The 53,139-nt window shown below is 65.7% G+C and carries 61 protein-coding genes, 2 tRNA genes and 1 pseudogene (2 of these 64 running past the window's edge); 25 read left to right on the top strand and 39 right to left on the bottom strand.

The window, feature by feature from the left end; translation table 11 throughout:
• Nucleotides 1-985 carry the 5' portion of a geranylfarnesyl diphosphate synthase gene (gene idsA3, locus NKH51_RS07470; protein WP_254764613.1) on the bottom strand. It extends 68 nt beyond the left edge of the window, so only the first 985 of its 1,053 coding nucleotides appear in the window; the start codon lies at nt 983-985; its stop codon lies beyond the left edge, outside the window.
• Nucleotide 986: 1 nt separating this feature from the next.
• A complete protein-coding gene (locus NKH51_RS07465; protein WP_254764612.1) occupies nt 987-2,339 on the bottom strand; it encodes a ribonuclease J in 1,353 nt (450 codons plus the stop codon).
• Nucleotides 2,340-2,715: 376 nt separating this feature from the next.
• On the opposite strand from NKH51_RS07465, the gene trkA reads away from it, so the two are divergent.
• A complete protein-coding gene (gene trkA / locus NKH51_RS07460; protein WP_254764611.1) occupies nt 2,716-4,047 on the top strand; it encodes a Trk system potassium transporter TrkA in 1,332 nt (443 codons plus the stop codon).
• Between the two features lie 72 nt (nt 4,048-4,119).
• Here trkA and NKH51_RS07455 read toward each other — a convergent pair whose 3' ends face one another.
• On the bottom strand, nt 4,120-4,353 hold the full coding sequence (locus tag NKH51_RS07455) for a hypothetical protein (RefSeq protein ID WP_254764610.1): 234 nt from the start codon (nt 4,351-4,353) through the stop codon (nt 4,120-4,122).
• Nucleotides 4,354-4,527: 174 nt separating this feature from the next.
• On the opposite strand from NKH51_RS07455, the gene NKH51_RS07450 reads away from it, so the two are divergent.
• On the top strand, nt 4,528-6,057 hold the full coding sequence (locus tag NKH51_RS07450) for a TrkH family potassium uptake protein (RefSeq protein WP_254764609.1): 1,530 nt from the start codon (nt 4,528-4,530) through the stop codon (nt 6,055-6,057).
• A 30-nt stretch (nt 6,058-6,087) separates the two neighbouring features.
• Here the strand turns inward: NKH51_RS07450 and NKH51_RS07445 are convergent, their stop codons facing one another.
• Together NKH51_RS07445 and mvk are read right to left on the bottom strand one after the other, a co-directional pair.
• Nucleotides 6,088-6,828 (bottom strand): isopentenyl phosphate kinase, encoded by a 741-nt coding sequence (locus tag NKH51_RS07445; protein WP_254764608.1) that lies wholly within the window; start codon nt 6,826-6,828, stop codon nt 6,088-6,090.
• Nucleotides 6,825-7,814, bottom strand: a pseudogene (gene mvk, locus NKH51_RS07440) (mevalonate kinase); the annotation flags it as partial. The gene NKH51_RS07445 and the pseudogene mvk, both read right to left, overlap by 4 nt.
• 112 nt (nt 7,815-7,926) lie before the next feature.
• On the opposite strand from mvk, the gene NKH51_RS07435 reads away from it, so the two are divergent.
• Nucleotides 7,927-8,847: a thiamine-phosphate synthase family protein gene (locus NKH51_RS07435; protein ID WP_254764606.1), complete on the top strand. Its 921-nt coding sequence runs from the start codon at nt 7,927-7,929 to the stop codon at nt 8,845-8,847.
• A 107-nt stretch (nt 8,848-8,954) separates the two neighbouring features.
• Here the strand turns inward: NKH51_RS07435 and rpsB are convergent, their stop codons facing one another.
• The 14 genes from rpsB to moaA form a co-directional block, all read right to left on the bottom strand.
• On the bottom strand, nt 8,955-9,755 hold the full coding sequence (rpsB, locus tag NKH51_RS07430) for a 30S ribosomal protein S2 (RefSeq protein WP_254764605.1): 801 nt from the start codon (nt 9,753-9,755) through the stop codon (nt 8,955-8,957).
• Entirely contained in the window at nt 9,752-10,957 is a 1,206-nt protein-coding gene (gene eno / locus NKH51_RS07425) for a phosphopyruvate hydratase (protein ID WP_254764604.1), read from the bottom strand. Before eno ends, rpsB begins: the two co-directional genes overlap by 4 nt.
• Nucleotides 10,954-11,139, bottom strand: coding sequence for a DNA-directed RNA polymerase subunit K (locus tag NKH51_RS07420; protein WP_006184680.1), 186 nt, complete (start codon nt 11,137-11,139; stop codon nt 10,954-10,956). The genes eno and NKH51_RS07420 overlap by 4 nt, the downstream gene beginning before the upstream one ends.
• A 3-nt stretch (nt 11,140-11,142) precedes the next feature.
• Nucleotides 11,143-11,337: a DNA-directed RNA polymerase subunit N gene (locus NKH51_RS07415; protein ID WP_207269892.1), complete on the bottom strand. Its 195-nt coding sequence runs from the start codon at nt 11,335-11,337 to the stop codon at nt 11,143-11,145.
• A 12-nt stretch (nt 11,338-11,349) separates the two neighbouring features.
• The gene (locus NKH51_RS07410; protein WP_090614065.1) at nt 11,350-11,748 is read right to left on the bottom strand and encodes a 30S ribosomal protein S9; all 399 of its coding nucleotides are present in this window, start codon (nt 11,746-11,748) and stop codon (nt 11,350-11,352) included.
• The gene (locus NKH51_RS07405) at nt 11,742-12,188 is read right to left on the bottom strand and encodes a 50S ribosomal protein L13 (RefSeq protein WP_254764603.1); all 447 of its coding nucleotides are present in this window, start codon (nt 12,186-12,188) and stop codon (nt 11,742-11,744) included. The genes NKH51_RS07410 and NKH51_RS07405 overlap by 7 nt, the downstream gene beginning before the upstream one ends.
• The gene (locus NKH51_RS07400) at nt 12,185-12,538 is read right to left on the bottom strand and encodes a 50S ribosomal protein L18e (protein ID WP_254764602.1); all 354 of its coding nucleotides are present in this window, start codon (nt 12,536-12,538) and stop codon (nt 12,185-12,187) included. The genes NKH51_RS07405 and NKH51_RS07400 overlap by 4 nt, the downstream gene beginning before the upstream one ends.
• 84 nt (nt 12,539-12,622) lie before the next feature.
• Nucleotides 12,623-12,707, bottom strand: a tRNA-Leu gene (locus NKH51_RS07395).
• A 129-nt stretch (nt 12,708-12,836) separates the two neighbouring features.
• Nucleotides 12,837-13,586, bottom strand: coding sequence for a DNA-directed RNA polymerase subunit D (locus tag NKH51_RS07390; protein ID WP_254764601.1), 750 nt, complete (start codon nt 13,584-13,586; stop codon nt 12,837-12,839).
• A 3-nt stretch (nt 13,587-13,589) separates the two neighbouring features.
• Nucleotides 13,590-13,979 (bottom strand): 30S ribosomal protein S11, encoded by a 390-nt coding sequence (locus NKH51_RS07385; protein ID WP_006182145.1) that lies wholly within the window; start codon nt 13,977-13,979, stop codon nt 13,590-13,592.
• 3 nt (nt 13,980-13,982) lie between these two features.
• A complete protein-coding gene (locus tag NKH51_RS07380) occupies nt 13,983-14,504 on the bottom strand; it encodes a 30S ribosomal protein S4 (protein ID WP_254764600.1) in 522 nt (173 codons plus the stop codon).
• Entirely contained in the window at nt 14,504-15,028 is a 525-nt protein-coding gene (locus NKH51_RS07375; RefSeq protein ID WP_254764599.1) for a 30S ribosomal protein S13, read from the bottom strand. Before NKH51_RS07375 ends, NKH51_RS07380 begins: the two co-directional genes overlap by 1 nt.
• A gap of 72 nt (nt 15,029-15,100) precedes the next feature.
• Nucleotides 15,101-15,183: transfer RNA gene (locus tag NKH51_RS07370), tRNA-Ser, on the bottom strand.
• 208 nt (nt 15,184-15,391) lie between these two features.
• Complete coding sequence (gene moaA, locus NKH51_RS07365; protein WP_254764598.1) at nt 15,392-16,378, bottom strand: GTP 3',8-cyclase MoaA; 987 nt, start codon at nt 16,376-16,378, stop codon at nt 15,392-15,394.
• 167 nt (nt 16,379-16,545) lie between these two features.
• On the opposite strand from moaA, the gene NKH51_RS07360 reads away from it, so the two are divergent.
• Both NKH51_RS07360 and NKH51_RS07355 read left to right on the top strand, forming a co-directional pair.
• Nucleotides 16,546-17,214: a helix-turn-helix domain-containing protein gene (locus tag NKH51_RS07360; protein WP_254764597.1), complete on the top strand. Its 669-nt coding sequence runs from the start codon at nt 16,546-16,548 to the stop codon at nt 17,212-17,214.
• 58 nt (nt 17,215-17,272) lie between these two features.
• The gene (locus NKH51_RS07355) at nt 17,273-17,482 is read left to right on the top strand and encodes a hypothetical protein (protein WP_254764596.1); all 210 of its coding nucleotides are present in this window, start codon (nt 17,273-17,275) and stop codon (nt 17,480-17,482) included.
• 485 nt (nt 17,483-17,967) lie between these two features.
• Here the strand turns inward: NKH51_RS07355 and NKH51_RS07350 are convergent, their stop codons facing one another.
• On the bottom strand, nt 17,968-19,473 hold the full coding sequence (locus NKH51_RS07350) for an RtcB family protein (protein WP_254764595.1): 1,506 nt from the start codon (nt 19,471-19,473) through the stop codon (nt 17,968-17,970).
• Nucleotides 19,474-19,553: 80 nt separating this feature from the next.
• Complete coding sequence (locus NKH51_RS07345) at nt 19,554-19,985, bottom strand: archease (RefSeq protein WP_254764594.1); 432 nt, start codon at nt 19,983-19,985, stop codon at nt 19,554-19,556.
• Nucleotides 19,986-20,145: 160 nt separating this feature from the next.
• On the opposite strand from NKH51_RS07345, the gene NKH51_RS07340 reads away from it, so the two are divergent.
• From NKH51_RS07340 to bcp, 4 genes are all read left to right on the top strand, one after another.
• Nucleotides 20,146-20,622, top strand: coding sequence for a GNAT family N-acetyltransferase (locus tag NKH51_RS07340; protein WP_254764593.1), 477 nt, complete (start codon nt 20,146-20,148; stop codon nt 20,620-20,622).
• Nucleotides 20,623-20,706: 84 nt separating this feature from the next.
• The gene (gene priS / locus NKH51_RS07335) at nt 20,707-21,882 is read left to right on the top strand and encodes a DNA primase small subunit PriS (RefSeq protein ID WP_254764592.1); all 1,176 of its coding nucleotides are present in this window, start codon (nt 20,707-20,709) and stop codon (nt 21,880-21,882) included.
• Complete coding sequence (locus tag NKH51_RS07330; RefSeq protein WP_254764591.1) at nt 21,879-22,850, top strand: DNA replication complex subunit Gins51; 972 nt, start codon at nt 21,879-21,881, stop codon at nt 22,848-22,850. The genes priS and NKH51_RS07330 overlap by 4 nt, the downstream gene beginning before the upstream one ends.
• A 115-nt stretch (nt 22,851-22,965) precedes the next feature.
• Nucleotides 22,966-23,439: a thioredoxin-dependent thiol peroxidase gene (gene bcp / locus NKH51_RS07325; protein ID WP_254764590.1), complete on the top strand. Its 474-nt coding sequence runs from the start codon at nt 22,966-22,968 to the stop codon at nt 23,437-23,439.
• A 21-nt stretch (nt 23,440-23,460) separates the two neighbouring features.
• On the opposite strand, the gene NKH51_RS07320 is transcribed toward bcp, so the two are convergent.
• Entirely contained in the window at nt 23,461-23,787 is a 327-nt protein-coding gene (locus tag NKH51_RS07320; protein ID WP_254764589.1) for a HalOD1 output domain-containing protein, read from the bottom strand.
• A gap of 314 nt (nt 23,788-24,101) precedes the next feature.
• Here NKH51_RS07320 and NKH51_RS07315 point away from each other — a divergent pair, with 314 nt between their 5' ends.
• On the top strand, nt 24,102-24,938 hold the full coding sequence (locus tag NKH51_RS07315) for a TrmB family transcriptional regulator (RefSeq protein ID WP_254764588.1): 837 nt from the start codon (nt 24,102-24,104) through the stop codon (nt 24,936-24,938).
• A gap of 24 nt (nt 24,939-24,962) precedes the next feature.
• On the opposite strand, the gene NKH51_RS07310 is transcribed toward NKH51_RS07315, so the two are convergent.
• Together NKH51_RS07310 and NKH51_RS07305 are read right to left on the bottom strand one after the other, a co-directional pair.
• Nucleotides 24,963-27,224 (bottom strand): CDC48 family AAA ATPase, encoded by a 2,262-nt coding sequence (locus NKH51_RS07310; RefSeq protein ID WP_254764587.1) that lies wholly within the window; start codon nt 27,222-27,224, stop codon nt 24,963-24,965.
• On the bottom strand, nt 27,221-27,469 hold the full coding sequence (locus NKH51_RS07305; RefSeq protein WP_254764586.1) for a DUF7127 family protein: 249 nt from the start codon (nt 27,467-27,469) through the stop codon (nt 27,221-27,223). Before NKH51_RS07305 ends, NKH51_RS07310 begins: the two co-directional genes overlap by 4 nt.
• 239 nt (nt 27,470-27,708) lie before the next feature.
• On the opposite strand from NKH51_RS07305, the gene NKH51_RS07300 reads away from it, so the two are divergent.
• Complete coding sequence (locus tag NKH51_RS07300; RefSeq protein WP_254764585.1) at nt 27,709-28,485, top strand: alpha/beta fold hydrolase; 777 nt, start codon at nt 27,709-27,711, stop codon at nt 28,483-28,485.
• 68 nt (nt 28,486-28,553) lie between these two features.
• On the opposite strand, the gene NKH51_RS07295 is transcribed toward NKH51_RS07300, so the two are convergent.
• Entirely contained in the window at nt 28,554-28,754 is a 201-nt protein-coding gene (locus NKH51_RS07295; RefSeq protein ID WP_254764584.1) for a DUF7511 domain-containing protein, read from the bottom strand.
• 125 nt (nt 28,755-28,879) lie between these two features.
• Nucleotides 28,880-29,692: a 3-methyl-2-oxobutanoate hydroxymethyltransferase gene (panB, locus tag NKH51_RS07290; protein WP_254764583.1), complete on the bottom strand. Its 813-nt coding sequence runs from the start codon at nt 29,690-29,692 to the stop codon at nt 28,880-28,882.
• Nucleotides 29,693-29,824: 132 nt separating this feature from the next.
• Between panB and NKH51_RS07285 the strand changes: the two genes are divergently transcribed.
• Entirely contained in the window at nt 29,825-30,058 is a 234-nt protein-coding gene (locus tag NKH51_RS07285) for a DUF5822 domain-containing protein (protein ID WP_254764582.1), read from the top strand.
• 26 nt (nt 30,059-30,084) lie between these two features.
• On the opposite strand, the gene NKH51_RS07280 is transcribed toward NKH51_RS07285, so the two are convergent.
• The 5 genes from NKH51_RS07280 to NKH51_RS07260 all read right to left on the bottom strand — a co-directional run bounded on the left by NKH51_RS07280 (nt 30,085) and on the right by NKH51_RS07260 (nt 35,215).
• On the bottom strand, nt 30,085-30,624 hold the full coding sequence (locus NKH51_RS07280; protein ID WP_254764581.1) for an HAD family hydrolase: 540 nt from the start codon (nt 30,622-30,624) through the stop codon (nt 30,085-30,087).
• 83 nt (nt 30,625-30,707) lie between these two features.
• Nucleotides 30,708-31,844 (bottom strand): acyl-CoA dehydrogenase family protein, encoded by a 1,137-nt coding sequence (locus NKH51_RS07275; RefSeq protein WP_254764580.1) that lies wholly within the window; start codon nt 31,842-31,844, stop codon nt 30,708-30,710.
• A 69-nt stretch (nt 31,845-31,913) separates the two neighbouring features.
• Complete coding sequence (locus NKH51_RS07270) at nt 31,914-32,831, bottom strand: dihydrodipicolinate synthase family protein (protein WP_254764579.1); 918 nt, start codon at nt 32,829-32,831, stop codon at nt 31,914-31,916.
• 88 nt (nt 32,832-32,919) lie between these two features.
• Nucleotides 32,920-33,603 carry a helix-turn-helix domain-containing protein gene (locus tag NKH51_RS07265; RefSeq protein ID WP_254764578.1) on the bottom strand — a complete coding sequence of 228 codons (684 nt, stop codon included), beginning with the start codon at nt 33,601-33,603 and terminating at the stop codon, nt 32,920-32,922.
• 313 nt (nt 33,604-33,916) lie between these two features.
• Nucleotides 33,917-35,215, bottom strand: a complete 1,299-nt coding sequence (locus NKH51_RS07260; RefSeq protein WP_254764577.1) for an HAD family hydrolase — start codon at nt 35,213-35,215, stop codon at nt 33,917-33,919.
• 159 nt (nt 35,216-35,374) lie between these two features.
• Between NKH51_RS07260 and NKH51_RS07255 the strand changes: the two genes are divergently transcribed.
• Together NKH51_RS07255 and gfcR are read left to right on the top strand one after the other, a co-directional pair.
• Entirely contained in the window at nt 35,375-36,496 is a 1,122-nt protein-coding gene (locus NKH51_RS07255) for a glucose 1-dehydrogenase (protein ID WP_254764576.1), read from the top strand.
• A complete protein-coding gene (gene gfcR, locus NKH51_RS07250) occupies nt 36,493-37,149 on the top strand; it encodes a transcriptional regulator GfcR (protein WP_254764575.1) in 657 nt (218 codons plus the stop codon). Before NKH51_RS07255 ends, gfcR begins: the two co-directional genes overlap by 4 nt.
• Before the next feature lie 86 nt (nt 37,150-37,235).
• On the opposite strand, the gene NKH51_RS07245 is transcribed toward gfcR, so the two are convergent.
• Entirely contained in the window at nt 37,236-38,198 is a 963-nt protein-coding gene (locus NKH51_RS07245; protein WP_006182115.1) for a transcription initiation factor IIB, read from the bottom strand.
• Between the two features lie 162 nt (nt 38,199-38,360).
• On the opposite strand from NKH51_RS07245, the gene rnhA reads away from it, so the two are divergent.
• Both rnhA and NKH51_RS07235 read left to right on the top strand, forming a co-directional pair.
• Nucleotides 38,361-38,954: a ribonuclease HI gene (rnhA, locus tag NKH51_RS07240; protein WP_254764574.1), complete on the top strand. Its 594-nt coding sequence runs from the start codon at nt 38,361-38,363 to the stop codon at nt 38,952-38,954.
• 432 nt (nt 38,955-39,386) lie between these two features.
• On the top strand, nt 39,387-40,013 hold the full coding sequence (locus tag NKH51_RS07235; RefSeq protein ID WP_254764573.1) for a DUF7108 family protein: 627 nt from the start codon (nt 39,387-39,389) through the stop codon (nt 40,011-40,013).
• Here NKH51_RS07235 and NKH51_RS07230 read toward each other — a convergent pair.
• On the bottom strand, nt 40,007-40,366 hold the full coding sequence (locus NKH51_RS07230; protein ID WP_254764572.1) for a PadR family transcriptional regulator: 360 nt from the start codon (nt 40,364-40,366) through the stop codon (nt 40,007-40,009). The genes NKH51_RS07235 and NKH51_RS07230 overlap by 7 nt on opposite strands.
• Before the next feature lie 206 nt (nt 40,367-40,572).
• On the opposite strand from NKH51_RS07230, the gene NKH51_RS07225 reads away from it, so the two are divergent.
• The 4 genes from NKH51_RS07225 (at nt 40,573) to NKH51_RS07215 (ending at nt 43,296) form a co-directional block, all read left to right on the top strand.
• Nucleotides 40,573-41,106, top strand: coding sequence for an inorganic diphosphatase (locus tag NKH51_RS07225; RefSeq protein WP_254764571.1), 534 nt, complete (start codon nt 40,573-40,575; stop codon nt 41,104-41,106).
• A 135-nt stretch (nt 41,107-41,241) separates the two neighbouring features.
• The gene (locus NKH51_RS18810) at nt 41,242-41,376 is read left to right on the top strand and encodes a hypothetical protein (protein WP_256527522.1); all 135 of its coding nucleotides are present in this window, start codon (nt 41,242-41,244) and stop codon (nt 41,374-41,376) included.
• A gap of 140 nt (nt 41,377-41,516) precedes the next feature.
• Nucleotides 41,517-42,860, top strand: a complete 1,344-nt coding sequence (locus tag NKH51_RS07220) for an alkaline phosphatase family protein (RefSeq protein WP_254764570.1) — start codon at nt 41,517-41,519, stop codon at nt 42,858-42,860.
• 67 nt (nt 42,861-42,927) lie between these two features.
• Nucleotides 42,928-43,296, top strand: coding sequence for a hypothetical protein (locus tag NKH51_RS07215; protein WP_254764569.1), 369 nt, complete (start codon nt 42,928-42,930; stop codon nt 43,294-43,296).
• A gap of 59 nt (nt 43,297-43,355) precedes the next feature.
• On the opposite strand, the gene NKH51_RS07210 is transcribed toward NKH51_RS07215, so the two are convergent.
• Nucleotides 43,356-43,544, bottom strand: a complete 189-nt coding sequence (locus NKH51_RS07210) for a hypothetical protein (protein ID WP_254764568.1) — start codon at nt 43,542-43,544, stop codon at nt 43,356-43,358.
• Between the two features lie 198 nt (nt 43,545-43,742).
• Between NKH51_RS07210 and NKH51_RS07205 the strand changes: the two genes are divergently transcribed.
• From NKH51_RS07205 to bluB, 3 genes are all read left to right on the top strand, one after another.
• Complete coding sequence (locus tag NKH51_RS07205; protein ID WP_254764567.1) at nt 43,743-44,156, top strand: DUF371 domain-containing protein; 414 nt, start codon at nt 43,743-43,745, stop codon at nt 44,154-44,156.
• Nucleotides 44,157-44,234: 78 nt separating this feature from the next.
• A complete protein-coding gene (locus tag NKH51_RS07200) occupies nt 44,235-45,158 on the top strand; it encodes an endonuclease III domain-containing protein (RefSeq protein WP_254764566.1) in 924 nt (307 codons plus the stop codon).
• A 97-nt stretch (nt 45,159-45,255) separates the two neighbouring features.
• Nucleotides 45,256-45,915, top strand: a complete 660-nt coding sequence (gene bluB / locus NKH51_RS07195; protein ID WP_254764565.1) for a 5,6-dimethylbenzimidazole synthase — start codon at nt 45,256-45,258, stop codon at nt 45,913-45,915.
• 395 nt (nt 45,916-46,310) lie between these two features.
• Here the strand turns inward: bluB and NKH51_RS07190 are convergent, their stop codons facing one another.
• Nucleotides 46,311-48,245, bottom strand: coding sequence for a beta-CASP ribonuclease aCPSF1 (locus tag NKH51_RS07190; protein ID WP_254764564.1), 1,935 nt, complete (start codon nt 48,243-48,245; stop codon nt 46,311-46,313).
• A 457-nt stretch (nt 48,246-48,702) separates the two neighbouring features.
• Between NKH51_RS07190 and NKH51_RS07185 the strand changes: the two genes are divergently transcribed.
• Entirely contained in the window at nt 48,703-49,185 is a 483-nt protein-coding gene (locus NKH51_RS07185) for a DUF7984 family protein (protein WP_254764563.1), read from the top strand.
• Nucleotides 49,186-49,222: 37 nt separating this feature from the next.
• Here NKH51_RS07185 and NKH51_RS07180 read toward each other — a convergent pair whose 3' ends face one another.
• Nucleotides 49,223-49,807: a hypothetical protein gene (locus tag NKH51_RS07180; RefSeq protein ID WP_254764562.1), complete on the bottom strand. Its 585-nt coding sequence runs from the start codon at nt 49,805-49,807 to the stop codon at nt 49,223-49,225.
• A 118-nt stretch (nt 49,808-49,925) separates the two neighbouring features.
• Here NKH51_RS07180 and nucS point away from each other — a divergent pair, with 118 nt between their 5' ends.
• Nucleotides 49,926-50,669: an endonuclease NucS gene (gene nucS / locus NKH51_RS07175; RefSeq protein WP_254764561.1), complete on the top strand. Its 744-nt coding sequence runs from the start codon at nt 49,926-49,928 to the stop codon at nt 50,667-50,669.
• A 15-nt stretch (nt 50,670-50,684) separates the two neighbouring features.
• On the opposite strand, the gene NKH51_RS07170 is transcribed toward nucS, so the two are convergent.
• From NKH51_RS07170 to mutS, 3 genes are all read right to left on the bottom strand, one after another.
• On the bottom strand, nt 50,685-50,984 hold the full coding sequence (locus tag NKH51_RS07170; RefSeq protein ID WP_254764560.1) for a hypothetical protein: 300 nt from the start codon (nt 50,982-50,984) through the stop codon (nt 50,685-50,687).
• A gap of 247 nt (nt 50,985-51,231) precedes the next feature.
• Nucleotides 51,232-51,375 (bottom strand): hypothetical protein, encoded by a 144-nt coding sequence (locus NKH51_RS07165; protein WP_254764559.1) that lies wholly within the window; start codon nt 51,373-51,375, stop codon nt 51,232-51,234.
• Nucleotides 51,376-51,528: 153 nt separating this feature from the next.
• On the bottom strand, nt 51,529-53,139 hold the 3' portion of the coding sequence (gene mutS / locus NKH51_RS07160; RefSeq protein WP_254764558.1) for a DNA mismatch repair protein MutS. 1,191 nt of this gene lie beyond the right edge of the window; only the last 1,611 of its 2,802 coding nucleotides appear in the window; its start codon lies beyond the right edge, outside the window; its stop codon occupies nt 51,529-51,531.

Below are 53,139 nucleotides of genomic sequence, written 5' to 3'. Positions count from 1 at the left end.
GGACCTTGAGTCGCTCCTTGCCCTGTTCGACGAGGTCGCGGGCGGTGTCGTTGGCGTAGGAGATCGAGCCGGCCGCCTCGAGTTCGGCGACCGCGTCGTCGATCTCGGCCTCGGTGACCGCGTCCACGTCGTCGGTATCGACCAAGTCATCGACGTCGACGCCCTGTTCACGGGCGTGGACGGTGATCAGCGTCTGTTTGTTCTCCACGAGGTCGCTCCCGCGCTGCTTGCCGAGTTGTTCGCTGGGGACCGTTAGATCGAGCACGTCGTCTTGGATCTGGAACGCGCGGCCGATGTCGAGACCGTAACCGTAGAGCGCGTCGATCGTGTCGTCGTCGGCGCCCAGCAAGATCGCGGGGAGACACGCGGAGGCGGCGTACAGCACGGCGGTCTTCTGTTCGACCATCTCGAGGTACTCGTCGGGCGAGACGTCGGTGCGCTCCTCGAAGGTGACGTCCAGCGACTGGCCCTCGCAGATCTTCGTACAGGTCGTCGCGAGCACGTCGAGCGCGTCGACGATGCGGTCGGACTCGGCCCCCGTCTCGAGCATGATCTCGAAGGCTTTCGAGTAGAGCGTGTCACCGGCCAGAATGGCCGTCTCGAGGTCGTACTCCTTGTGGACGGCTGGGACGCCGCGCCGGAGGTCGTCGTCGTCCATGATGTCGTCGTGGATCAGGGTAAACGACTGGATGACCTCGACGCTGACGGCGGCGGCCATCACGTCGACCGCATCCCCATCGTCGAGCGGCGTGAACGACCGGTAGTCCGCCGAGAGCGGGTCGACGTCGGCCAGGGCCTCCGCGGTCGTCAACAGGACGGCGGGCCGCAGCCGTTTGCCGCCCGCGTCGAGGAGGTACCGTGAGGCCTCGTAGAGTCGCTCGGGCCGCTGGATCGGCAACTCCTCGGGGATCGCTTCGTTGACTTGCTCGCGGCGCTGCCGGACCGCCTCGAGCACCGCCTCTTCGCGTGCCTCGGGGCTCGTCATATCAGTCGACGAGTTGGATGAGGTTCCCGTTTCGCGTGACGTGGAGGTCGCGCCCCATCTTGTAGCCCTCGCTCTCGCAGAGGTTGACGTAGCTCGAGAAGCCGCTCATGTCCTGGTGGGCCGGAATGACGTGTTGGGGCTGGAGGGCGTCTAACATCTCGTAGTGGCCTTCCTGATTGAGGTGGCCGGAGACGTGGATGTCGTCGTAGACGCGTGCGCCCTGCATGCCGAGCAGTTTCTCGGCCTGGTAGCGCTGCCCTTCGTTGGTCGGCTCCGGAATGACGCGGGCGGAGAAGACGACCTTGTCGCCGTCGTCCAGTTCGTAGGGCGTCTCGCCGCGGGCCATCCGGGTGAGCATCGCGCGGGGCTCGCCCTGGTGGCCGGTGACGACGGGCAGGTAGTCGCCCTTGCCCTCGTTCATGATCCGCTTGAACGTGCGGTCGACGGACTTGCGGTGGCCGAACATCCCCAGGTCGGTGGGGAAGTCGATGAAGTCCAGTCGTTCGGCGGTGCCGGAGTACTTCTCCATCGAGCGGCCGAGCAGGACGGGCTGTCGGCCGATGTCGTCGGCGAACTCGACGAGCGACTTCACGCGGGCGATGTGACTCGAGAAGGTGGTGGCGACGATGCCGCCGTCGTAGTCCTCGAGGCTGTAGAGAACGTCGCGGAGGTGTTCGCGGGCGACTCGCTCGCTGGGGGTCCGTCCCTTCTTGTTCGCGTTGGTACAGTCCTCGATGTAACAGAGGACGCCGTTGCCCTCGCGGCCGATCTCACGGAACCGCTCCATGTCGATCGGGTCGCCGATGACGGGCGTGTGGTCCATGCGCTTGTCCAGCCCGTAGACGACCGCGCCCTCGGGCGTGTGGAGGACGGGGTTGATCGCGTCGATGATCGAGTGGGTGACGTTGACGAATTCGAGGTCGACCTTCCCGGAGTCGCCAAGCGACATCGTCTCGCCGGCTTCCATCTTGATCAGGTCGTTCTCGACGCCGAACTTCTGTTCGCCCTCGATCTGCTGTTTGACGAGTTCGATCGTAAACGGTGTCGCGACGACCGGCGCGTTGTATCGGTGAGCCAGCTTCGAGATGGCACCGATGTGGTCCAAGTGGCCGTGGGTTGGGACGATCGCTTTCACGTCGCCCTCGAGGTCGCTCATGACCCGGTCGTCGGGGATCGCGCCCATGTCGATCAGGTCGAGGCTGTGCATTCGTTCGGTTTCGACGTTGTCGTGGATCAGGACCTGCGAGAGGTTCAGACCCATGTCGAAGATGACGACGTCGTCGCCGGCGCGGACGGCAGTCATCTGCCGACCGACTTCTTCGTAGCCGCCAATGGTTGCAATTTCGATTTCCATGGTTCGTAGCACTGAAAGCCGCGTAGTGGACTCTCATCGAAACGGTCCGCGGACTCCCGGTTGTGCGGCCCCGGCGTCTTGCAGCGCGTCGGCCATCCCGCTATGCGCCCGGGACGGCGGCCGGTCCGCCGTCGGCGACTCACGACATCGTGAGTCCCGAACGCACTTGCCCGCGGGTTTCGCTACCTCAACGTACACGGCCGGGTGTTAAAAACGCAGCGGGTTGGGTCGTCGACTCGTCGATTCCCTCTCTCGGCCGCTCAGCCGCGCGTTCGCGCACAGACCCGCGCGCACGACGAGCGCTTTCGGCATCGAAATCCATTTGCCGGTCGCCTCGAAAACGGTGTGCAGCAACTATGATTTCGGAGGAATCGTCGTGTACGTAATCATCGTCGGGGCCGGCGAGGTCGGCCGGTCGATTGCCGCCAATCTGGAAGACACCCACGACGTGGCCGTCGTCGACCGCGACGGCGCCGTGGTCGAGGAACTTACCTACTCGCTGGACGTGCTGACGATCCGGGGCGACGGCACCGACCTCGAGGTGCTGCGCGAGGCGGGGCTGGCGGAGGCGGGGCTCGTTATCGCCTGTACGGACAACGACGAGACGAACGCGGTCGTCTGCGGGGCGGCGAAGGCCGTTACCGAGGTATTCACGATCGCACGGGTGCGACGCCGGACGCTGCTCGAGACTTGGCGGAGTTCGCAGGGCGCCTTCGGCGTCGACTTCATGGTCTGTACCGACCTGCTGACCGCACAGACGATCTTCCGTATTTCGGGTCTGCCCAGCGCCCACGACGTCGATACGTTCGCCGGCGGCCTCGTCCGCATGGCCGAGTTCGACATCCCCGCGGGCAGCCCGATCGCGGACCGGACCGTCAGAGAGGCCGACCGTTACGACTCGCTGACCTTCGCGGCGATCTTCCGCGACGACGAGATGATCGTAACTCGCGGTGACACGATCGTCCGGGGCGGCGATCGGATCGTCGTCATCGGCAGCCCGGATTCGATCAACGCCTTCGCAGACGAGGTCGCGACGACGCCGGAGGACGCCGAAGAGGTCGTCATCGTCGGTGCCAGCGAGATCGGTTTTCAGGCCGCCCGCGAGTTCGAAGATCACGGCTTTCGCCCGCGGTTGATCGAGCGCGACCACGAGCGCGCCCGCGAGGTCGCCGAGGCGCTCCCGAACACGATGGTCATGGAAAGCGATGCGACCGACGCTGACTTCCTGGCCCGCGAACACGTCGACGAGGCCGATGTCGTCATCGCCGCCCTCGACAGCGACGAGAAGAACCTGCTGGTCTCCCTGCTGGCCGAGCGCCTCGGCGTCGACCGCACGGTCGCCGTCATCGAGACCGCCGAGTACGCCGACCTCTTCGAGACCGTCGGCATCGACGTGGCGGTCAACCCCCGCGAGGAGACCGCCGAGGAGATCATCCGCTTTACCCGGACCGATCACACCGAGAAGGTGGCGATGCTCGAGCACGACCGCGCGGAGGTCATCGAGATCGAGGTCGGCGCCGACAGCGTGCTCGTCGGTCGAAACATCGCCGCCGCGACGAACGACCTCCCGCCGGGCGTCGTCATCGGCGCGATCTCGCGTAGCGGCGATCACATCACGCCCCGCGGCTCGACCGTCGTCGAACCCGGCGATCACGTGATCGTCTTCGTCGACGCGGCGGTGCTCGACGAGGTCGTCGAACTGATCTGAGTTCTGCTTCGGCCATCCCATTCGTGCCGGGGTCGGTGCGCCGGCCGCGACGGCCGGCTGAAACCGCTGTACTCAGGGTCGGAGCCGTCTCTGTCCGGCCCGCGACCCGGAATCGGCCAGAATCCGTTCCATCGCCCAGACGGCCCATCCGAAGACGACCACCATGAAGACGACCAGCGCTTCTCGCATGCCCGTTCCGTACCGAACCGCGAGTACGATCCCCATGATGATGACTGCGGCGGCGACGACGCTGAACACGTCGTAAAACGAGTTGGGGCGACGGACGCTGGGCGATCGTATGTTCATTGGTACCAATACACACGGAAAGTATATAGATACGTCGCCTGGTTTCGCGGGGTCGCGACCGGTCGGTTCGGACTCGAGGCGCACTCGAGGGGAAGTCACGATGGATTAATACGACCCGACAGAAATGGCGAGACAGACAGTGTCCAGACTCACTCGCAGAGACGAGGTGTCGCCATGAGGCTCCGGACCGATTGGCGCGCCAGCGTGGCGCTGGTCGGCACCCTCCTGAAGTATCTCGCCGTGCCGCTCGTGGTTCCGGTCGTCGTCGCGCTCGTCTACGCGGAGTCTATCGTCCCGTTCGTCGCGACGATCGTGCTCACGATCGCCGTCGGCTACGGTCTGGAGCGGCTGGACCGCGATCCGGAGCTACAAGTTCGCGAGGCGATGCTGTTCGTCGCGATCTCGTGGCTCGCGGTCGCCGTCGTCGGCGCGGTGCCGTACGTCATCGCCGGTTGGGGAACCGAGTCGACGCTCGCCCATCCGGTCAACGCGCTGTTCGAATCGATGTCCGGCTTCACGACGACGGGGGCGACCGTTCTTGGCGAAATCTCGCTCGAGGAGCACTCCCACGCGGTGATGATGTGGCGACAGCTCACCCAGTGGCTCGGCGGGATGGGGATCATCGTGTTGATGGTCGCGATCCTGCCGGAACTGGCGGTCAGCGGCGCACAGCTGGTCGAATCGGAAGCGCCAGGGCCCCAACTGCAGAAGCTTACGCCGCGGATCGCCGAGACGGCGCGCATCCTCTGGCTCGTCTACTTCGCGTTCACCGTCGTTTTCATGGCGATCCTCTACGGTCTCCACCTAGTCGGGTTGGCACCCGAGATGGGGCTGTACAACGCCGTCGCCCACGGGTTCACGACGCTGCCGACGGGCGGATTTTCGCCGGAAGCCGACAGCGTCGCGGCGTTCTCTGCGATCGTCCAGTGGACGTTCGTGCCGTTCATGATCGTCGCTGGGACGAACTTCGCGCTGTTCTGGCACGTCTTCAGCGGCGAAGGGCACCGCTTCGTCCGGAACTCGGAATTTCGCGCGTATATCGCCGCGATCGGCGGCCTCACCGCTCTTCTCGCGGCGATCCTCTATACGGGTGCCGCCCCGACACTGGACCTCGGCGGCGCGACCGAAGGGATCCTCGAGAACTCCCTCCGGCAGAGCGCCTTCCAGATCGCGTCGCTATTGACCTCAACCGGCTACGCGACCAGCGATTTCGTCGACTGGAGTTCGACGGGGAAGATCGTCCTCCTGTTCGCCATGCTCGTCGGCGGCTGTGCCGGTTCGACCGGCGGTGGCGTCAAGGTCGTCCGGTGGCTGATCGTCTTCAAGATTCTCCGGCGAGAACTGTTTACGGCCTCCCATCCCGAAGTCGTTCGCCCGATTCGACTCGGCGGCAACGTCGTCGATGAAGACGCCATCCGGGGGGTGCTCGGCTTTACCTTCCTCTACCTGTTCATCTTCGCGATTGCGACCCTTCTTATCGCGCTCGACGCCAATCGACTCGTCGACACACCCCTCGAGGCGTTCAGCGCGAGCCTGGCGACGATCGGCAACATCGGCCCCGGATTCGGCTTCCTCGGCCCCTTCGGCAGTTACACGGAGTTCCCGATCCCGTCGAAGCTCCTGATGATCTTCCTCATGTGGATCGGCCGCCTCGAGATCATCCCCGTCCTCGTCATGTTCACCGGCGGATTCTGGACGCGGTAAGCGGGCGTCGCGTCGCCTCTTCCCCCACGCTCAGTCGATCGTCGTCCCCGGAGCCGCGCCCTCGAGGAACGACTCGAGCGACTCGAGCCCGAAGATCGACGCTTTCGCCTCGAGTTCGAGCAGCGTTCGAACCTTGCCGGCCATCCCGCCGGTCACGTCGGTGGCGTCGCTGGCCCCTAGCACGTCGGCGACGGCGTCGAACTCGTCGATCCGGTCGATCACCGCGTCACCCTCGTCCAGGACGCCGGGAACGGTCGAACAGAGGCCGACTCGGTCCGCCTCGAGGTCGCGGGCGAGCGTCGCCACGAGTTCGTCGCCGCTGACGACGGTCGCGCCCGCGCCCGCGTGGGCGATCACGTCGCCGTGGAGGACGGGGACGAACCCCTCCGCGAGCATCGTTTCGACCTGCCCAGTCGGCAGTTCGAGCCGGCCCTCGCCGTCGCGGTGAGCCGTCGAAAACGGATGAACCGGCACCGCCCCTACGCCGCGCTCGAGCAACCGGCTTAGCACGAACCGGTTCAACGTCGTCATCGCACCGTGGATGTCGAGCACCGCGTTGGCGTCGCGGGTCCCCGCGGTCGTGCTGACGCCGTGTTCGCTGGCGTTGTGGTGGCCGAAGCTTCCGCCGCCGTGGACGATCACGAAGTTTTCCCGGTCGTTTTCGAGCGCCGCCGCGATGGCGTCGGCCGCCCGCGACAGGGCGTCGCCGTCGAGCGTCTCCGCGCGGTCTTTCTCGGTGATGACGCTGCCGCCGAGTTTGAGAACGATCATTCGAGGCGGCACACCCCCTCGTCGGCGAGTTCCGCCCGGAAGGTATCCTCACAGCCGGGGGTGAACGACAGGGCGGTCTCCGTCTCCTCGGTCGGGTCCAGCGCGACGATACAACCGCCCCCGCCGGCACCGGTCAGCTTCGCGCCGCGTGCGCCCGCGTCGCGGGCCGCCCAGACCATCGTATCGAGCGAGCGCGAGGAGACGCCCAGCGCGGACAGCAGCCCGTGATTGAAGTCCATCAGCCGACCGAGTTCCTCGATGTCGCCGGCCGCGAGCGCGTCCTCCCCGTTTCGAACGATGTTGCCGATCGCTTCGACCGTGCTCGCGGCGAAGTCGTACTCCTCGCGCAGGTCGCGAACGCCCGCGACCAACTGGCCGGTGTCGCCCGCGCCGCCGTCGAATCCGATCACGATCGGCAGATCGGGAGCCTCTATCGTGCGGCAGTCGTCGCCCTCGACGCGGACCGCGCCGCCGGTCGCAGAGCAGAACGTGTCCGCTCGCGAGGCTTGCCCGTCTTGGACCTGATGTTCCGTCCAGTAGGCGCGCTCCGCGAGTTCGTCCGTCTCGAGGGTGACACCGAGTTCGCGGGCCGCGGCGTCGATGGCGGCGACGACGACCGCCGCCGACGAGCCCAGCCCCGCGCCCAGCGGGATGTCGCTCTCGATCGTCACGTCGAAGCCGACCTCGTCCTCGCCGGTGACTTCGCGGACCTGCTCGATCGCGCCGTCGACGTAGCCCATCGCGGCGCTGATCAGCGATTCCGAGACGTCCACGTCGGGTCCGTTCCCTGCCGTACCGTCGTACTCGACAGTAAAGCCGTCCAGACTGAGGTCTTCGGCGTGGACGCGGAGCTTCTCGTCGTCGCGTCGCTGTACCTCGACCCGCGCGCGCCGCTCGATCGCACACGGTACGGCGGGTTCGCCGTAGACCACCGCGTGCTCCCCGAACAGGTACACCTTGCCGGGAGCGCTCGAGAGTGTCATGGCCGGCCGTTCGAACGACGACGATTAATAGCTGTCTGTGTCGCCGCTGACCCTCGTCCCGTTGCGGCCGCCGCTGTAGTCGGATTTTAAGGCGTTGCGCTCGAAGGTCGGTCGTATGTCGCTCGTCTTACCGAGTGAGCTCGTCGTCGATCGGTTCCTCCCGACGGTGCGGGCGATGCTGGCGACCCGCCTCGCCGACCGCGGACTGACCCAACAGGAGGTCGCCGCGGAACTCGGCGTCACGCAGGCCGCCGTCAGCAAGTACGTCGCCGGCGAGGGCGGCGGCGATGACCGGTTTCGCGACGACCCGGAGACCGCCGCGACCGTCGACCGCATCGCCGACGGACTCGCAAGCGGCGAGATGGACGGCTACGACGCGCTCGCGGAACTCCTCTCGCTCGTCCGCAGCTTGGAGGACCGCGGTCCGATCTGCGAGCTTCACGAGGAAGTCATGCCCGAGCTTCGGGGATTGGGCTGTGATCTCTGCGTGCGCGGCCTCGATCCCGATATCCGTGCCGAGCGAGACGTGCTCGCGAACGTCCGCACCGCCGCGCGGACGCTCGCCGCGATTCCGGCCATGGCCGAGGCTATCCCCAACGTCGGCACCAACGTCGGAATGTGCCTGCCAAACCCCGACGACGAGACCGACGTGGCGGCCGTCCCCGGCCGGATATACGCCATGGGCGGTCGGATCGAGATTCCCGCCAACCCCGAGTTCGGCGCGTCGAAACACGTCGCGACCGCGGTGCTCGCCGCCAACGGCGTCGACCCGGCCGTCCGCGGTGCGACGAACATCGCCACCGACGACGATCTGCTCGCGGCCGCCGAATCGATGGGGATCGATCCGCTCGAGTTCGACGCCGACTACGAGGACCGCGCCGACCACCTCCGAACGCGGTTCGAAGAGCGCGGGACCGTTCCGCGGATCACCTACCATCGCGGGGCGTTCGGGATCGAACCCGCGACGTACGTCTTCGGTCCGACGGCGGCCGACGCTGCGGAACTGGTCGAGGAGTTGCTCGAAGCCGCGGGATAATCTGACCGCTCGACAGCGGCCGGCCGCGATCGGCCGTCGGCCCTTATTTCGGGTAGCTGTGGCTGGAAAACGAGTGGCTGGAAAACGAACAGCGTCGAAACCGAACGTTAGACCGTGCTCTCGAAGTCCTCGAGCGAGTAGGACGGCTCGGCACCGCGGCGGTCGAGGACCTCGTTTGCGAGCAGCCAGTAGACGACCGAGAGGGCCTTGCGACCCTTGTTGTTCGTCGGGACGACGAGGTCGACGTTACTGAGCTGGTTGTTCGAGTCGCACATCGCGATGACCGGGATGCCGACCGTGATGGCCTCCTTGACGGCCTGGGCGTCGCCGATCGGGTCGGTGACGACCAGCACGTCCGGCTCGATGTAGCCGTCGTACTTCGGGTTCGTCAGGGTGCCGGGGATGAAGCGGCCGGTGCGGGCGCGTGCGCCCACGGCCTCGGCGAACTTCTCGGCCGGGAAGCGACCGTACTGGCGGCTCGAGGTGACCAGAATCTGCTCGGGGTCGTAGTTCGCGAGGAAGTCCGCGGCCGTGCGGATGCGGCCGTCGGTCTTCGAGACGTCGAGCACGTAGAGACCGTCGGTGCGGACGCGGTGGATGAACCGCTCCATATCCGCGGTCTTCTGCTGGGTCCCGATGTGGACGCCAGCGCCGAGGTAGTCCTCGACGGGGATCAGCAGGTCCGCCTCCTCGTCGGACATCACGTCGTCGTCGAGGGTCGGTCCGGCGTCCTCGGCGTCGTCGGCTGGTTCGTCGTCGGCCGCGGGTGCTCCCTCGGCGTCTGCGGGCTGTTCGGCTGCAGGCTCGACGTCCTCCTCGGCGGCGGGGCCAGCCCCTTCGGCTGGCTCCTCGTCGATGTCTTCCTCGGCGGCGTCGAGCCCTTCCTGGGTTGCGTCGTTATCTGTCATGTCGCGTCGTCTGCGATTCGAATGAGCTCGTTGAGCTTTGCGGTTCGCTCGCCGCCGACGGCGCCCGTCTTGATGTAGGGCGCGTCGGTCGCGACGGCGAGGTGTGCGATCGTCGCGTCTTCGGTCTCGCCCGACCGGTGGGAGACGACCGAGTCGTAGCCGTGTTCGGTCGCGAGTTCGATCGCGTCGAACGCGTCCGAGAGCGTCCCGATCTGATTTGGCTTGATCAGGATGCTGTTGGCCGCGTCGCGGTCGATCCCCTCGCGGAGCCGATCGGTGTTGGTGACGAACAGGTCGTCACCGCAGATCAGCGTCCGGTCGCCGACTCGATCGGTGAGGTCGGCGAAGGCGTCGTAGTCGTCCTCGTCGAGTGGGTCCTCGACGTAGACGAGGTCGTACTCGTCGACCAGTTCCGCGATGTACGCGATCTGCTCGTCCGTATCGCGGCTCCGGTCGCTGTACTCGTAGGTCTCCGAGTCGGCGTCGTACAGCTCCGCGCCGGCGACGTCGAGCCCGAATTTGATCTCGAAACCGACCTCGTCTTCGACCTGCGAGACGGCCTCGTCGACGATCTCGAAGGCCTCGCCGTCGTCGATCGACGGTGCCCACGCGCCCTCGTCGCCCTTGCCGCAGGGAACGCCCCGCTCGGAGAGTAGCTCGGAGACGGCGGCGTGGACGGCTGCGTTGGCGAAGACGGCATCCGCGACGCTGGGTGCGCCGACAGGTGCCGCGAGGAACTCCTGAATGTCGGTCGCATCGGCGGCGTGTTCGCCGCCGCCGACGACGTTCCCGAGCGGGATCGGGAAGTTCTCGCCGCGGAAGGTGCCGCCGAGGTGCTGGAACAGCGGCGCGCCGAGCACGTCGGCACCGGCCTTCGCGGCGGCCATCGAGATGGCGACCGCGCTGTTGGCACCGATCTCCGAGAAGTCGTCGGTGCCGTCGGCGGCGTGAAGCGCGGCGTCGACCTCGCGCTGGTTGCCCGCGTAGACCTCGCCGACGAGTCGGGGCACGGCGCGCTCTCGAGCCGCGGCGATCGCCTCGGACGGCGGCCGCTCGACGGCCTCGTACTCGCCGGTGCTGGCACCGCTGGGTGCCGCGGCGCGGCCGAAGCCGCCGCTTTCGGTGACCACGTCGGCCTCGACCGTCGGGTTGCCCCGCGAGTCGAGGATCCGACGCAGTCGAACGTCGGTGACGAGCGTCATTTGCGGTCGTACCCCCGCTTGACGGTAAACGGCAGCACGCCCGCGTCGTACTCCTCGGCGGCGATGAGGATCGGTTGGGTCTGCTCGGTCTCGATCAGCACCGGTGCGCCGTAGGAGACCTGCAGCGCTCGCGCGCCGAGGATGCGTGCCTTTTCGTAGCGGTTGTGTTGTTGCTGTTGCATTGGTTACTGGTACGGGGAGACGATGTCGACGAGGTCGGTGTGACTGACGAGCATCCGCCGGCAGCAGTAGCGGTCGACGCCGAGTTCGTCGAGAACCTTCTCGGGGTCCTCGTCGCCCTCGTTGGCTCGCTCGTCGAACTCTTCCCAGTGTTCGGCGACGACGTTGCCACAGGTGAAACACCGGACCGGTACCATCATGAGTGGATCACCTTAGCGGTAGGACTTCTGGTAGCGCGCCCGAGCGCCCGGGCCGCCCCACTTCTTCGGTTCGGACTGGCGAACGTCGTTGACCAGCAGCGAGCGGTCGAACTCCATGAACGCGTCGCGGAGTTCGGCGTCGTTGGTGTGCTGGACGATCCCGCGCGCGATGGCGGTTCGGACGGCGTCTGCCTGACCGCTGATACCGCCGCCCTCGACGCGGACGTCGATGTCCATCTCGCCGCGCAGGTCCTCGCCGACGATGCGGAACGGCTCGAGCATCTTGAGCCGGGACATCTCCGGTTCGACCAGCTCGACGGGCTGGGAGTTGATTCGAACGCGACCCTCGCCTTCGCGCACCGTGGCGCGGGCGACGGCCGTCTTCTTCTTGCCGCTCGTGTTGGTTACCATGTGACGTTAGCACCTAACTGTTCGGACACTTCGTGCAGGTGGACGAAGCGGATGTTCGACAGCCGATCCAGCGACGTCCCCTCGAGCACTTCGGACTCGGTGTCGTCGTTCTCGTAGGGGTTGCCGACGTAGACGCGGACGCTGTCGAGCGCCTCGCGGCCGCGCGGTTTCTTGTACGGCAGCATCCCACGAACGGACCGCTTGAAGATCGTGTCCGGTCGCTTGGGGTAGTAGGGTCCGCTGTCCGAACCCATCTGCAGCCGCGTGCGGTACGTCTCGAAGATGTCTTCTTTGTCGCCGGTGATGACTGCGTCCTCGGCGTTGACGATCGCGACGCGTTCGCCGTCCAGCGCGCGCTGGGCGACTTCGCTGGCGACGCGACCGAGGATACAGTCCTGGGCATCGACGACGAGATCTGCGTCGAACTCTGCGAGACTCATCGAATCACCCGGACGTTGGAGCCGTCGGGATTCGCCTCGAGCGCCTGCTCGAGCGATACCGGTTCGCCGACTTGTTCGATCTTCGTCTCTGCGGACGAAGAGAAGTTGACGGCGGCGACGGTGACGTTTTTCTGTAGTGCGCCGGAGCCCAGCACTTTGCCGGGAACGACGACGGTCTCTTCTTCGCGTGCGTACCGCTCGATGCGGCCCAGGTTCACCTCTGCGTGGGTGCGCCGGGGCTTCTCGAGTCGATCCGCGACATCTCGCCAGACATCGGCGTCCGTCTCTCGGGACGTCGACTTCAGCTCGGCGATGAGATCGGTGAGCCTCGGATTGGTCTTGCTACTCATTGGTTTCCTCCAAATACTGCAACCGCCCGCGGAGACGAGGAGGCGTCTCCGCGAGCGCGGTCGGAATCGATCTGTGAGAAGTGATGCAGGGAGCAGGATTTGAACCTGCGGACTCCTACGAGACAGCGCCCTGAACGCTGCGCCGTTGGCCTGACTTGGCTATCCCTGCTCGCACTTCCGTCTATCCGTCGCCCCTTCAAACCCCTTTCGATTCCGGTGGCCGCGCGATCGCCGATCTCGTCGCTCACGGCGTCGGCGAGCGGCGCGTCCTGTTCGGGTTGGGGGCGTCGGTACATTGCTATAACTGTACTGCTTCTTCGAGTTCTGTCGCACGCGCCGCGATCGTCTCCGCGGCTCGCGTGACCAGTTCCTCGACGGTAAAGGAGCCGTCCGTCTCCACGTGGAAGACGAAGGCGTTGGGCACGTCCTCGACCCGGACCTGCTTGCCCGGATAGCGATTCGAGAGGTCGTGATCGAACTCGCTCGTGGAAACGAGTTCGCCGTCGTCTTCTATCACGCCGCGGATGATCCGGGTCTCCTGGTCCTCGAACTCGGGGAGATCACCGTCGACCGCCACGCGCTGGAGGTGTCGGTAGCCGACCGCGACACCGCCTTGATGTTTGGCGTGGTCTTTGCCGCGGTCGAGGACGGCGTCTGCCTCGGCCTCGAGGCGCTGGCCGTCTTTGAGTTCGATGATCGGGACGTTCTCGTCCGCGGGGCGGACGAGGTCGTCGCTGGAGACCAGATCGCCGGAGTAAGCGGTGGCCGGCCCTTCGACGTCGATCGAGAGCGTGACGGTGTCGTCCTCGCCGAACTCGCCGACCGGCGGCGTCGTCAGCGGGACGAGCCCGAGCCGCAAGGCGAGTTGCTCGTCGAACATGACCGACGAGTTCTCGACGAACCTGACGGTGTCGATCGCCATCGTGGGCACGTCGGCGACCATCGCGCGACGGATGCCGTTGGCGAACGCGGGCGTCACGCCGCGAACGAGGAACCGGGCTTCGCGATCCTCGCGTTCGACGAACTCGACGTCGTACGATGCAGACATGATCTAGTAGCCGCCCTTGCCTTTCGGAGCGCGCGATCCGTCGTGGGGGATCGGCGTGACGTCCTCGATGCGCCCGATCTCGATGCCCGAGCGGGCCAGCGCGCGGATCGTCGCCTGCGCGCCGGGACCGGGGGACTTCTGGAGGTTGCCGCCGGGGCCGCGCACGCGGACGTGCAGGCCCGTAATGCCGGCCGCTTTGACCTCCTCGGCGACGGACTCGGCCATCTGCATGGCCGCGTACGGCGACGCCTCGTCGCGGTTCTGCTTGACCGCCGTCCCGCCGGAGGACTTGGCGATCGTCTCCGCGCCCGTGAGGTCGGTCACGGTCATGACGGTGTTGTTGAACGATGCGTGCACGTGGGCGATGCCCCACTTTTCGTCGTCCTGGCTCATGATTTACTGGCCCTCCGCGCGTTCGGGGTGGAGTTCGTCCGCGAGCGGGCTGTTCTCGTCGAAGGCCACCAGATCCTCTTCGTCGATGTCGACGACGTAGGAGGGAACGCGGTGGCGCTGGTCGCCGATCACGACGTGGCCGTGCGTGATGAACTGGCGGGCCTGCTGGGTCGTGTTCGCGAGCCCGTTGCGGTAGACGATCGTCTGCAGTCGCCGCTCTAGGATGTCCTCGATCTCGAGCGACAGGATGTCGCCGAGTTCGTCCGTTTCGTCGAGGATGCCGACTCGCTTGAGTCGGCCGAGGAACTCCTCGGAGCGGCGGACGACGGTCTCGTCGCCCTGTGCCTGGCCGAGCAGGTCGCGGGCCTCGCGCCGGTAGGAGCGAAGCTCGGACTGGGCGCGCCAGAGCTCTTCTTTGTTCTTGAGTCCGTAGCGGTCGACGAGGGAGTGCTCGGACGCGATGCGCTCACCCTGGTAGGGGTGGTTTGGCGTCTCGTAGTGTTTGGTGTCGGTACCGAGTGGCATTATTCGCCCTCACCCTCTTCGGCGGCCGCCTCTTCGGCCTGTTCTTCGCGGATCTCTTCGACGTTGACCCCGATGGTGCCCTCCGTTCGGCCGGTGGACTTGGTTCGCTGGCCGCGGACCTTCTGGCCGCGCTTGTGGCGAACGCCCTTGTAGGAGTCGATCATCTTCATCCGGTTGATGTCGTGCTGACGGGTCAACTGGAGATCGTTGCCGATCTCGTGGGTCGTTTCGCCGGTGTAGAAGTCCTCCTGGCGGTTGTTGAGCCAGTCGGGGACTCGGTCGGCGTAGTTCTCGACGACCTCGACGACCTCGTCGATGACGTCGTCGTCGAGTCGACCGAACGTCGCCGTTCGGTCGACGCCCGCTTCGTCGGCGATGAGACGGGCGGTTCGGCGGCCGATCCCGTTCATCTCCGTGAGCGAGCGCTCGACGGACTTCGTCCCATCGAGGTCGGTCTGACCGATGCGGACGAAGTACTGGAGATCTTCGTCGTCCTGTTGTTCTTGAGGTTCTTCCGCGCTCATGTGTCGTGTATCTGTGTCTGGTCTGCGTGCGTTGCAAATCGACTGGCGGGAAAACGCCAGTTGAGTATCCGACGTTGTGGCGGGGATTCGAACCCCGGAGGCTTGACGCCACATGGTTAGCAACCATGCGCCTTGGGCCGCTTGGCTACCACAACACGGTCGGTCTATCGTCGCCCTCGCGGACTCGGGGATCGCTCCCCTACACGTATCGCACCCGGACCTACCCCCGTCGACTACTTAAGCGCAACGAAAGGTGGCGGCGACTCGGCGAGAACAGGTCTGTTACCGAGTCACACCGGCGAAGCGAGTAACGATCGCATCCAGTCGAAACCGCCGATCGAGTTCGAGGGCGAGCAGCCGACGCTACGCGCCGACGTACTCCTCGATGTACTCGTCGTTGACCTCCCACTCGCCCTCGTCGTTCCGGACCATGTACTCGCCGTAGTAGGGGACGCGGTTCGCGACGACATCGCGGAAGGCCTCCCGGATTTCGGGTTTGGTCATCTCGCCCATCGGTTTGAGGTCGTCGTTACGGTTGAGACACCCTTTGAGGTACCCCTCGTGGGTGACTCGAACGCGGTGGCAGTTCGCACAGAACGTGGGGTTCTCGACGGGGTCGACGATCTCGACCATTCCCCCCTCGTCCGCAGTCCCCCCGATCCAGTACCGCTTGCGGTCGTGCATCTCCCGGTGTTCGATCTCCGTCGCCTGTTCGGCGAGCCAATCGTGGACGCGCTGGATATTGACGTTCCACTCCGGCTTCCCAGTCAGCTCGGGCATGTATTCGATCAGCTGGAGCTGGAGCCCGTCGTTTTCCGCGACGTGGTCGACCATCTTCGGCACGTACCCTGCCGTGTGCTCGAAGACGACCATGTTGAGCTTGACCGGATCGAGGCCGGCCTCGAGCGCCGCGTCGACCCCTTCGATGACCTTCTCGTAGGCGCCGCTCTTGGTAATCTCGGCGAAATCGGCCGGATCGAGCGCGTCCTGGGAGACGTTGACCCGCTCTAAGCCGGCATCGACTAACCCTTCGGCGCGGCCGGGGAGGAACGTCCCGTTGGTCGTCAGCGAGACTTCCATCGCGTCTGGCGTGCGCGCGATGATCTCCTCGAGATCGTCCCGGAGCATCGGCTCGCCGCCGGTGAACTTCACCGCGTCGACGTCGAACTCGGCGGCGACCTCGAGGAAGCGAACGACGTCGTCGGTCGACATCTCGTCGTCCTGCGGGTCCATCGGCCCGCGGGTGTCGCCTAACCCCTCGTTGTGACAGTAGACGCAATCGAAGTTACACCGATCGGTGAGCGAGACGCGGACCCCGGTCACCTCGCGCCCGAACTCGTCGGTGAGCATGCTACCGGGTTGCAGTCGAACCCGCTTAAACACGCCGGGGATTTCCGCGTTGCGTAACCGATTTCGGTTTCATCTACTGTCAGCTATGAACGATAACTGTCGCTGGCGGTGGGATCGCCGACCGGGGTGGTCCGGGACTCTTGGTCGTCGACGTGGTGAACGGTCCCATGAGTACCATCGCGGAACTGACGGTCCCCGCCGCGGAGTTCGCGCTTCGGCACACGCTCGAGGTCATCGACGACCTCGGCGTGGAGATCGAACGCGTCGTCGCACACGACCCCGACCACGTGATGCCGTACGTGTGGTTTTCCGGCGACGAGGCCGCGCTCGCCGGCCTCGCCGACGCGCTCCGGGACGATCCGAGCGTCGAGGAGGCCGAACGGCTCACGGACCTCGGCGGCGAGCGACTCTACCGGATGCACTGGGTCGACGACGTCACCGTCATGCTCCACCTGTTGACAGAGGAGCGGGCAACGGTCCTCGAAGCGCGAAGCGAGAACGAACGGTGGCGGTTCCGCGTCCTCTTCCCCGAACGGGACGCGCTGTCTCGAACGTACGAATTCGCGACCGAACGGGGGCTCCAGATCGAGATCCAGAAGATCCACCGACTCGAGGAGAACCGCCAGGGCCGGATCGGGCTCACCGACGCGCAGTACGAGACGCTCGTGGCGGCCCTCGAGCGCGACTACTACGAGATTCCCCGCGGGATGGACATGGACGGACTCTCGGACGAACTCGACATCTCGCATCAGGCGCTGTCCGAGCGCCTCCGGCGCGCCCACCGGACGCTCGTCGAGGAGGTCGTCGATATCGGTGGGCCCGACGAGGGCAGGTAGCGGAGATCTCACACTGGGCGGCAGAAGACCTACCCCGGGCCCGATCGAACGGGAGCGTATGGACGAGGACATGCTCGCGGACCAGCGTCGCCTCGTGGAACTGATCGAAGAGGAAGGATGGGACGTGACCGACCTCGAGATCTCGGCCTACGACAGCCCGTGGGCCGACGAAGACGACCCCGAGGCGACCGTGACGATCACCGCCCGAAAGCCCTACGAGAGCGAGGATGGCGACGACGACGACGAGAGTCCGTTCCGGGTGCAGTAGCGCGGGCCGTGCGACCGCGCTGTTCCTCGCGGCGGGTGGTGAGCGGTCCGCGGTGGTACCACTCGCTGACTCCGCTCCCGACCGGATCTGCCGCCGAGTACACACGTTCGAGACACCCTCGAGTGTGGGTCGCCCGTCCGGTCGCGGTTCAGGAGTCCCGACCCAGGCGGGGGTGCCCGTCGGGAAAAACGCTTGCCACCGCCGGGATAATCTCCATCCGTGTCACTCGACAACACACACCCGGTCTGCCATCGCGGGGCAGATCGGACGAACGTATCGCCAGTCACCCGTTCACGGCGGGTCGACGGTTCGCCACACCTGCTGGTCACCGAACGACCGTGCGAGTCTGCCAGTACCCCCACAGGCTCGTTCGGTCGGTTCGTTCGCGCTGAATCGGCCGTGATCGAGTCGGCCGTTTCCGTCCCGATGACCTGGACATACCGACCGAGAGGGCGAACCGTAAAGCGACGGCACCGACCCCGCGATCAGCCCTTGATGTTGCAAACGGGGAACGTCCGCGCCACCTTGTCGCCGATGCCGAGTTCGTCCGAGACGCGGACGACCTCGTCGACGTCCTTGTAGACGCCCGGCGCTTCCTCGGCCACCGTCGCGCCCGACTGGGCCTTGACGTAGATCTGATTCTGCTCCCGCAGCTGCTGTTGCACGTCGCCGCCCCAGTACTCGTTTTTCGCTTGCGTGCGGCTCATCAGTCGACCCGCGCCGTGTGCCGTCGAGCCGAAGGTGAGATCCATCGAGTTCTCCCCGCCGCGGAGGACGTAGCTGCCCGCACCCATGCTGCCGGGGATGATGACTGGCTGTCCGACATCGCGGTAGGCCGCTGGCACCTCGGGATGGCCGGCGGGGAACGCCCGCGTCGCGCCTTTGCGGTGGACGTAGAGTTCGCGCTCCTCGCGCTCTCCGGCGTCGCCGTCTCGCACTGGTCGACCCTCCGGCCCGACCCCTACCTCGTGCGTCTCTTTTTTCGCGATGTTGTGAGCCACGTCGTACAGCAGGTCCATCTCCATTTCCTCCCAGGACCGATCGAACACGCGCTCGAAGACCTGCCGCGTCCGGTGCATGATCAGCTGGCGGTTGACCCACGCGAAGTTGATCGCCGCGTTCATCGCGCCGTAGTAGTCCTCGGCGAGCTGGGATCCCGCCGGAGCCGCGGCCAACTCTTTGTCCGGCAACTGGTTCAGCAATCCCTGGTGTTGCTGCTCGATCTTCCGGAGGTAGTCGTTGCAGGTCTGGTGGCCCAGTCCGCGCGAACCGCAGTGGATCAGCACGACGATCTGATCCTCGGAGAGCCCGTAGGCCTCACCGACCTCGTCGTCGAAGATATCGGTCACGCGCTGGACCTCGAGGAAGTGATTCCCCGAGCCCAGCGAACCGATCTGGTTCTTCCCGCGATCCTTGGCCTTCTGACTGACCTTGTCGGGGTCCGCCCCCTCGCGCATCCCCTCGTCCTCGCAGTGCAACAGGTCGTCTTCGACCGCGTGGCCGTTCTCGAGCGCCCAGTCGACGCCGCGGGCGAGGATCTCGTCGACGGTGTCGACGCCGGCCTCGACGATGCCGCCGCCGCCGAGACCCGATGGGATGTTGGCAAATAGCGAGTCGACGAGTTCCTCTTCCCGACCCCGTAACTCGTCGTAGGTTAGGTTCGTCCGCATCATCCTGACGCCGCAATTGATGTCGTAGCCGACCGCTCCCGGCGAAATACAGCCGTTTTCGGCGTCGAGTGCGCCGACTCCACCGACCGGGAAGCCGTAGCCCTGATGGCCGTCGGGCATACAGATCGCGTACTTGGTAATTCCCGGCAGATGGGTCGTGTTCGTGATCTGCTCGAGCGTCTTGTCGTCCGCGATCTCCTCGAGCAGCGCTTCGCTGGCCAATACGCGCGCGGGAGTGCGCATATCGCCCGTCTCTGGAATCTCCCAGACGTATTCGCGCACCCGCTCGAGCGTGATGCCGTCGGCGTCGAAGGTGGTCATACGCGAGAGTCGGACGCCGTCGAAGAAAGATGTTCGTCTCTCGGTTCGCTCGTCGCCGGGGTCGAGCCCGTTCGGCTCGCTCAGACGTCGAAGACGACGTACGCCTCCCAGCCGTCGTCGGCGCGTTCGAGTCGCATCTCCGAGTAGGTCACCGCCTTCACCTCGCGGGCGTCGATTTCGGCGAGCGGGACGCCGCGGGTGCTTCCCTCGAGGTGCCACTCGTCCGCCCCGTCGGTCGCTGGATCGACGTCGATCGAGTCGACGCGGTGGTCGACGGGCAGCTCCGCCCGCACGTCCCGCAGGTATATCAGTTCGTCGAGGTAGTCGAACAGCAGGGCCTCGCGGCTCTCGGCGGTCACGGCGAGCGAAAAGCGCTCCCCTGTGTCGACCGGAATCTCCTCGCACGACGCGGCCGCGAGGCCGTCGGCTACCGCCGCGAACGTCGCCTCGAGCGAGGCGCCGGTCGCCGAGACCGCGATATCGGCCGTGTGGGCGCGCAGTTCGAACCCCATTCGCTTGCCGGTTCGGCGGCTGGGATCGTATGTTCGTCGATTCGATGGCCGCGGTCGTCGCGGGGAAACACGAATCGCTCGAAACATGTCGCCGCCGTCTGACGTTCCAGAGGATCGACTGCCGGTGGAATTATATTGACGACGCTGGTAGTGTGTGGTAGTGAGCGTCAACATCGACAGTCGGGTCGTCGCCCCGGGGAGCGGCGATTTCGTCGACGAAGCCTGGCAGCTGAAAGAGGCGATCAATCGTCAGGAAGGTGTGCTCAAACAGCGATACGATTTCTTCACCGACGCGTATCGCCGATCGAAGGTACACTGTTACGTCCAGGATGGGGAACTGATCGGCTTCGCCGCCGTTCGCCGCGACGGTTATATTCTCTTTCTGGCGGTCTCGTCCGAGTTCCGCGGCGAGGGGATCGGGAAACGACTCGTCGCCCACGTGGCCAACGACCACGACACGATCACGTGTCACGCCCGCACGAGCAACGAGAACGCCCTCCAGTTCTACGAACATCTCGGCTTCGAGATCAAGCGCCGGATCGACAACTACTACGAGGACGGCGGCGACGCCTACTACCTGAAACTCGGGGCGGACGTGGGAATTACCGACCGCATTTCGGAACTGATTCGCCGGTAGTCCTCTCCCCGCTCGTTACGACGGTCGCCGCGTTCGAACCATTCGGCAGGATTATACGCCCCCATCCACGACTACTCGAGTCGTATGGAGGAGCGAACGAGGGCCTATCTTCGAGGGCGATTCCGTGATCACTACCGCCGCACGGAGATCACGCCGCCGCCCGCCGCGAACGAACGCGAGTGGGGCTTTATCCCCTGGACCGAGGGGCCGGATACGACGATGGTCCGTCACCGATCGCTCCTCGAGTTGGGCGATCTCTCCGAGTTTCTCGTTCGGAAGCGCCCCCGACACGTCTACTTCTCCGCGGGGCGCTTTCGAGACCCCGGTGCGAGTTCGATGCACGCCAAAGACTGGCAGTCCGCGGATCTCGTCTTCGACCTCGACGCCGACCACCTGCCGAGTGTCACCCTCGGCGAGGACAGCTACGCCGAGATGCTCGCGAAGTGTAAGGACGCCCTCTTTCGGCTGCTCGACTTCCTCACCGACGACTTCGCCTTCGAAGACCTCGAGATCGTCTTCTCGGGCGGCCGGGGCTATCACGTCCACGTCCGCGACGAGAACGTCCTCCATCTCGAGCGGGAACACCGCCGCGAGATCGTCGACTACGTCCGCGGTATCGGCCTCGAGTACGACGAACTGATCGAGACCGAGACCGTCGCGGGGCTGGGACGGAAGACGCCGACCGAGCGCCGCACGCTCCAGATCGAGGGTGGCTGGGGTGCCAGAACGCACGCGCACTTCATGGACTTCGTGGACGAGTTGCTCGAACTGGACGACGACGCGGCCCTCGAGCGACTCCAGACGTTCGACGGCATCGGCGAGGGCAAAGCCGAGGCCACGCTGAACGCGGCCCGCAACAATCGAGACCAGCTCGAGGCGGGCAACGTTACCGTCCACACCGCGGTCGCCCAGTTGGCAGAGCGGTTCGCGAGTACCGCCGTCGAGCGGGACAACGCGCCGATCGACGAACCCGTCACCACGGACACGAACCGGCTCATCCGCCTGCCGGGCAGTCTCCACGGCGGCAGCGGCCTCGAGACGGTGCGCTTAGAGCGAGACGAACTCGAGGAGTTCGATCCGCTCGTCGACGCCGTCCCCGAGACCTTCACGGGCCACGAGATCGCCGTCGACGTAACCGACGGCGGCGAGATCGAGCTTGGAGGAGATAGCTTTACGGTCCAGGAAGGCGACCAGTCACTACCGGAGTACGTCGCCGTGTTCCTGATGGCACGCGGCCGGGCGGAGAAGGAGAAAGAATGAATTTAGACGAGTTGCGTTCGGTCCAGAGCAAGGAGCGCCAGAAGGACAGCCTCCAGAATCTGCGCCCCTCGTTCTACCAGGAGGTCGGCGACTACATCGCCGACCTGGAGGACGAACGCGACCGCGTCGCCGAACAGGCCGATGACCCGTTTTCCTCGCCCGAGGTGGGCCGCCTGACCGACGAGATCGAGACCGCCAAGGACGTCGTCGAGGCGATCTACGAGCGTCGGATGGGGAAACTCGTCAAGCAGGCCAGCCTCGCCGCGGCCGGCATGGCGGCCGACGACGACGGGCTGACCGCAGAGGAGGCCGACCTGTTCGACGACCTCGTCGACCGCATCGGCTCGAACAAGTCCCGCGTGCTGGACGTACTCGAGGGCGTCGACGCCGCAACGACCGACTCGGCGTCTGCAGCCGACTCGGCGGCCGAATCCGACGCGGTCCACCCGGCGGAGCCGGCCGACTCACAGTTGGCCTCGGCCGATCCGTCCGGCCGCGCGACTGCGGAAGACACGCCGCCGATTCCACCGGAGGACCCGCCAGTAGAGACCGAGCACGGCGCCGAGCCGCGACCGGGCTCGGATGGGGCCGACTCGAGTGGCGTCACGGCCGCGGACGTGATGGGCGGTGACGGGCCGCCGACGCGGCCGTCCGAACCGCGCGACGAGGACGACAGCGAGGGGGCATCCGTGGACACTGCCACCGAACCCGACGCCGGCCACGACACCGACACCGGAGCCACGAACGCCGATTCCGGCGGTGAGGCGGGCGACGCCGGTGCGGGTGACTCGCTCGACACAGGGCCAGCCGATGTCGACCGGACGACCGTCCGGATCACCAGCGACATCGGCTCGATCCTCGGAGTGGACGATCGCGAGTACACCCTCACGAGCGACGACGTGGTCACGCTACCGGAGCAAAACGCCGCCCCGCTCGTCGACCGAGAGGCGGCCGAACGGCTCGAGTGACCGCTGTGTGGCCCGGCCGACCCACGTCTTGGAGACAGCTCTGGAGACCTCTGTACTGAGATGTATTCCCGTGTGAAACCGTAACGTATACAATAACTGTCGCTAACTCCCGAGCATGCTCGATGTCGGCGACGAAGCGCCAGAGTTCGAACTGCCCAACCAGCACGGCGAGACGGTCCGCCGCTCGGATTTCGATGGCCAGCGGCTGGTCGTCTACTTCTATCCCCGCGCGAACACCGACGGCTGTACGGCCGAAGCCTGCGGGTTCAACGACGCGCTCCCCCAACTCGCGGACCGCGACGCCGCGGTCGTCGGTATCAGCGACGATTCCGTCGACGACCTCGCCGACTTCGCGGCCGACTACGACCTCGCGTTCGATCTCCTCTCCGACGAGTTCGGCGAGGTCGCGACGCTCTACGAATCCTACGGCGAAAAGCAGATGTTCGGCAACACCTTCGACGGCGTCTTCCGCAACACGTACGTCGTCGGACCGGACGGCCGAATCGAAGGGGTCTACGAGGGCGTCTCGCCCGACGGCCACGCCGACGAGGTTCTCGCGGACCTCGAGCCGGTCGATCTCGCCCACTGACACCGGCTCACGGAACGCGGCCTACCGGTCCGGTTCAGGTAGCGAATCGCTCGCTCCCAGAACGCGGACGCGGCCCGTGTCCGTGATCTGGAGTAGATACTCCTCGAGCGAGAGTTCGACGGTGACGGTACCCGCCGGCTGGTCGTGCGTGACGATCGCATTGAGGGCTTCGGGATCGACGTAATCGTACAGCGTGAATCCGAACTCGGTCGAACAACTGATCGGATCGGTCTCGAGTGCGGTTGCGAGTGCATAGATAGCAGCTATACTGGCCGGCGTCGATTCGTCGTACGTCCGCTCGGCGAGTATCGGCCGGTCTTCCGTGGGGTCCCGATCGGACCCCGTCATCCACGACACCCTCCTCTATCGTACGCTCGTACGGCGACACCCTGGCCCCGATCGATCGGTGTTCCGTCCATTACCGAATGCTTCTAGACTCCGGCCTACGAAACTTCGGCTTGAATTGGTGAGTTCGATCGACGTACCGACGCTGGTGCGTCGATCGTGGTCCCACGAGCGGTCGGACGACCGACTCCGATTGTCGCGATCGATCGGCCCGCTACCGCCATTCTATCGGGCTGAAGAGATGGATCAGCTTTTCTACGATCCATGCAAATAGTTCCCATTGTAGATGACTCTTCAGACGAACGGGACGTTCGACCATGTCTAAAGCGGACGCCGTCGAAGCGCTGGAAAAACTGGGCCTTCGCACCTACGAGGCACAGTGTTTCGTCGCGTTGACGCAGCTGTCGGAGGGGACGGCAAACGAGATCAGTCGGGTTGCCGATGTTCCCCAGTCACGTGTCTATGACGTCGTCGACCGACTCCACCGACTCGGGCTCGTGGACGTACAGGAGTCCGATCCCCGCCGATACGCCGTCGTCCCGGTCGACGTCGCCCGAGAACGGCTTCGACAGGAGTACCGCGACCACCTCGAGACGGCGGCGGCCCACTTACAGGAACTCGAGCAGCGGACGGTCGATGAAGACGGCGTCTGGCAGGTCGCCAGCCAGCGAGACGTCGACAACCGGACGCGGACGGCGCTCGAGGAAGCGACGAGCGAACTCTACCTCCTCGCGGCCGACGGCAGCGTGCTAAGCCCGTCGCTGCTCGAGAGGCTCGCGTCGGCACGCGACCGAAACGTCGCGGTGTTCGTCGAAGTCCCCTCGGCGGTCGACCGGCGACGCGTTCACAATGAGATGCCGGCGGCCGCGGTCGCTGTCTCGGAGTTCGCGTTCGACGCGCACGTTCGACCGGGACGGTCGATCGGCCGACTGGTACTGGTCGATCGGAAAACAGTCGTGCTGAGCGCGTTGTCCAGTGGCCTCGTGCCGGACGAACGGACCGAGGTCGGAATCTGGGCCAGCGAGCGGGCTCACGGGCTCGTCGGCTGGTTCCGGTACGTCCTCGAGCAACGACTGGCGCGTCTCGAGTTCGTCACCGGCGACGACCCGCGGTCGGGCGACGTCACTGGCGAGTGCGAGACGTGCGAAGAATAGGAGACTGCGCCGCGGTCGGCGACCCTACTGGAAGGTCCGTCCGACCTGTTCTTCCCCACCGGGCTCGGCCTGCTGGAACTCCTCTTCGAGTTCCTCGTATTGCTCCCGCGTCTCGGGCGTCACGCTCGCGTTGACCTCCCCGAGCGCGTGCTCGAAGTGCTCGCGGCTGATGCGGACGTTGCCGATGGTGTCGTCCATCTCCTCGGGATCGACCGAGTTGATGAACTCGCGGCTGGCGGCCATCGACGCCTCGCGGCAGACCGCCTCGATGTCGGCGCCGACGTAGCCCTCCGTCTCTGCGGCGAGCCACTCGAGGTCGACCGCGTCGGCCAGGGGCTTGTTGCGGGTGTGGACCTCGAAGATCTTCTTGCGACCGTCCTCGTTGGGGACCGGCACGTGGACGTGGCGGTCGAGCCGACCGGGACGGAGCAAGGCGTTGTCGATCAGGTCGGGTCGGTTAGTCGTCGCGATGACGACGACATCCTCGAGCTCCTCTAAGCCGTCCAGCTCGGTCAGGAGCTGGGAGACGACCCGTTCGCCGACGCCGGAATCGCTCTGGCGCTGGCCGCGTTCGCCCGCGATCGAGTCGATCTCGTCGAAGAAGATCACGGTCGGGGCGTTCTCGCGGGCCTTCTCGAAGACCTCGCGGACGCCCTTCTCGGACTCCCCGACGTACTTGTTCAGCAGCTCGGGACCCTTGATCGAGATGAAGTTCGACTGGGCCTCGTTGGCGACTGCCTTCGCGAGCAGCGTCTTCCCGGTCCCCGGCGGGCCGTACATGAGGACGCCCTTCGCGGCCTGCATGTCCATGGCCTCGAACACCTCGGGGTAGTCCAGCGGCCACTGGATCGTCTCGCGCAGGCGCTCTTTGGTGTCTCCGAGGCCGCCCACGTCGTTCCAGGTGACGTCGGGGACCTCGACGAAGACCTCGCGCAGCGCGGAGGGCTGGATGCCCTTGAGCGCCTCCTTGACGTCCCGCTCGTTCACCTCGAGCGACTCGAGGACGTCGGCGTCGATCTCCTCGGACTCTAAGTCGAGTTCTGGGCGGATGCGCCGGAGCGCGTTCATCGCGCTCTCGCGGGCCAGCGACTCGAGGTCGGCCCCGACGAAGCCGTGGGTGTTCTCGGCGTACTGCTCGAGGTCGATCGACTCGGAGAGGGGCATCCCGCGGGTGTGGACCTGGAGGATCTCCTTGCGGCCCTCTTTGTCCGGGACGCCGATCTCGATCTCGCGGTCGAACCGGCCGCCGCGGCGGAGCGCGGGGTCGATCGCGTCGACGCGGTTGGTCGCGGCGATGACCGTGACGCGGCCGCGCTCCTCTAAGCCGTCCATCAGGCTGAGCAGTTGGGCGACGACGCGCCGTTCCACGTCACCGCCGGCCTCCTCGCGCTTGGCAGCGATCGAGTCGAGTTCGTCGATGAAGACGATCGCGGGCGCGTTCTCCTCGGCCTCCTCGAAGACCTCGCGGAGTTGTTCCTCGCTTTCGCCGTAGTACTTCGACATGATCTCCGGCCCGGAGATCGTCTCGAAGTGAGCGTCGATCTCGTTGGCGACGGCCTTGGCCATCAGGGTCTTCCCGGTGCCCGGCGGGCCGTGCAGCAGGACGCCCTTCGGCGGCTCGATCCCTAACTGCTGGAACAGCTCGGGATGGCGCATCGGCAACTCGATCATCTCGCGGACCTGGTCGAGTTCCTCGTCTAAGCCGCCGATGTCCTCGTAGGTGACGTTCGGAACGCCCTCGGCGGACGTGCCGCCACTCGAGCTGACCTGCTCGGCCGGCGTTTCGGAGATGTCGATGCTCGTCGAGTCGGTGATGACGACCGTGCCCGACGGAGAGGTGCTCGCGATCTTCAGCGGCACCGACTGGCCGGAGCTGGCCATCGGGCCGAACGACAGCGAGAACGGTACCGTCTGGCCTTCGGTAACGGCCTGACCCGAGAGCTTGTCGCGCACGAGCGGGCCGATGTCGCCGCGGATCCGCAGGTTCTGTGGCAGCGCCACGGTGACGGACTTGGCTGGTTTGACATCGGCCGACTCGATGGTGACGGTGTCGTCGATCCCGACGTTGGCCTCCTGGCGGAGGCGGCCGTCGATCCGGACGATTCCACGGCCTTCGTCCTCGGGATAGCCGGGCCAGACGCGCGCGACGGCCTGACCGTCGCCCTTGCCCTCGATGACGATGTAGTCGCCGTTCTCGAGGTCGAGTTCGTTCATCGAGACGCGGTCGATAGCGGCCAGTCCGCGACCCGCATCCTTCTGTTTCAGGGGTTTGACGGTGAGCTTCATAGTTCCTCCTCCAGTTCGACAGTCAGGACGCCGTTTTTCATAAACGTGTGCGCGTCCCCGGTGGCGTCGGGGAGATCGATCTCGTACTGCTCGTCTTTCACGACGACGATAACCGTGTCATCGACCAGATCGACGGAGGCGTCAGCCTCGGCGGTCCCGAAGTCGACGGCGAGGACCGCCCCGTCGTCGTACTCGTACCGACGGGCTAACTGCCCCTCTTCACGGGTGAATTGTTCGAGAGTCATGGTTCAACTAACCCAAGGTAAGCACCACAGATATATAAATGTTTCGGCGGTAATCGCCCGACGACAATGTGGTCCGTCGAAAGGTGATTGTTCGTAGTTCACAGGAGGCCAGGTCGCGTTTCTTCGGCCAGGGCGGTCGGTGAATAGGGCGATGCGTGGCGCGAGTATAGTCCCGTTGCTGGCGCTCTCCAGTCGCCTCGCCTCATGACTTTATACCGGTTCAGAACGTTTCGCTACGTATGGAAACGGTAGCACACAACGGCCGGGAAACGGCGTACGCAGTCGTCGACCGTGGAGGCGATGGCCCGCCGATCTGCTGTCTTCACGGGAGCGGCGGCTCGCGCAAGGTCTGGACCGGTCAACACTCGCTCGCGGATCGATACCCGATCATCGCGGTCGACCTCAGCGGCCACGGCGATTCGGACGATGTCGACGCGAGCGCCGGCTACACCGCGCTGTCGGCCTACGCCGACGACGTGCTGGCTGTCGCCGAAGCGACGGACGCTCGCGTTCTGGTCGGCAACTCGCTCGGCGGTGCGGTCGTCCAGCACGTCCTGCTCGAGCGCTCGTTCGACCCGGATGCGGTCGTCCTGACTGGGACGGGTGCCCGACTCGGCGTTCTGGACGACCTCCTCGAGTGGCTCAAGTCCGACTTCGATCGGGCGGTCGAGTTCCTCCACGGCCCGGATCGGCTCTTTCACGACCCCGATTCGGACCTCCGGGAGCGGTCGATAGAGCGGATGTACGACACCGGCCAGGCGGTGACGCGCCGCGATTTCCTGACCTGCCACGAGTTCGACGTTCGCGACCGACTCGGCGAAATCGAGACGCCCGTGCTGGCGGCCTACGGCGAGTACGATCAGTTGACGCCGCCGTGGTTCCACGAGTATCTCGCCGACGAGACCGAACGCGGCCGATTGGCCGAAATCGAGGACGCGGGCCATCTAGCGATGCTCGAGCGACCGACTGCGTTCAATACGGTCGTCGACGACTTTCTACAGGGTGGTAGCGGGTGAGCGATCGAAACGGCGATTCGTCCGTGCTGGGGCCGGCCGCCGAACCGACGCCAACGCTGAGAAGCGATCTATCGTTGTTGGACGAGCGGGACGAACGAGTCCGCGGTCGCGGTGATCCACTGCTCCGATACCGCGTCCTCACCGATCTCTCGCGGGAACATCGTACAGACTGCGACGTCGTCTCGCTCTACGGTGACGTGTTGTAGCTGCGATGGCTGATCGGCGTCTAGCCCGCCTGCGACCGGCGTTCCCCTTGTTGACTCTGTCATGGTGTCGATCCACCGTGATGTAACTCAGCTTACGGAATCACACCATATAAACACTGCCCCTAAACGCGGTCTATCTCTGTATGTTATATTATTTCCCTAGTATCATCACCTGCGACTGGTTGGAATCAGTACAGTTCCTCGAGATCGGTCTCCTCGTGACCGTGTTCTTCGGCGGGAAACTCGCCGGATTCGACTGCCGAGACGTACGCGCCGATCGCCGACTCCATCTCCGCGCGAACGTTTCCGAACTGCTTCGAGAACGAGGGCGTCCACTCGCTCAGTCCGATGGCGTCGTCGACGACGAGGACCTGTCCGTCGCAGTCGGGACCTGCGCCGATCCCGATCGTCGGGATGTCGATCGCGTCGGTGACCTCGGCGGCGAGATTCGACGGCACGTGCTCGAGGACGAGCGAGAACGCGCCCGCTTCCTCGTGAGCCTCGGCCAACTCGAGGATGCGCTCGGCCGCTTCCGGATCCGTGCCCTGCCTGGGATAGCCGCCGTACTGGTTGACGTGCTGGGGCGTCAGCCCGAGGTGGGCCATCACCGGAATGCCCAACTGAACCAACTTCTCCGTCAGGTCGACGGTGTGTGGACCACACTCGAGTTTGACCGCGTGGGCGTCTTCTTCTTTGAGCATCCGGCCGGCGTTCTCGAGGCTCGCCGACTCGTCGACGCCGATCGAGAGGAAGGGCATATCGGCGACGATAAGGGACTTCTCCGTCGCGCGCGCGACCGCGCCAGTGTGGCGCGCCATGTCGTCGACGGTCACGGGGAGCGTCGTCTCGTGGCCCATGCTCGTGTTCCCGAGGCTGTCCCCGACGAGGATGATGTCGACGCCGGCCTCGTCGACGATCGCCGCCGTCGGCGCGTCGTAGGCCGTCAGCATCGTGATCGGCTCCTCGCCCGCCTTCGCTCGTACGTCCCGCACGGTAGGCATACGCATAGGTTGGTCTCCCACGGTTAAACGTCGTTGTTCTTCCTCGAGCGACGGCGAAAACCAGTCCCGGTCGAGCGTCGTCCGCCGGCCCCACCCGCGACGCTTAAGAGGTCCGGGTCGTCAGTTCCAAGCGTGCCAGAACGCGTCGAAACGACCTCGCCCGACGGCGTCGACTACGGCTGGGTGATGCAGACGACGTTCGTCGCCACCATCGTGGTCGGCGCGCCCGTCGTCGCCGGCCTGTCGACGACCGCCTCGCTGCCGACCTGGGGCTCGCGCGCCGAGTTCGCGATCCGGGTCGGTGCGGTCGTCTGGTTGCTCACGGCGATTACGGTCTTCGCCTACGCGAAGCACAAACAGGAGTAGTCGCTCCGTCCTCTCGCGGGCGAGGATCAGACGCCCGACGGGCCGTCGCCGACGAACTCGAAGGCGACGCCCGCTCTGTCCGCCGTTTTTCGATCCCGCGCCGAGTCGCCGACGAACAGCGCTCGCTCTGGGTCCGCGTCGAGTCGCTCGACCGTCGCGAGCAGCGGCTCGGGGTCCGGTTTCCACGTCCCGACCGTGTCGCGGCCGACGACCGCGTCGACCGCCGTCTCGAGGGCGTGTTCCTCGAGCGCGATCCGGCAGGCCCGCTCACAGTTCAGCGAGCAGACGCCGGCCGGCACCGTCCGCTCGAGGAGGTCGTCGGCATGGGCGAGCCGGTCTGACGTTCGCGCGCCGTCGTGTTCGTGGGCCGCGATGGCCGACTCCACCTCGGCGGCCACTCCGGCGTCGCCGGCGGTCTCGAGCATGCCCCAGAGCCCGTCGCCCGGCGGCTCGATGTTCGCGTGGCGATACACCTCGCGGACGTCGACGGCGACTGCGTTCCAGTCGACATCGAGCTCGACGAGCGTCCCGTCCAGATCGTAGACGATGGCGTCGTATCCGGTCACGGTCTATTGTAGGTGCGGCCGCCGAATATACTGTTCGCCGCTTCGTCGTTCCCGATCCCCGCGCGGCCCCGAGCTCCGCCTGCTCACTCGAGCAGTTCCCGCGCGATCACCGTCTTCTGGATCTCGGTCGTCCCCTCGTAGATCTCGGTGATCTTCGCGTCGCGGTAGAGCCGCTCGACCCTGCCTTCGGTGACGTAGCCGTAGCCACCGTGGATCTGGACGGCCTCGTTCGTGACGAACATCGCCGCCTCGCTCGCGAAGTACTTCGCCATGCTGGCCTCGAGCGCCGCGCCGCCGGGGCTCGAGCCGGCCCCTCGCTTCCGGGCCGCGTCTCGCGTCAAGAGCCGCGCGGCTCGGATCCGGGTCGCCATCTCGGCGAGCTTGTGCCGGATCGTCTGGATGTCGGCGATCGGGCCGCCGAACTGGTCGCGCTCCCGGCTGTAGGCAAGGGCCTCGTCGAACGCGCACTGTGCGAGGCCGACCGACTGGGCGGCGATGGCGATCCGCCCGCCGGTGAGGATGTGGAACGCGGCCGACAGCCCCGCGCCCTCCTCCGTCAGCCGGTTTTCGGCGGGGAGCCGAACGTCGTCGAACGTCAGGCTCGTGGTGTCGCTCGCGCGCAGGCCGAGTTTCTCCTCGGGTTCGCCGACGGTCAGCCCGTCGACGTCACCGGGGACGAGGAACTGCGTGACCGTCGACGGATCGTCACGATCCGTCTTCGCGAAGAGAATATAGACGCCCGCGCGTTCGCCGTTCGTAATCCACTGTTTCTCGCCGTCGATGACGTACTCGTCACCCTCCCGTCGCGCCTCGGTGGCCATCTCCGCGGGGTTCGACCCCGCGTGGGGCTCCGAGAGCGCGAACGCGCCCACCGGCCGACCCTCGGCCATCTCCGGCAACCACCGCTCCCGCTGGTCTTCGCTCCCGAACTCCGCGATACAGGACGTCGCGAGCGAGTGGACCGACAGCGCCGTCGCCACCGCGAGCATGCCGTAGGCGACTTCCTCGTTGACCACGGCAGCCGTCACCGGAGCCGCGTCGTAGCCGCCGTACTCCTCGGGGACCGTCAGCCCGGTCAGGTCGAGGTCGGCGAGGCCGTCCCAGACGGCCTCGGGGAACGCCTCGTCCCTGTCAGCCTCGAGCGCGGTCGGCCTGATCTCCTCGCTGGCGAACTCCCGGACGGTCTCGCGGACCGCCTCCTGTTCCGGAGTGAGTTCCATGCCGGCCATTCGACGGCCGCGATAAAAGTCTCGGCGTCGGGATCGGTCGCGGTACGGATCGGGCCGGTCTCAGAGCCCCTCGAGTTCGAGTGCCTCGAGTCGAGCCCGCATTTCGTCGGCGGCCTCGTCGTCTTTCAGCCGCAGCGGACTTCGAAGCGGACCGGCGTCGAACTCCCGCATTCGGAGCGCGGTTTTCACACCCGACATGTACGCGCCGCCGGTCTTGAACGCGTCTCGCACGCGGAAGATCTCGCTTTGCAATTCCCGCGCGCGGTCCTCGTCGCCGCCGTCGTAGGCCTCGTAACAGTCGACGACGAGTTCCGGGAACACGTTCGCGACGGCGCTGACGGCGCCCGAGCAGCCGACCTCGAGCCCGGTGAAGATCAGCGAGTCCGATCCGGCGAGGAAGGTCAACTCGGGGTGGGCGTCGATCGCCTGCGCGAGCCACGGCACGTCCTTGCTCGAGTCCTTGACGCCCGCGAGATTGTCGATCTCGGCGAGGGCCGCGAGGGTCTCGAGCGACAGTTCGTTGCCGGTCTTGCTCGGGATGTGGTAGATGTAGACCGGGAGGTCGACGGCTTCGGCAACCCGCCGGTAGTGCTCGAGTGCGCCCTCGTGGTCCAACGGATAGTAGTAGGGCGTGACGACGACGATACCGTCGGCGCCGACCGACTCGGCGTGTTCGGCACGGGCGACCGTCCGGTAGGTGCTCGGCGCGCCGACGCCGGCGATGACCGGTACCTCGTTGCCGACTTCGTCGACGACGGCTTCGACGACGCGGTCGCGTTCCGCGTCCGAGAGCAGCGGGAATTCACCGTTGGTGCCAAGCGGGAAGACGCCGTGTGCACCCCGATCGACGACGAACCGGGCGTGTGCGGCGGTCGTCTCGTAATCGACGGACTCGTCGTCCTGGAACGCGGTAACGGTCGGCGGCACGACGCCGCGAAGCGACAACGGGTCCGCCGCGCCGGGATCGTGATGCGACATGACCGATCGTCCGCCGGGCACGGTCAAAAAACGCCCGCCGCCTGCAATCGACGCCGGGGTCGATCCTCGGGACGCGCTCGAGCGACCCTCAGTCTGGCGTCGCCATCTCACCGGCCGGCTCGTCCAACTGTTCGCCCGCGAGGACGCGGTTCGCCCGGCGCAGCCGTTCGGAGAGCGCCTGGTGGGAGATGTCGAGTTCGTTCGCGAGTTCCTCGAGCGAGATCTCACGGGGCACGTCGTAGTACCCCTGCCGATAGGCCTCGGCGATGGCCTCCTGCTGGGGTTCGGTCAGGGCAGCCGCCGTCGTCTCGAGGTCGTCGTTCTGGCCGGCCTCGACCATGCGCTTGATGTCGATCCGGACGTCGCGTTCCTCGATGGCAGAGACGGCGCTCGAGAGCCCCTCGCGGTCGGGGAAGAGGAGTCGGAGCGTCCACTGGCCGTCCGTGACGTGGGCGTCGAGGACCGTTCCGCCGTGCGTATAGACACATCGGCAGATCGAGCCGACTTCCTCGGTGTACTGCAGCCGGTAGAACAGTTCGCCGTCTTCGGTGTCCTCGAGCAGTTGGCTGTACTCGGCGACGGTCGGGTCCGCCTCGATGGCGCTCTCTACGTCGTCGCGGTCGACGTTCGAGAACCAGACGAGAGGCGTCGTCCGGACCGGCCCTTCCGCGACGACGCTTTCGACGCGGACCTCGAGGGCCGGTAGTTGCTGGAATGTCTCTGCGAGCGCGAACCCGTCTGTCGAAAGCGAAAGTTCTGCGATGGTCGTCATTGGAAGGTCACCTCGTACCGCTGGCTCGAGTCCGGTCGGCGAACGACCACGCTGTCGCGGGAGTAGCGGGACTCGATTCCGCGCATAACCGTCCAGCCGATCGCTCGGCGCGTCCGAAACGAGCCGTCAGGACAGTCATGTGACCGCCGCTGACGACTGTACTTGTCCGGACCGTGCTGACAGAGGAGAGGGCTCGGAGACGGTTGATGAGCGGGCTTTCCCCTTCAGGCCCTTTACAAGCGCAGGTCGCCCCTGAAGAGGGTCAGAATCACGTGACTGGACGGCGATAACGACGGTCCCCCGATGTCTCCGTTCAGCCGAGTCGAGCCAGTCGATTGAGCGCGTACACCGTCCGCAGGATGTCGACGCTCTTCCCGCGATCGAAGACGAGGTCGTCCATCTCGAGGACGTGCTCTAAGGTGTCCTGCGAGGCGTGTTCCGGCGCGGCCGCGATACCGGCGTCGTTTTCGGCCACCCACTGCATGACGCGCAGGTCGCTCTTGGAGTCGCCCATCACGAGCGCGAACGGGTCGTCGACGCCCAGCACGTTCAGCGCGCGCTCGACGCCGACGACCTTGTTCAACTCGAGACTGCCGATTTCGGCCGCGTCGGCCTCGTAGTAGGCGACATCGATGCGCTCTAAGACCGCCGCGAGCCGCTCCGGAATCGCGTCGGTATCGAGATCGGGGTAGGCCCCCTCGCCCTCGAGAACGGCCCTGACCTCGGAGTCCTGCGCGGCGTAATAGGCGCGCGTCCAGTCGACGATCGTCTCGTCGGACAGGGTCGTCCCACCGTCGTCGTCCGCGTCGGTGTGGCTGTGGTCCGCGTCGTCGCCCTCGAGCGTCGCACCGACGGCGTCGGCGAGCAGGTCGATGAGGTAGACCAGCGCCTCGTCGATGATCGCGCGGGCGTCCGTCGAACCGGTCTCGTAGTTGGGCTTGATGGTGACGTTGAACTCGTTGCCCTGGAGGTGACAGCCTCGGCGAAGATCTTCGGGGGCCTCCGGCAGTACCCGCGAGCGCACGTCGTCGAAGACCGATCGGATTTCCTCACCCAGGTCCTCGTAGAGCAGTTGCTTCGTGTCCGCGCCGTGGCCCGGCGTGAACACGCCCGTCCCCGCTTCGTAGACGATCGAGAGATCACCCGAGTGGACGATTTCGCTGCCCAACCCCTGGATCGCGAACCCCTTCACGTTCTCCAAGGTCTGACCCGTGCAGATGACGATCGGAACGCCGGCCTCGTGAAATTCCGTCAGCAGGTGCAGCGTGTCCCGCGGGATTTCGTTGTCGGTCCCGCCGGCCGAGCGCAACGTCTCGTCGACGTCGAGCACGAGAACGTTCACCGCGCGACCGTACTTCGCCTCGAGGTCCAACGCGGTGAAGGCCTGATCGCGGGTCGCGTGTGCGGCGATCTCCGCGAACGTCTCGCCGGCCGCGAACGACGACCGGATCTCGTCTTTGCGCTCCTCGAGTTCCTCCGTCGCGCCCTGCCAGTGCTCGAGGGCGACCCGAGAGTCGACGGCGGGGAACACGTCGACGAACTCCTGGTACTCGCGTAACGTCTTCGTGTCGTACTCGTCGTAGAGCCGATAGACGAGATCGTACCGTTCCATGGTAGATACAGGCAGGGGGAGCCGGATAATCGTTTGCAGTGTGGCAGGTTTCGGCCGTCGTCGCTTCGAGCGGCCGACCGACGGTCTGCCGATCCGATAGCACAGGAATTTACTCGATCAGGAATAAATATTTAACATCGCGGTTCTTCCTTCTCTAGCATGAAAGCCATCGCAGTCCAGCCCGGAGCGGGTGTCCCCGAAATCGTCGAGCGACCCGTTCCAGAACCAGCCCCCGGCGAGGCCCTCGTCCGGATCTGCCGCGTCGGCGTCGACGGCACCGACTACGAGGTCATCGAAGGGAGCCACGGTGGCGTCCCCGCGGGTGACGACCGACTCGTGCTCGGCCACGAGGCCGTCGGCGTCGTCGAAGACGCCAACGGAACGGGCCTCGAGGAAGGCCAGTACGTCGTCCCGACGGTCCGCCGACCCCCAGCGGGCGTCGAGACCAACGATTACTTCGAGCGCGGCGAGCCCGATATGGCCCCCGAGGGCGAGTACGTCGAGCGCGGCATCGTCGGCGCGCACGGATTCATGGCCGAGTACATCACGAGCCCGGCCGACTGCCTCGTCCCGATTCCCGCCGAACTCGCGGCGTGGGGCTTCCTCGTCGAACCGATCAGCATCACCGAGAAGGCCCTCGAGCACGCGTACGCGACTCGCTCGGCGTTCGATTGGCAGCCCGAGTCCGCGCTCGTCCTCGGCAACGGCTCGCTCGGCCTGCTGACCGTCGCGATGTTCACCGAGACGCTCGGCTACGAGCGCGTCTACTGCCTCGGCCGTCGCGACCGGCCCGACCCCTCGATCGACATCATCGAGCGGCTGGGCGCGACCTATATCGACTCCCGCGAAACGCCCCTCGCCGAGATTCCCGACGCGTACGAGCCGATGGACCTCGTCTACGAGGCGACCGGCTACGCGAAACACGCCTTCGAGTCGGTCGACGCGCTCGCTCCCAACGGCGTCGCCGCCTTACTCGGCGTCCCCGGCGACTGGTCGTTCGAGATCGACGGCGGCCGCCTCCACCGCGAACTCGTCCTCCACAACAAAGCGATCGTGGGCAGCGTCAACTCGAACCGCGGCCACTTCGAAGCGGCCATCGACACGCTCGCGGCGCTTCCCGAGGGGGTCCTCGAGGCGATCGTCACCGGCGTCTACGGCCTCGAGGAAGTAGACCTCGCGTTCCCGAAGGCCACCGCGAGCGTCCCGGCCGGCCACGGGGCGACGGCGGCCCCGAATGACGACACGCCTATAAAAACGGCGGTCGAATTCACCGATATATGAAAAACGTCGACGACCTGATCGAGAGCGCGGCCGAGCTCGCGGCTCGGGGCCTCTCGAAGGGCGAAATCGCGGACGAGTTGAACGTCTCGCGGGAGACCGCGAGCTGGCTCGTCGAACGAAGCGGGACAGCTCCGCAGACATCCGAACAACCGCCACAGCGATCCGACACCGCCGGTGCCGGCGGCCCGCAGGATATTCACGTCGACTGGTCGGCGGTCGGACGGGACAGCAAGCGGATGAGCCACATCGCGTCGGCGATGGCCGACCTGCTCGCGAAACACGGCGAGGACGTGGATCTGACGATCGGCATCGAGAAGGCCGGCGGCCCCATTGCCACCCTCGTCGCCCGCGAACTCGAGACCGATCTCGGGACCTACACCCCCGCGAAACACCAGTGGGAAGAAGGCGACATCGAAGAGCTCGGCGGCACCTTCTCGCGCAATTTCGCCGGCATCCGCGACCGCGAGTGTTACGTCGTCGACGACACCATCACCAGCGGCACCACCATGCGCGAAACGATCGAGGCGATCCGCGCCGAAGGCGGGACACCGCTGGCGTGTGTCGTCCTCGCGGACAAGCAGGGCCTCGAGGAGCTCGAGGGCGTCCCCGTCTACTCGCTGTTGCAGGTCATCAGCGTCGGCAAAGACGAGTAACGCGGTGATTCCGGCGGCGTGTCAGTGGCACAGCGACCGCTCACGTACGATTCCACCGCAAAAATCGGAGATCGAGCGAACCTCGATCAGCCGTGAATGCCCATCGCTTCGATCTGCTCTTGATAGCGGTTCCGGATCGTCACTTCGGTCACCTGCGCGACGTCGGCCACTTCGCGCTGGGTCTTCTTCTCGTTGCACAGCAGCGAGGCGGCGTAGATCGCGGCGGCGGCGTAGCCGGTTGGTGACTTTCCGGAGAGGAGCCCTTCCTCGGCCGTCTTCTCGATGATCTCGTTGGCTTTGGTCTGGACCTCTTCGGAGAGTTCGAGTTCAGAACAGAAGCGGGGGACGTACTTTTTCGGGTCGACGGGACGCATCTCGAGGCCGAGTTCCTGCGAGATGTATCGATACGTGCGACCGATCTCTTTGCGTTCGACGCGGGAGACTTCCGAGATTTCCTCCAAGCTTCGCGGGATCCCTTCCTTTCGACACGCGGCGTACAGCGCGGATGTCGCGACGCCCTCGATCGAGCGCCCGCGGATGAGGTCTTCTTTGAGTGCGCGCCGGTAGATCACCGAAGCGACTTCGCGAACCGAGCGCGGCACGCCCAGCGCGGATGCCATTCGGTCGATCTCGCTTAACGCGAATTGAAGATTCCGTTCGCCGGCGTCTTTGGTGCGGATCCGTTCTTGCCACTTGCGCAGTCGGTGCATCTGACTGCGCTTTTTCGAGGAAATAGAGCGTCCGTAGGCGTCCTTGTCCTTCCAGTCGATCGTCGTCGTCAGCCCCTTGTCGTGCATCGTCTGGGTCGTCGGTGCGCCGACGCGGGACTTTTCCTGCCGTTCCTGGTGATTGAACGCCCGCCACTCCGGGCCGGGGTCGATCTGTTCCTCCTCCACGACGAGCCCACAGTCTTCACAGATGAGCTCTCCCCGGTCGGAGTCCTTGACGAGATTATCCGATTCACACTCGGGGCAGGCACGTACCCCCTCTTGTTCCTCGGTCTCGTCCGTCTCGCGCGTTCGCTCCCGCTGGCGGGTGGACCGTGTCATCGCACTTTTATAGTAGTATCACCATAGTATATAAATATTCGGTAAGCGTTTTGAGCACCAGACCCGTATCCGCCGAAAACGTGCCCGACAGGCGTTCAGGGTCGAGGTTTACGCTTCGGAACCGGAAAACCTTTATCCGATTCCCCCGGATTTCGGGGACGAATGCCCGTCATCGAGTGCGATGTGGAGACGGCTCGCGAGCGGCTCGAGGCGGCAAACGTTGCCGTCGGATCGGGAAATACCGACCACGAACGCTGGCGCGCGAGCCGCGGCGACGCAACCGCCGTCGCCTACGACGACAAAGTCGTGATTCAGGGGGCCGACCCGCGGGATCTCGAGGCACTGTTGCGAGAGGGTGGCGGGCGCGCACACGTCTACTTCGATGGCGGCTCGCGCGGGAACCCCGGCCCTGCCGCGGTCGGCTGGGTGATCGTCACCGGCGACGGCATCGTCGCCGAGGACGGCGAGACGATCGGCTCCGCGACGAACAACCAAGCCGAGTACGAGGCGCTGATCGCGGGCCTCGAGGCCGCCCGCGACTACGGTTACGACGAGGTCCACATTCGCGGCGACTCCGAACTCATCGTCAAGCAGGTCCGCGGCGAGTACGACACTAACAACCCCGAACTGCGCGAGAAGCGCGTGACCGTCCACGAGCTACTGGCCGCGTTCGAGGAATGGACCCTCGAGTACGTCCCGCGCGAGGTCAACGAACGCGCGGACGGCCTCGTGAACGAGGCGCTCGATCAAGCCTGAGCGCGCTCAAGGGTGGGAGTCACTGTAATACTGAACCCGATCAGCCATCGCGGTGGCGCGCGCTGTCGGCCGACCGAACGACAGTGAGGGCGGCCGATAACAGCGTGCGAGGTCTTCGCGAGCCTGCGAGCGACCGGCTCGGAAGACGTGACGCGTTTTCCGGTGGATGAGCGAGTGACCGAAGGGACCGAGGGGAGCGCGGAACCTCCGGTCCCGCGACCCATCCGAACGCCGGCTCCGCCGTCGTGAGTAGAAATCGGCCGGGGAGGACGCGGAGATCCCTGTCGCCACGATAGTAGGACGCATTTTCTACTGGATTCTCGTCGGCGCATCCCGTTTCCATACACAGAGCAAACCGGCCGGAAGGTGACCAAAATGGACTCCGAGAACGGATCGGCAAGGCCAAAACCGCTCGAGCGCATACGATCGTCCATGACGAACCCGGACGCGGTAGACGATCCAAACGCGGTGGACGGCGCCGACCGTCCCGACGAGAACGACGGCGAGGAACTCCCCAGAGGCGTCGTCGACGAGATCGAGCGGCTGACCCGCCTCGAGCGTACTGCTGTCGACGAGAACGAGGCCGACGCCTACGAGACGCGGCGCGACGACCTGCTCGACGAGTACGAGTTCACCGCCCGAATCCGCGACGACGACGGCGACGACGTGCTCGTTTGCCACCCCGCGGAGTGGCAAGCAGACGGCGTCATCCGAACCGACCGCATCGAAGACATCGACCGCGCGGTAGAGATTCCGCTCGAGGGAACGGGTGATCCGAACGACTGGGACAAAGTCGACGCGCGGAATCGGGAGCTCGTCGCAGATGTGCGGGCAGCTCACGGCGAGGTCCACGGCGACAACGCGGCGCTGCTCGCCGATTTCGCGGGCAACCACTACGCAAAGCCGATCGCGTCGCTGACGAGCGCGGAGATCACGGAGTTCCGGACCGAATACTTCGTGCGGAACGCCTGGCCGTCGGAAAAACAACGGGAGATGATCGGCGAGTCGATCGAACTCGCCTTCGAAACGGCCGGAGAACCGATTCCAGACGTTCAGTAACTGTTCTCGACGATCTCGGAAATCTCGTCGGCGCGGTCGTCGCCCGTGACGACCTTCGAGAGCGTCCACTCGATACCGTCGAGGACGGCGTCGTAGCCGTCATCGGTCAGCGAGTACTGGTTGGTTCGCTTGTCGAGTTCGCTCTTCTCGACCAGCCCCAGATCGACGAGTTCGTCGAGGTTGGGGTAGAGACGCCCGTGGTTTACTTCCGTGCCGTAGTAGTCCTCGAGTTCGCGCTTGATCGCGAGCCCGTACATGGGCTCTTTGGCGAGGATGACGAGGATGTTGTTCTGGAAGGCGGTGAGTTCGCGTGCAATGCTCTGTTCGCCGGTGATTGATTGTGCCTCTGACATACGTGTGCAAATGTCACCAGACTATTTAAGACTTGTCAACTATTGCCTCGTATCAGTCGATTGGACAGCTCGCTACTGCCCGCTACGCGGCCGGACAGCGGTCGAACGTGTCCGTTTCGTGTCTGTCGGGGATCTGGCAACCGTCACGTAGCTAGTGACACTCGATTACGAAAGTACTTTTTGATCGACGGTGGAGTTTCCGGTACATGGTCAACCTCTGGGAAGACCTCGAGACCGGACCGAACGCGCCCGAAGAGATCTACGCCGTCGTAGAGTGCCTCAAGGGCGAACGGAACAAGTACGAGTACGACAAGGACGTTCCCGGCGTCGTCCTCGATCGCGTGCTCCACAGTAATGTTCACTACCCGAGTGACTACGGCTTTATTCCGCAGTCGTACTACGACGACGAGGACCCCTTCGACGTCCTCGTCCTCGTCGAGGACCAGACGTTCCCCGGCTGCGTCATCGAGGCCCGTCCCGTCGCGCTGATGAAGATGGACGACGACGGCGAACAGGACGATAAGGTCATCGCCGTCCCGAGCGAGGATCCGCGATACGATCACATCGAGGACCTCGAGGATATCCCCCAGCAGCAACTCGACGAGATCGACGAGTTCTTCGCGACCTACAAGAACTTGGAGGCCGGCAAGGAAGTCGAGACGCAGGGCTGGGAGGACAAGCAGGCCGCCTACGACGCGATCGAACACGCTCAGGACCTCTATCAGGAGCACTTCCAGTAGCGACCGCAGTCCGCGCTCACAGCGCGATTCCTTCTGCCCCTGCTCGACAGATTTCCCAGAGTTATCTCCGTCGACCGTCGGATGCATTATGAGCATGAGTAATTTTATTCCCGTTGCTGCCGTACGTCCTCCCGTATGGCAGCATCTAACTCGTCCGCACGAACGTCACCGACCGCCGACGACGCGACCACCGACGGGGTCGGAATGGCACATCTCACGGTCGTACCCACCAACTTCGACCCCGAAGACTCGAGTGAGCCGGACGAGTAACGGACTTCCGACAGTTCATCGATACGCGCTCTCGGCCGCCGGCTCCGACGACATCGACTGGTGTGGGAACGTGTGTCAGATATTCGCAAAACACTATCTCGAAACGAACCTTCTTGTATGCGGTCGAACTACGTCCGCCTATGGGTCTGTTCGATCGATTGCGGGGCGACGGCGATCCCCGGGTCGCATTTATCGGGGTCGACGGCGTGCCGTATAGTCTCCTGTCGGAGAACGAGGAACTGTTCCCCAATTTCGCCGCGATCGCCGACGAGGGCACGGCGAGCGAGATCTCGAGTATCGTGCCGCCCGAATCCAGCGCCTGCTGGCCCTCGCTGACGACCGGCGTCAATCCCGGCGAGACTGGCGTCTACGGCTTCCAGGATCGAGAGGTCGGCACCTACGACACCTACGTTCCGATGGGCCGTGAGGTCCAGGCCGACCGCGTCTGGGACCGCGTACAGGAGGAAGGTCGCAAGGCCACCGTGTTGAACGTCCCCGTCACGTTCCCACCCCAGCGCAACGTCCAGCGGATGGTCTCGGGCTTCCTCTCGCCCGGCCTCGCGAAGGCCGCCTACCCGGACGAGGTTCGCGAGTATCTGGAGACGCTCGACTACCGGATCGACGTCAACCCGAAACTCGGCCATCAGGACGACAAGTCTGAGTTCATCGAGGACGCCCACGCCACCGTCGACGCCCGGTTCGAGGCCTTCGAACACTACATCGAGGAGGACGACTGGGACCTGTTCTTCGGCGTCTTCATGACGACCGACCGGGTCAACCACTTCCTGTTCAAAGACTACGAGCGCGATGGCGAGTACAGAGACGAGTTCATCGAGTTCTATCGGAAGGTCGACGACTACATCGGTCGGTTGCGCGAAGCGCTGCCGGAAGACGTCACCATGATCGTCGCCTCCGACCACGGCTTCACCAGCTTGGACTACGAGGTCCACTTCAACGAGTGGCTCCGCGAGGAGGGCTGGCTCTCCTTCCGGACTGACGAGCCCGAGGAACTGGGCGACATCGCCGACGAAACGACGGCCTACTCGTTCATCCCCGGTCGCTTCTACATCAACCTCGAGGGACGTGAGCCCCGCGGCTCCGTGCCCCAAGACGAGTACGACGCCGTCCGCGACGAACTCAAAGCCGACCTCGAGGCGCTCGAAGGACCGAACGGGAACAACGTCGTCGACCGCGTGGTCGAGAAAGAACGGGCGTTCCGTGGCGACCACGACGACATCGCGCCCGATCTGGTCGCAATCCCGAACAAGGGCTTCGACCTCAAATCCGGCTTCAAGGCTGACTCCGAGATCTTCGACACCGGTCCTCGAAACGGGATGCACAGTTTCGACAACACGTCGCTGTACATCGACAGCCCCGACGCGACGATCGACGACGCCGACCTCTTCGACATCACGCCCACGATCCTCGAGCTGATGGACATCGACTACGGTCGTGGCGAGTTCGACGGCACGAGCCTCGTCTGAGGACCGTCGCCGCCGTTCCGCTCGGATTACCAGAAGCTATATTTTCGCCGCCGTTCGATCGCTCAGTATGCGAGACGCCCGTCTCGTCGGAGCCGGCTTCGCGCTGGCACTCCTGCTTGCCGGCGTCGTCAGTGCGATCACCGCGAGTCCAGCCGTGCTCGGTACTACGCCGGTCGGAATCGCGGTCTATCTGGCCATCGGGGTCGGGCTCCCTCAGTATCTGCTCTCGCGCCACAGCGGGTCGAGACTCCAACTCGGTTTGGCAGCGCTTGCAGTCGTCGGCGCGACGGTCGCCATGATCGCCGGCGTCGTAACGGGCTCCCCGAACGCGGAGTGGAGCGGTGGGCTCGTTGCAATACTCTTCGTCGTCGTGGTCGGGAACGTCGTCGGTGCAGGCGTTCACGAGTTTCGTGCCGGCTATCGATCACGATCCTGACTCGAATCGGCGTCGCGTTCGTTCGCGGGCGATAGCAGCCGAGGCAGCGACTGAAACGATTATTTGAGATCGCTGGTGCCGGCGCTTCGGATACCGACGTACGCGAGCGGCGTTAGTACCGCGGTGATCCCGGCTCCGACGGCGAGCGGCAGCGTTCCTGTCGGGTCCGGACTGATCGTAAACGCGGCAGTGAAGCCAACGAACAACGCGACCAGTACGGCGACGGGCACAGCTCCGATAGCGCGCATAGTTACAGTATATCCGGGGCATAAATAATCAATTCTGTTTCGGCTGAACATCGCTGTTCACTGTGACTCTCGCCCGACAGGCGACGGTGCTGACCGACCAGGCGTCCGATCCGAAAGCCTCCCTATGGGCGCTCGAGTCCACTATCGGCTTCGGCTCGGATTCGATCCCGTTTTCCGGCCGGCACCGAACTCCCACTCATGAAAGAAGTCATTCACGCTCGCGGCCACGAGCACGTCACCGCCGAGCATGCGAGCACCTTCGAGGTAACGACGGACGACTACCTCACCCCCGCGGGCGACTGCATCCTCGCGATCGAAGCCGACCGCGCACCCGCAGACTTCGACCCCGAGTTCGTCGCGGCCTGCCGGGACGCCGACGCGACGATCACGTTCGAGATCGAGGCCGACGGCCACCGCGAGTCGGTGACGGGACGAGGCGATCCCGCGCTCGAGTTCACCAACGAGCGTAGTGCGGTCGGTCGGACCAGCGATTACGTCGACGATCGGACGATCGTGAACGGGGCCGCGTTCGCGGCCGAGGGATTCGATCGCGACCTCGTGGCGGCGCTGGCCGACGGCGCCGAGGCGACGGTGACGATTTCGGTCGAGTGATCTCGTCGGCGACCCGGACTGCCTCGAGTCGCTGACGGTTCCGCCGTCGTTTTGCCGTCCACGTTCTAACGCGAGGGTATGAGCGACGATCCGGAGCCGACCGAGAACATCAGCGGCGGCGCGGACGGCGGCGGTGCGGCGGCCGAGTTCGATCCGGCCACCGCGGACACCCGCGCGGAACTGGTCGTCGACCGGCTGGGTGAACTGTACTGGCAGAAAACGTACGGCGGGCAGGACGCCTTCACCTGCCTCGTTCGAACGATCCTGAGCCAGAACACGAGCGACAAGGCGAGCCAGCCGGCCCACGACGCCCTGCTCGAGCGCTACGATGGTAGCGCGTCACAACGCGACGCACGCAGCGCGAGCGGTGCGAGGCGCGAACGACGTGAGGGTCTCGATGATGCGAACGGCGAAGCCGTGAGCGGGCGATCGCGAGCGGACGAAATCGATCTCGCCGAATCGCTCGCGAACGCCGAACAGTCGACGCTCGCCGAAACGATCAGTTCGGCGGGCCTGTACAACCAGAAATCGGAGATCATCATCGACGTCGCCGAGTGGGTGCTCGAGGAGTTCGGCTCCGCCGCGGCCTTCGACGAGTTCGTGAAAGACGAAGAGCCGTCCCAGGTGCGAGAGACGCTGCTCTCCGTCCGCGGCGTCGGGCCGAAGACGGCGGACTGCGTCCTGCTCTTTTCGGGCGGCCGTGGCGGCGTCTTCCCCGTCGACACGCACGTCCACCGGATCTATCGGCGCATGGGGATCGCGCCGCCAGAGGCCGACCACGAGGGGGTTCGTGCGGTCCTCGAGCGCGACGTGCCCGCGGCCAAGTGTGGCTTCGGCCACACGGCGACGATCCAATTCGGCCGGGAGTACTGCCGGGCACGGAAGCCGGCCTGCCTCGAGGACCCCGAAGCGTGTCCGATGGCCGATGTCTGTGAGCAGGTCGGCGTCTACCCCGAAACCGACGAAGTCGTCGATCCCGCCGAGGCCCCCGAGGCCGAGTGATCGGCACCGGAAGACGGCGATCGCGGCAAGGGACTCGAGTCGGCGCGCGGCCAGTCAGCCAGCGCCTTTATGCAACTCTACTTTCACACAGTAAACAATGGTTGTATTCAGCGACGCGGAACGCGAGGCGGTTTACAAGACGATTTACGCCCGACGCGATATTCGGCGATTTCGCGACGAGCCGATTCCGGACGACGTACTCGAGCGAATCATCGACGCTGCCCATCACGCCCCGAGCGTCGGCTTCTCGCAGCCCTGGGACCTCGTCGTCATCGAGAACGAGGGGACGAAAGCCGAGATCGCTGCGATCGCCGAGCGGGCGATCGCCGCCGCCCGCGAGGGGTACGAAGAGCCGCGCCGAAGCGAGTTCGCCGACCTGAAACTCGAGGGGATCCGCGACGCCCCCGTCAACATCTGCGTGACCTGCGATCCGACTCGCGGCGCGCCCCACGTCCTGGGCCGCAGTTCGATGAAGCGGACTGATGTCTACTCGACCTGTCTCGCCGTACAGAACCTCTGGCTGGCCGCTCGAGCGGAGGGCGTCGGCGTCGGCTGGGTGAGCGTCCTCTATCCCTACGAGGTGCAGGAGGTACTCGGTGTTCCGCCGCACGTCAACCCGGTCGCCTATCTCTGTGTGGGCTATCCGGCGGACGGCTTCCCCGACGAGCCGGTCCTCCAGCGGGAGGGCTGGCGCGACCGACTCGAGGTCGAGACGCTCGTCCACGAAGAGCGATGGGAGGGCGACGACCGCCGATAGCGAGACGACGACTCCGGCGACCGGCCGCGGTGATCCCTGATCGGGTTCGCCTCCGCCGCCGTGCCATCGCGCGTCCGTCGCCGTGAGGTCGCGTTCTGACCCTCCACGGCGGTGCGACGGTCGACCACTCCGATCGATCGGCCGCTGTGGCCGTCTCGAGCGTTCGCCTCCCCTCGGGGCGAGCGCTCGAGTCACGGGGGAGGGCAGGCCGACCGCGCGGCGTGCGAGTGCGGTCCTGGCGGACATTGAAAGGGCGAGCGGTGCGAGGTCGCTTCGCGACCTCGAAGCGAAGCGGCGAAGCCGCGGAGCGAGCCCGCCAGGGCTCGCCGAGGGAGCTCAAAAATCGCGGAGCGATTTTTGGCTTCTCGAAAACGCCTCCGCGTTTTCGGAGACTTTCAGAGGAAGCGGAAGGTCTCGAGGTTCTTCGGCGCGAAGGTGCGCATGTCGTAGTTGTGATAGAGCGCGCTCGAGAGGTCCTGCGTGGAGCGTTCGTCACCGTGGACGCAGAGCACTTTCTCGGGGCGGGGGTTCATCGTCTTGACGAAGTTCTCGAGGCCGGCGCGGTCGGCGTGGCCGGAGAAGCCGTCGACGGTCTCGACATCCATGTTCAGCGAGAGGGTGCCGCGGCCACCGCCGTTGCCCATGGCACCGACCTCGCTGGTCGGAATCTCGTCCCAGCCGTTTTGGATGCGCCGCCCGAGGGTTCCCTGGGCCTGGTAGCCGACGAAGACGAGCGTCGAGTCCGGGTCGGGGCCGATGTGGGAGAGCCAGGACATGATCGGGCCGCCGGTGACCATCCCGGAGGTCGAGAGGATAATACAGGCGTCGCCGTCGGCAACGTCCTGTCGTTCCTCCTCGCCGGCGTCGATGTGGTTGAACTCCTCGGCGAGGAACGGGTTCTCGTCCTCGTGGAAGATCCGATCTCGGAGATCGTCGCGGAGGTATTCGGGATAGGTGGTGTGGATCGCCGTCGCCTCCCAGATCATCCCGTCGAGGTGGACCGGCATCGACGGAATGTCGCCGTTGCGCATCGCCTGTTCGAGGACGAGCATGAGCTCCTGAGACCGACCGACCGCGAAGGCGGGGATGACGACCTTGCCGCCCCGATCGTAGGTGTCGTTGATGATCTGCTTGAGATTGCGCTCGGAGTCTTCCTGATCGGTCTGGTAGTCGTTGCGACCGCCGTAGGTCGACTCGAGGACGAGCGTCTCGACGCGCGGGAAGTCGTTGACCGCGCCGTTGAACAGGCGGGTGTCCTCGTAGTGGATGTCGCCGGAGAAGGCGACGTTGTAGAGGCCGTCACCGATGTGGAAGTGCGAGACGGCCGAGCCGAGGATGTGACCGGCGTTGTGGAAGGTGAGCTTGACGTCCGGCGCGATGTCGGTGACGTCGCCGTACTCGAGCGGAATGGTGTGTTTGATCGCCTCGCGGACCTGCTCGCTCTCGTAGGGCGGAGCGCGCCCTTCCTTGGCGGCCACGTCGAGGTAGTCGAGCGTCAGCAGGCCCATCAGGTCCCGCGTGGGCTCGGTGCAGTAGATCGGGCCGTCGTAGCCGTACTTGAACAGTAGCGGGATCAGCGCGGAGTGGTCGAGGTGGGCGTGGGTGAGGACCACGGCGTCGATGGTCTGTGGACCGGCCCCGAGCGCCTCGGGCGCGTGGAGGTAGGGCACTTCGCCTTCCGCGCCGGGTTTGTCCCCGCAGTCGATGAGGATGCGCGTCTCGGGCGTCGAGAGAATAAAGGAGGCCCGTCCGACCTCGCGACAGCAGCCCAGCGTCGAGATGCGGACGTACTCGTCGTCGGACATCTCCTCGCGGTGGATCTGTCGGCCGACTTTCTCGAGGATATCGCGTCGGTCGTCTCGTTCCTGTTTGAGGAAGCTGCGGACGTTCGAGACGGTCGAGGACTCGATCGGCGGCGTGCGGACGACTTCGGGTGTCCAGCCGACGTTCTTCGTGATTTCGCGGAGCGTCGAGCCGTGGCGGCCGATCACCATACCGGGCTTTTCGGCCTCGATGACGACCTCGCCGGTGTCGGCGTGGAAGTCGAGGTCGGTGACGCCCGCGTCCTCGGGGATGACGTTCATGATCTCCTCGCGGGCCTGTTCGGGCCGCGAGAGGACGCTTGGGTCCGGCCGGACGGTGATCCGCTTGCGGAGTTTGCTCGCGAGTTGTCGGATGAGATCACCCTGCTGGGCGAACTTCTTCGGATCGCGAGTGTAGACCACCAGTTCGGGGCCCTCGTATTTCACCGAGGAGACCGAGATATCGCTCGGTAACTCGCTCGTGATCTGTGCTTTCAAATCGTCGAGTTGCTGCTCTACAGTACTCATAGGTCGCCAATGTGGCTTGCGTGAACTCGCCGTCCGGGGCCGCACGCGGCGGCAGGCGAAGCGTTCGCGATCGGTGACAGCGAGCGGAAGGCGGTCCGGTGACGGCCGCCGTTCGACGGCCGTCGCGTCGGAACCGGTCGTGAGTCACGTCGCCCACGGGTGACAACGTAGCTCACACTCCGTCTCGGTGTCCGGATCATCGTATCCTACTCCGTGCCTGACGAACACGCTCCCGGATCGGTTATCCTGGTCCGTGCGGGACAATTCCAGGGAGAACCCGCTTACTCGACGCTATTCTTTGCGTGGTATAAAAGCCTTCGCAAAAATCGGGGCCAACCGGACAGTGCTGTCAGCCGACAGTCAGTGACTGAACGATCGCAGGATCAGTGACGCGGCGATCAGGGGACCGCGACCGTCGCCTAAAGCGTTTTGTCCGACAGCGGCGTCGAACCCGTATATGCGCCTTACGCCCGCCCGCGTCAGAGCGGAACGGAACTGGGTCGCCGATCGGGCCGAAACGGTCGTTCCGCTCGTCAACGACGTCCGCGAGGACCTCGGCGAGCGCTTCGATACCGAGGTCGACGCGGTCACCGAACGGCAGTACCGCGGCGAAGTCGACGTCGTCTTCGCTGACGGCGATCTGGCCGTCAACGTCGCCGCTATGGTCGCGATCCTCAGAGACCTCGACGTCGACGGGGACTATCCGGGGTTCGTCGTCGACGAACTCCTCGGGCGCGAACTGGCCGCGACCGTCGCCGGCACCCAGCCCCTGCGGACGCTCGGCGAAGCCACCTTTCACTACGTCGACGTGCATCACCACGGCGGCGAGGCCGAAGCCGCCGGCGTGGACGACTGCGAGGCCGCACTGGCCGCTGGCTTTCAGGAACGACTGCCCGGCTGGGACTGGCTCGAGCGCGACAGTCCGTTCGCCGTCGACTGAGTCGCTGATAGCGGACGAGACGACGGGCTCGAGCCGACTACGTCCCGGAGTCGGTACCGGTGTCCGATTCGTTCGCGGTCGACTCGTTTCCGTCGGTCGCCGTCTCGTTTCCGCCGTTCGTCGTGCCGTTCCCGCCTTGCTGACTGCGCATCGCCGAGCGCTGTTGCTCGAGTCGATCCCGCTGCTGGGCGAACTGCTCGAACTGGGCGCGGGGATAGATCGCCGCGATTTCGCCGCGCCGGAGGGCGTCGACGATCGCCGCCCCGGACGCGTCGACGAGGAAGAAGCCGTACGACGGAGCCGACTCGACGATCGACAGCTCGCCGCTGTTCGCGGCCGTCTCCTCGAACGTCGCCGCGGCCTCCTCGGTCAGGCGCCGCTGTGTCTCGCTGAACCGCTGTTGGGCCTCCTGTTGACTGATATCGCCGCTCTCGAGGCCGGCCCGAAGCTCCTCCTCGAGGGCCGATAGTTGCTCCCGATCCGGCTGGACGGTGACCGTCAGCGCGTCGTCGGCGTCGGCGCCGCCCGTGATCGACTCGAGTTGCGAACAGCCGGCGAGCGACGCGGCCGCGCCGGTGCCAGTCAGCGCGAGGAGGCCGCGACGGGTCTGAAGGTTCGACATTCGTGTCGTGCGCGGGGACGAGCGCTCAAGTACCTTCTGCGTCGGCCCGCTCGAGGGCTGCGGTCGCGACCGGTCGCCGTCGGGCACCTTTTATCGGTTCCGACCCTACGCGGTTCCAGTGAGCGATTCAGCGTCCGACCAGCGGGCGGAAACCCTCCAGAACCCGACGCCGGCGGCCGCGCGGGACGTCGTCGTTCGCGGGATCGACCGCGACGCGATCGTGACCGTCTACGGCCGCTGTACCGTCGACTACGACGGCCGGGCGGCGAGTTATCTCGAGGCAGGGGACCGCCACGTCATGCTCAAGCCCGACGGGGCGGCGCTGGTCCACACCGACGAGGGGCAACAGCCGGTCAACTGGCAGCCGCCGGGCTGTGACCACGAGGCGTTCTGCGACGACGGCGCGCTCGTCATCGAAAGCCTGCGATCGGCGCCGGACGAGCGCCTGCGGGTCCGCTTCGGGGAGGTGCTACAGGTGTCGGCGTTTTCGGGCTCCGACGAGACGGAACTCGCGCTCGTCGGCACGGAAGAGGACCTCCGCCAGCGGATTCTGGCGGAGCCGAACCTGCTCGAGCCCGGTTTCACGCCGCTTGCCACCGAGCGGGACACGCCCGCGGGCGCCGTCGACATCTACGGCACGGACGACGCCGGTCGACCCGTCGTGGTCGAACTGAAGCGCCGCCGGGTCGGCCCCGACGCGGTGAGCCAGCTCCGGCGCTACGTCGACGCCCTCGAGCGGGACCTCCACGCCGACGCCGCCGTCCGTGGCATTCTGGTCGCGCCCTCGGTGACCGACCGCGCGAGTCGGCTGCTCGCCGACCACAGCCTCGACTTCGTCGCGCTCGAGCCGCCGACGGAGTAAGTCCCCCGCGGTAGGTCAGCGCTCGTCGTCTTCCTCCTCGCCGAGTAGCGTTTCCATGATCTTTCGCTGGCCGGCCCGGAGGTGCTGGGAGAAGGTCGCCGGCGAGATTCGAGCATCTCGGCGACGGTTCGGTCGTCGATTTGATGGGTTCGCTGGGCGACCACCTCGAGGTCGGGAGACGCCCCCCTGGAGCGTTTCGATCGTGCCGCAGTCGTCGACATCGGACGGCAGTTCGGCCACACACTGGAGGTTGCCGTCCGGCAGCCGGCACGCGCTGCCGACGCAGTCGAGACGATCCTCGTGGCTCGCGGTCACCACGTCGTCGACGGTTCCGGCGCTCAGATGCCACGTCTCGAGGACCGCCGGCTCCCCGACCAGAAGCGTTCGAGCCGGTCACCGTCATCGTTCTCGGTTAGTTCGGCCGCCTCTTTGCGTTGCCATAGAAATGTTCCCAAACGATCGCCGGCACGTCGGCCGTTTACCGTCCTCGTAAAAGCTTACAACGACCGTGGCGGCTTCCGCGCGCCGGTCGGCGCGACTGAGGGGATCGATTTCGGTGTGGCTATCGGCGCACGGTGAAGATCACGATTCCGAGGAGCAATAGTCCGACGCCCCACCACCACGACTTTCCCGGGAGATACGCCAGCAACAGCGTGACGATGCCCGAGGAGATGAGCGACCAGCCGATCGTCGTTCGATATGTCATACTCCGCATGTCGCTGCCGGAACAGTTGTGTGTTCTGCAGGACCTCGCAATCTGCGTACGCATCGATTACGGCGACTGTTCGCTATCCGCACCGTTCTTCGACCGTGTCTCCGGTACTGACGATCCGACGGTATCGGCCGGCAGCGGCGCAGCTTACTCCTCGAGCAACCGCTTCAGCCGGTCGAGTTCCGTCAGCGCCTCGACGGGCGTGAGGTGGGCCAAATCGAGCGCGCGGAGTTCCGCGGCCACGTCGGTCGGCACGTCACCAACGTCGGAGCGCAACTCCGCCGAGGATCGCGAACCGCCCTCGGTTCGCTCACCGCCGTCTGCGGTGGCCGCCGAGGCCGCCTCCGCGTTCGACGCGGGAGCCGACTCCTCGCGTGTCTCCGCCCTCACTTCGGCGTCACCGTCGGCGTCCTCCGCGTCCGCGACCAGCGTCCGCGCCCGATCGACGACCGAATCGGGGACGCCCGCGGCGGTCGCGACTTCGACACCGTAGGAACCCGTGGCCGCGCCGGGGGCGATCTCGTGGTGGAAGACGACCTCGCCGTCCCGCTGGTCGACCTCGAAGTGCAGCGTGAACGCGGCCGCGAGGTCGTCTGCGAGTTCGGTCAGCGGGTGGTGGTGAGTCGCGAACAGCGTCGTCGCGCCGACCGCGTCGTGGAGGTGTTCGGTGATCGCCTGCGCGATGGCCATCCCGTCGGCCGTGGACGTGCCTCGGCCGACCTCGTCTAACAACACGAGCGAGTGCTCGTCAGCCTCCTCGAGAATCGTCGCCAGTTCGTCCATCTCGACCATGAACGTCGAGCGGCCGCCGGCGATGTCGTCGCTCGCTCCGACGCGGGTGAAGATGCGATCGACGGGCGTGATCCGGGCCGCACTGGCGGGGACGAAGCTGCCGACCTGCGCCAGCAGGACGATCTGGGCGACCTGTCGCATGTACGTCGACTTGCCCGACATGTTCGGCCCCGTGATCACCGCCAGCCGCCGATCGCGCGAAAACCGGGCGTCGTTCGGGACGAACGACTCCTGCGTGCGCTCGACGACGGGGTGGCGACCCCTTTCGATCTCGAGGGTCTGACTCCCGTCTCGCTCGAGGATCTCCGGCCGGCAGTAGTCGTACTGCGCGGCGGCACTCGCGAGCGAAACGAGCGCGTCGAGCGTCGCGACCGCCGCCGCGAGCCCTTGGACGCGCTCGACCTCGTCCGCGATCTCGCGGCGCACCTCGCGGAAGAGTTCGTACTCGCGTTCGTCCGCTCGTTCCTCTGCGCCGACGATCTGATCCTCGCGCTCTTTGAGTTCCGGCGTGACGAACCGTTCGGAGTTCTTGAGGGTCTGTCGGCGCTGGTAGTTCTCGGGCACCGACTCGAGGTTCGGGTTCGTCACCTCGATGTAGTAGCCGTGGACCGAGTTGTAGCCGACCTTCAGCGAGTCGATCCCGGTCCGCTCGCGCTCGCGCTCCTCTAAGTCGTCGATCCACTGTTTGCCGTCGCGGGCAGTCCCGCGCAACTCGTCTAAGTCCTCGTCGTACCCCTCGGCGATGATCCCGCCTTCGGTGATCTCGATCGGCGGGTCCGAGACGATCGCGTCCTCGATCAGTTCGCGGACGTCCGTCAGCGGATCGAGGTTCCCGTGTAACCGCTGCAAGCGGTCACAGTCCGCGTCGTCGAGTCCGTCGCGAACGTCGGGGACGACGGCCAGCGTGTCCCGCAGCGAGCGCAGGTCCCGCGCGTTCGCCCGTTCGCGAGAAATTCGGCCAATCAG

This window comes from Natrinema marinum (assembly GCF_024296685.1).
GTDB classification, from domain to species: Archaea; Halobacteriota; Halobacteria; order Halobacteriales; family Natrialbaceae; genus Natrinema; species Natrinema marinum.
The sequence above is the reverse complement of the archived record's forward strand: the minus strand, read 5'-3'. Positions and strand labels throughout refer to the sequence as shown.

Excerpts from the sequence above, each read along its gene's own strand:
- NKH51_RS07465 (WP_254764612.1), bottom strand. The coding sequence starts at position 2,339 with ATGGAAATCGAAATTGCAACCATTGGCGGCTACGAAGAAGTCGGTCGG.
- NKH51_RS07455 (WP_254764610.1), bottom strand. The coding sequence starts at position 4,353 with ATGAACATACGATCGCCCAGCGTCCGTCGCCCCAACTCGTTTTACGAC.
- NKH51_RS07450 (WP_254764609.1), top strand. The coding sequence starts at position 4,528 with ATGAGGCTCCGGACCGATTGGCGCGCCAGCGTGGCGCTGGTCGGCACC.
- NKH51_RS07445 (WP_254764608.1), bottom strand. The coding sequence starts at position 6,828 with ATGATCGTTCTCAAACTCGGCGGCAGCGTCATCACCGAGAAAGACCGC.
- NKH51_RS07435 (WP_254764606.1), top strand. The coding sequence starts at position 7,927 with ATGTCGCTCGTCTTACCGAGTGAGCTCGTCGTCGATCGGTTCCTCCCG.
- rpsB (WP_254764605.1), bottom strand. The coding sequence starts at position 9,755 with ATGACAGATAACGACGCAACCCAGGAAGGGCTCGACGCCGCCGAGGAA.
- eno (WP_254764604.1), bottom strand. The coding sequence starts at position 10,957 with ATGACGCTCGTCACCGACGTTCGACTGCGTCGGATCCTCGACTCGCGG.
- NKH51_RS07420 (WP_006184680.1), bottom strand. The coding sequence starts at position 11,139 with ATGCAACAGCAACAACACAACCGCTACGAAAAGGCACGCATCCTCGGC.
- NKH51_RS07415 (WP_207269892.1), bottom strand. The coding sequence starts at position 11,337 with ATGATGGTACCGGTCCGGTGTTTCACCTGTGGCAACGTCGTCGCCGAA.
- NKH51_RS07410 (WP_090614065.1), bottom strand. The coding sequence starts at position 11,748 with ATGGTAACCAACACGAGCGGCAAGAAGAAGACGGCCGTCGCCCGCGCC.
- NKH51_RS07405 (WP_254764603.1), bottom strand. The coding sequence starts at position 12,188 with ATGAGTCTCGCAGAGTTCGACGCAGATCTCGTCGTCGATGCCCAGGAC.
- NKH51_RS07400 (WP_254764602.1), bottom strand. The coding sequence starts at position 12,538 with ATGAGTAGCAAGACCAATCCGAGGCTCACCGATCTCATCGCCGAGCTG.
- NKH51_RS07390 (WP_254764601.1), bottom strand. The coding sequence starts at position 13,586 with ATGTCTGCATCGTACGACGTCGAGTTCGTCGAACGCGAGGATCGCGAA.
- NKH51_RS07385 (WP_006182145.1), bottom strand. The coding sequence starts at position 13,979 with ATGAGCCAGGACGACGAAAAGTGGGGCATCGCCCACGTGCACGCATCG.
- NKH51_RS07380 (WP_254764600.1), bottom strand. The coding sequence starts at position 14,504 with ATGCCACTCGGTACCGACACCAAACACTACGAGACGCCAAACCACCCC.
- NKH51_RS07375 (WP_254764599.1), bottom strand. The coding sequence starts at position 15,028 with ATGAGCGCGGAAGAACCTCAAGAACAACAGGACGACGAAGATCTCCAG.
- moaA (WP_254764598.1), bottom strand. The coding sequence starts at position 16,378 with ATGCTCACCGACGAGTTCGGGCGCGAGGTGACCGGGGTCCGCGTCTCG.
- NKH51_RS07360 (WP_254764597.1), top strand. The coding sequence starts at position 16,546 with ATGAGTACCATCGCGGAACTGACGGTCCCCGCCGCGGAGTTCGCGCTT.
- NKH51_RS07355 (WP_254764596.1), top strand. The coding sequence starts at position 17,273 with ATGGACGAGGACATGCTCGCGGACCAGCGTCGCCTCGTGGAACTGATC.
- NKH51_RS07350 (WP_254764595.1), bottom strand. The coding sequence starts at position 19,473 with ATGACCACCTTCGACGCCGACGGCATCACGCTCGAGCGGGTGCGCGAA.
- NKH51_RS07345 (WP_254764594.1), bottom strand. The coding sequence starts at position 19,985 with ATGGGGTTCGAACTGCGCGCCCACACGGCCGATATCGCGGTCTCGGCG.
- priS (WP_254764592.1), top strand. The coding sequence starts at position 20,707 with ATGGAGGAGCGAACGAGGGCCTATCTTCGAGGGCGATTCCGTGATCAC.
- NKH51_RS07330 (WP_254764591.1), top strand. The coding sequence starts at position 21,879 with ATGAATTTAGACGAGTTGCGTTCGGTCCAGAGCAAGGAGCGCCAGAAG.
- bcp (WP_254764590.1), top strand. The coding sequence starts at position 22,966 with ATGCTCGATGTCGGCGACGAAGCGCCAGAGTTCGAACTGCCCAACCAG.
- NKH51_RS07320 (WP_254764589.1), bottom strand. The coding sequence starts at position 23,787 with ATGACGGGGTCCGATCGGGACCCCACGGAAGACCGGCCGATACTCGCC.
- NKH51_RS07315 (WP_254764588.1), top strand. The coding sequence starts at position 24,102 with ATGTCTAAAGCGGACGCCGTCGAAGCGCTGGAAAAACTGGGCCTTCGC.
- NKH51_RS07310 (WP_254764587.1), bottom strand. The coding sequence starts at position 27,224 with ATGAAGCTCACCGTCAAACCCCTGAAACAGAAGGATGCGGGTCGCGGA.
- NKH51_RS07305 (WP_254764586.1), bottom strand. The coding sequence starts at position 27,469 with ATGACTCTCGAACAATTCACCCGTGAAGAGGGGCAGTTAGCCCGTCGG.
- NKH51_RS07300 (WP_254764585.1), top strand. The coding sequence starts at position 27,709 with ATGGAAACGGTAGCACACAACGGCCGGGAAACGGCGTACGCAGTCGTC.
- NKH51_RS07295 (WP_254764584.1), bottom strand. The coding sequence starts at position 28,754 with ATGACAGAGTCAACAAGGGGAACGCCGGTCGCAGGCGGGCTAGACGCC.
- panB (WP_254764583.1), bottom strand. The coding sequence starts at position 29,692 with ATGCCTACCGTGCGGGACGTACGAGCGAAGGCGGGCGAGGAGCCGATC.
- NKH51_RS07275 (WP_254764580.1), bottom strand. The coding sequence starts at position 31,844 with ATGGAACTCACTCCGGAACAGGAGGCGGTCCGCGAGACCGTCCGGGAG.
- NKH51_RS07270 (WP_254764579.1), bottom strand. The coding sequence starts at position 32,831 with ATGTCGCATCACGATCCCGGCGCGGCGGACCCGTTGTCGCTTCGCGGC.
- NKH51_RS07265 (WP_254764578.1), bottom strand. The coding sequence starts at position 33,603 with ATGACGACCATCGCAGAACTTTCGCTTTCGACAGACGGGTTCGCGCTC.
- NKH51_RS07260 (WP_254764577.1), bottom strand. The coding sequence starts at position 35,215 with ATGGAACGGTACGATCTCGTCTATCGGCTCTACGACGAGTACGACACG.
- NKH51_RS07255 (WP_254764576.1), top strand. The coding sequence starts at position 35,375 with ATGAAAGCCATCGCAGTCCAGCCCGGAGCGGGTGTCCCCGAAATCGTC.
- gfcR (WP_254764575.1), top strand. The coding sequence starts at position 36,493 with ATGAAAAACGTCGACGACCTGATCGAGAGCGCGGCCGAGCTCGCGGCT.
- NKH51_RS07245 (WP_006182115.1), bottom strand. The coding sequence starts at position 38,198 with ATGACACGGTCCACCCGCCAGCGGGAGCGAACGCGCGAGACGGACGAG.
- rnhA (WP_254764574.1), top strand. The coding sequence starts at position 38,361 with ATGCCCGTCATCGAGTGCGATGTGGAGACGGCTCGCGAGCGGCTCGAG.
- NKH51_RS07235 (WP_254764573.1), top strand. The coding sequence starts at position 39,387 with ATGACGAACCCGGACGCGGTAGACGATCCAAACGCGGTGGACGGCGCC.
- NKH51_RS07230 (WP_254764572.1), bottom strand. The coding sequence starts at position 40,366 with ATGTCAGAGGCACAATCAATCACCGGCGAACAGAGCATTGCACGCGAA.
- NKH51_RS07225 (WP_254764571.1), top strand. The coding sequence starts at position 40,573 with ATGGTCAACCTCTGGGAAGACCTCGAGACCGGACCGAACGCGCCCGAA.
- NKH51_RS18810 (WP_256527522.1), top strand. The coding sequence starts at position 41,242 with ATGGCAGCATCTAACTCGTCCGCACGAACGTCACCGACCGCCGACGAC.
- NKH51_RS07220 (WP_254764570.1), top strand. The coding sequence starts at position 41,517 with ATGGGTCTGTTCGATCGATTGCGGGGCGACGGCGATCCCCGGGTCGCA.
- NKH51_RS07215 (WP_254764569.1), top strand. The coding sequence starts at position 42,928 with ATGCGAGACGCCCGTCTCGTCGGAGCCGGCTTCGCGCTGGCACTCCTG.
- NKH51_RS07210 (WP_254764568.1), bottom strand. The coding sequence starts at position 43,544 with ATGCGCGCTATCGGAGCTGTGCCCGTCGCCGTACTGGTCGCGTTGTTC.
- NKH51_RS07205 (WP_254764567.1), top strand. The coding sequence starts at position 43,743 with ATGAAAGAAGTCATTCACGCTCGCGGCCACGAGCACGTCACCGCCGAG.
- NKH51_RS07200 (WP_254764566.1), top strand. The coding sequence starts at position 44,235 with ATGAGCGACGATCCGGAGCCGACCGAGAACATCAGCGGCGGCGCGGAC.
- bluB (WP_254764565.1), top strand. The coding sequence starts at position 45,256 with ATGGTTGTATTCAGCGACGCGGAACGCGAGGCGGTTTACAAGACGATT.
- NKH51_RS07190 (WP_254764564.1), bottom strand. The coding sequence starts at position 48,245 with ATGAGTACTGTAGAGCAGCAACTCGACGATTTGAAAGCACAGATCACG.
- NKH51_RS07185 (WP_254764563.1), top strand. The coding sequence starts at position 48,703 with ATGCGCCTTACGCCCGCCCGCGTCAGAGCGGAACGGAACTGGGTCGCC.
- NKH51_RS07180 (WP_254764562.1), bottom strand. The coding sequence starts at position 49,807 with ATGTCGAACCTTCAGACCCGTCGCGGCCTCCTCGCGCTGACTGGCACC.
- NKH51_RS07165 (WP_254764559.1), bottom strand. The coding sequence starts at position 51,375 with ATGACATATCGAACGACGATCGGCTGGTCGCTCATCTCCTCGGGCATC.